The sequence below is a fragment of the Ruegeria sp. CDSB117 genome, assembly GCF_059611005.1.
Genome location: NZ_JBXWOS010000006.1, coordinates 170,889 through 212,360, shown reverse-complemented (window position 1 = coordinate 212,360; position 41,472 = coordinate 170,889). Strand labels below are relative to the sequence as shown.

General features: G+C 56.9%; 46 protein-coding genes and 1 pseudogene (1 of these 47 cut by a window edge). 27 read left to right on the top strand and 20 right to left on the bottom strand.

Annotated elements, in window-relative coordinates; genetic code table 11:
* Together AC2FJC_RS09505 and AC2FJC_RS09500 are read right to left on the bottom strand one after the other, a co-directional pair.
* Nucleotides 1-210: pseudogene (locus AC2FJC_RS09505) on the bottom strand (hypothetical protein); the annotation flags it as partial.
* Between the two features lie 54 nt (nucleotides 211-264).
* Complete coding sequence (locus AC2FJC_RS09500; RefSeq protein WP_496739307.1) at nucleotides 265-978, bottom strand: uroporphyrinogen-III synthase; 714 nt, start codon at nucleotides 976-978, stop codon at nucleotides 265-267.
* Between the two features lie 96 nt (nucleotides 979-1,074).
* Between AC2FJC_RS09500 and tsaD the strand changes: the two genes are divergently transcribed.
* The 4 genes from tsaD to AC2FJC_RS09480 are packed head-to-tail and all read left to right on the top strand — an operon-like array spanning nucleotide 1,075 to nucleotide 3,824.
* A complete protein-coding gene (gene tsaD, locus AC2FJC_RS09495) occupies nucleotides 1,075-2,172 on the top strand; it encodes a tRNA (adenosine(37)-N6)-threonylcarbamoyltransferase complex transferase subunit TsaD (protein WP_496739306.1) in 1,098 nt (365 codons plus the stop codon).
* Entirely contained in the window at nucleotides 2,169-3,131 is a 963-nt protein-coding gene (locus AC2FJC_RS09490) for an NAD(P)H-dependent glycerol-3-phosphate dehydrogenase (RefSeq protein ID WP_496739305.1), read from the top strand. The genes tsaD and AC2FJC_RS09490 overlap by 4 nt, the downstream gene beginning before the upstream one ends.
* A gap of 1 nt (nucleotide 3,132) precedes the next feature.
* Nucleotides 3,133-3,402 carry a YciI family protein gene (locus AC2FJC_RS09485; RefSeq protein ID WP_496739304.1) on the top strand — a complete coding sequence of 90 codons (270 nt, stop codon included), beginning with the start codon at nucleotides 3,133-3,135 and terminating at the stop codon, nucleotides 3,400-3,402.
* Entirely contained in the window at nucleotides 3,402-3,824 is a 423-nt protein-coding gene (locus AC2FJC_RS09480; RefSeq protein WP_496739303.1) for an EVE domain-containing protein, read from the top strand. The genes AC2FJC_RS09485 and AC2FJC_RS09480 overlap by 1 nt, the downstream gene beginning before the upstream one ends.
* A gap of 213 nt (nucleotides 3,825-4,037) precedes the next feature.
* On the opposite strand, the gene AC2FJC_RS09475 is transcribed toward AC2FJC_RS09480, so the two are convergent.
* On the bottom strand, nucleotides 4,038-4,379 hold the full coding sequence (locus tag AC2FJC_RS09475; protein WP_282153670.1) for a DUF2853 family protein: 342 nt from the start codon (nucleotides 4,377-4,379) through the stop codon (nucleotides 4,038-4,040).
* A 198-nt stretch (nucleotides 4,380-4,577) separates the two neighbouring features.
* On the opposite strand from AC2FJC_RS09475, the gene AC2FJC_RS09470 reads away from it, so the two are divergent.
* The gene (locus AC2FJC_RS09470) at nucleotides 4,578-5,225 is read left to right on the top strand and encodes a DUF899 family protein (RefSeq protein ID WP_496739302.1); all 648 of its coding nucleotides are present in this window, start codon (nucleotides 4,578-4,580) and stop codon (nucleotides 5,223-5,225) included.
* A 17-nt stretch (nucleotides 5,226-5,242) separates the two neighbouring features.
* Here the strand turns inward: AC2FJC_RS09470 and AC2FJC_RS09465 are convergent, their stop codons facing one another.
* The 3 genes from AC2FJC_RS09465 to AC2FJC_RS09455 all read right to left on the bottom strand — a co-directional run bounded on the left by AC2FJC_RS09465 (nucleotide 5,243) and on the right by AC2FJC_RS09455 (nucleotide 7,814).
* A complete protein-coding gene (locus AC2FJC_RS09465; RefSeq protein ID WP_496739301.1) occupies nucleotides 5,243-5,992 on the bottom strand; it encodes an extensin-like domain-containing protein in 750 nt (249 codons plus the stop codon).
* Nucleotides 5,993-6,006: 14 nt separating this feature from the next.
* Nucleotides 6,007-7,395: an adenosylhomocysteinase gene (gene ahcY, locus AC2FJC_RS09460; RefSeq protein ID WP_496739300.1), complete on the bottom strand. Its 1,389-nt coding sequence runs from the start codon at nucleotides 7,393-7,395 to the stop codon at nucleotides 6,007-6,009.
* 104 nt (nucleotides 7,396-7,499) lie between these two features.
* Entirely contained in the window at nucleotides 7,500-7,814 is a 315-nt protein-coding gene (locus AC2FJC_RS09455; protein ID WP_496739299.1) for a hypothetical protein, read from the bottom strand.
* A 204-nt stretch (nucleotides 7,815-8,018) separates the two neighbouring features.
* Between AC2FJC_RS09455 and AC2FJC_RS09450 the strand changes: the two genes are divergently transcribed.
* Both AC2FJC_RS09450 and AC2FJC_RS09445 read left to right on the top strand, forming a co-directional pair.
* Nucleotides 8,019-8,612: an HD domain-containing protein gene (locus AC2FJC_RS09450; protein ID WP_496739298.1), complete on the top strand. Its 594-nt coding sequence runs from the start codon at nucleotides 8,019-8,021 to the stop codon at nucleotides 8,610-8,612.
* A 260-nt stretch (nucleotides 8,613-8,872) separates the two neighbouring features.
* Nucleotides 8,873-9,400, top strand: coding sequence for a CHAP domain-containing protein (locus AC2FJC_RS09445; RefSeq protein WP_496726319.1), 528 nt, complete (start codon nucleotides 8,873-8,875; stop codon nucleotides 9,398-9,400).
* Nucleotides 9,401-9,576: 176 nt separating this feature from the next.
* Here the strand turns inward: AC2FJC_RS09445 and AC2FJC_RS09440 are convergent, their stop codons facing one another.
* The 4 genes from AC2FJC_RS09440 to AC2FJC_RS09425 form a co-directional block, all read right to left on the bottom strand.
* Nucleotides 9,577-9,948, bottom strand: coding sequence for a VOC family protein (locus AC2FJC_RS09440; protein ID WP_058275170.1), 372 nt, complete (start codon nucleotides 9,946-9,948; stop codon nucleotides 9,577-9,579).
* A gap of 252 nt (nucleotides 9,949-10,200) precedes the next feature.
* On the bottom strand, nucleotides 10,201-10,812 hold the full coding sequence (locus AC2FJC_RS09435; RefSeq protein WP_496739297.1) for a hypothetical protein: 612 nt from the start codon (nucleotides 10,810-10,812) through the stop codon (nucleotides 10,201-10,203).
* A gap of 72 nt (nucleotides 10,813-10,884) precedes the next feature.
* On the bottom strand, nucleotides 10,885-11,439 hold the full coding sequence (locus AC2FJC_RS09430) for an ActR/PrrA/RegA family redox response regulator transcription factor (protein WP_058275167.1): 555 nt from the start codon (nucleotides 11,437-11,439) through the stop codon (nucleotides 10,885-10,887).
* An 86-nt stretch (nucleotides 11,440-11,525) separates the two neighbouring features.
* A complete protein-coding gene (locus AC2FJC_RS09425) occupies nucleotides 11,526-12,146 on the bottom strand; it encodes an SCO family protein (RefSeq protein WP_496739296.1) in 621 nt (206 codons plus the stop codon).
* 92 nt (nucleotides 12,147-12,238) lie between these two features.
* Between AC2FJC_RS09425 and regB the strand changes: the two genes are divergently transcribed.
* The 10 genes from regB to AC2FJC_RS09375 all read left to right on the top strand — a co-directional run bounded on the left by regB (nucleotide 12,239) and on the right by AC2FJC_RS09375 (nucleotide 24,886).
* Entirely contained in the window at nucleotides 12,239-13,636 is a 1,398-nt protein-coding gene (regB, locus tag AC2FJC_RS09420) for a sensor histidine kinase RegB (RefSeq protein ID WP_496739295.1), read from the top strand.
* 85 nt (nucleotides 13,637-13,721) lie between these two features.
* On the top strand, nucleotides 13,722-15,230 hold the full coding sequence (locus AC2FJC_RS09415) for a PAS-domain containing protein (protein ID WP_496739294.1): 1,509 nt from the start codon (nucleotides 13,722-13,724) through the stop codon (nucleotides 15,228-15,230).
* A 41-nt stretch (nucleotides 15,231-15,271) separates the two neighbouring features.
* Nucleotides 15,272-15,745, top strand: coding sequence for a tRNA (adenosine(37)-N6)-threonylcarbamoyltransferase complex ATPase subunit type 1 TsaE (gene tsaE / locus AC2FJC_RS09410; RefSeq protein WP_496739293.1), 474 nt, complete (start codon nucleotides 15,272-15,274; stop codon nucleotides 15,743-15,745).
* On the top strand, nucleotides 15,742-16,746 hold the full coding sequence (locus tag AC2FJC_RS09405; RefSeq protein WP_496739292.1) for an aminoglycoside phosphotransferase family protein: 1,005 nt from the start codon (nucleotides 15,742-15,744) through the stop codon (nucleotides 16,744-16,746). Before tsaE ends, AC2FJC_RS09405 begins: the two co-directional genes overlap by 4 nt.
* Nucleotides 16,743-17,429, top strand: a complete 687-nt coding sequence (locus AC2FJC_RS09400; protein WP_496739291.1) for a nucleotidyltransferase family protein — start codon at nucleotides 16,743-16,745, stop codon at nucleotides 17,427-17,429. The genes AC2FJC_RS09405 and AC2FJC_RS09400 overlap by 4 nt, the downstream gene beginning before the upstream one ends.
* Complete coding sequence (gene addB, locus AC2FJC_RS09395; RefSeq protein ID WP_496739290.1) at nucleotides 17,422-20,349, top strand: double-strand break repair protein AddB; 2,928 nt, start codon at nucleotides 17,422-17,424, stop codon at nucleotides 20,347-20,349. Before AC2FJC_RS09400 ends, addB begins: the two co-directional genes overlap by 8 nt.
* Nucleotides 20,346-23,705, top strand: coding sequence for a double-strand break repair helicase AddA (addA, locus tag AC2FJC_RS09390; protein ID WP_496739289.1), 3,360 nt, complete (start codon nucleotides 20,346-20,348; stop codon nucleotides 23,703-23,705). The genes addB and addA overlap by 4 nt, the downstream gene beginning before the upstream one ends.
* A 60-nt stretch (nucleotides 23,706-23,765) precedes the next feature.
* The gene (gene trxA, locus AC2FJC_RS09385) at nucleotides 23,766-24,086 is read left to right on the top strand and encodes a thioredoxin (RefSeq protein WP_170410773.1); all 321 of its coding nucleotides are present in this window, start codon (nucleotides 23,766-23,768) and stop codon (nucleotides 24,084-24,086) included.
* A 90-nt stretch (nucleotides 24,087-24,176) separates the two neighbouring features.
* Nucleotides 24,177-24,527: a Lin0512 family protein gene (locus AC2FJC_RS09380; RefSeq protein ID WP_496739288.1), complete on the top strand. Its 351-nt coding sequence runs from the start codon at nucleotides 24,177-24,179 to the stop codon at nucleotides 24,525-24,527.
* Nucleotides 24,524-24,886 carry a Lin0512 family protein gene (locus AC2FJC_RS09375; protein ID WP_496739287.1) on the top strand — a complete coding sequence of 121 codons (363 nt, stop codon included), beginning with the start codon at nucleotides 24,524-24,526 and terminating at the stop codon, nucleotides 24,884-24,886. The genes AC2FJC_RS09380 and AC2FJC_RS09375 overlap by 4 nt, the downstream gene beginning before the upstream one ends.
* 61 nt (nucleotides 24,887-24,947) lie before the next feature.
* On the opposite strand, the gene AC2FJC_RS09370 is transcribed toward AC2FJC_RS09375, so the two are convergent.
* Entirely contained in the window at nucleotides 24,948-25,142 is a 195-nt protein-coding gene (locus AC2FJC_RS09370; protein WP_496739286.1) for a DUF1127 domain-containing protein, read from the bottom strand.
* 197 nt (nucleotides 25,143-25,339) lie between these two features.
* Here AC2FJC_RS09370 and hslV point away from each other — a divergent pair, with 197 nt between their 5' ends.
* Nucleotides 25,340-25,891 carry an ATP-dependent protease subunit HslV gene (gene hslV / locus AC2FJC_RS09365; RefSeq protein WP_058279280.1) on the top strand — a complete coding sequence of 184 codons (552 nt, stop codon included), beginning with the start codon at nucleotides 25,340-25,342 and terminating at the stop codon, nucleotides 25,889-25,891.
* Here hslV and AC2FJC_RS09360 read toward each other — a convergent pair.
* Complete coding sequence (locus AC2FJC_RS09360; RefSeq protein ID WP_496739285.1) at nucleotides 25,888-27,129, bottom strand: MFS transporter; 1,242 nt, start codon at nucleotides 27,127-27,129, stop codon at nucleotides 25,888-25,890. The genes hslV and AC2FJC_RS09360 overlap by 4 nt on opposite strands.
* A gap of 116 nt (nucleotides 27,130-27,245) precedes the next feature.
* Nucleotides 27,246-27,647 (bottom strand): DM13 domain-containing protein, encoded by a 402-nt coding sequence (locus AC2FJC_RS09355; protein ID WP_496739284.1) that lies wholly within the window; start codon nucleotides 27,645-27,647, stop codon nucleotides 27,246-27,248.
* 197 nt (nucleotides 27,648-27,844) lie between these two features.
* Between AC2FJC_RS09355 and hslU the strand changes: the two genes are divergently transcribed.
* From hslU to AC2FJC_RS09340, 3 genes are all read left to right on the top strand, one after another.
* Nucleotides 27,845-29,152: an ATP-dependent protease ATPase subunit HslU gene (gene hslU, locus AC2FJC_RS09350; RefSeq protein ID WP_496726293.1), complete on the top strand. Its 1,308-nt coding sequence runs from the start codon at nucleotides 27,845-27,847 to the stop codon at nucleotides 29,150-29,152.
* Nucleotides 29,153-29,250: 98 nt separating this feature from the next.
* On the top strand, nucleotides 29,251-30,351 hold the full coding sequence (locus AC2FJC_RS09345) for an alpha/beta hydrolase (protein WP_496739283.1): 1,101 nt from the start codon (nucleotides 29,251-29,253) through the stop codon (nucleotides 30,349-30,351).
* Nucleotides 30,348-31,568, top strand: a complete 1,221-nt coding sequence (locus AC2FJC_RS09340; RefSeq protein ID WP_496739282.1) for an MFS transporter — start codon at nucleotides 30,348-30,350, stop codon at nucleotides 31,566-31,568. Before AC2FJC_RS09345 ends, AC2FJC_RS09340 begins: the two co-directional genes overlap by 4 nt.
* Here the strand turns inward: AC2FJC_RS09340 and AC2FJC_RS09335 are convergent.
* Genes AC2FJC_RS09335 through AC2FJC_RS09325 form a run of 3 tightly spaced genes read right to left on the bottom strand, consistent with a single transcriptional unit; the run spans nucleotide 31,565 to nucleotide 33,842 of the window.
* A complete protein-coding gene (locus AC2FJC_RS09335; protein WP_496739281.1) occupies nucleotides 31,565-32,152 on the bottom strand; it encodes a Smr/MutS family protein in 588 nt (195 codons plus the stop codon). The genes AC2FJC_RS09340 and AC2FJC_RS09335 overlap by 4 nt on opposite strands.
* Nucleotides 32,152-33,186: a murein transglycosylase A gene (gene mltA / locus AC2FJC_RS09330; protein WP_496739280.1), complete on the bottom strand. Its 1,035-nt coding sequence runs from the start codon at nucleotides 33,184-33,186 to the stop codon at nucleotides 32,152-32,154. The genes AC2FJC_RS09335 and mltA overlap by 1 nt, the downstream gene beginning before the upstream one ends.
* The gene (locus tag AC2FJC_RS09325; protein WP_496739279.1) at nucleotides 33,183-33,842 is read right to left on the bottom strand and encodes a Tim44/TimA family putative adaptor protein; all 660 of its coding nucleotides are present in this window, start codon (nucleotides 33,840-33,842) and stop codon (nucleotides 33,183-33,185) included. The genes mltA and AC2FJC_RS09325 overlap by 4 nt, the downstream gene beginning before the upstream one ends.
* 107 nt (nucleotides 33,843-33,949) lie before the next feature.
* Here AC2FJC_RS09325 and AC2FJC_RS09320 point away from each other — a divergent pair, with 107 nt between their 5' ends.
* Nucleotides 33,950-34,450 carry an FxsA family protein gene (locus AC2FJC_RS09320; protein WP_496739278.1) on the top strand — a complete coding sequence of 167 codons (501 nt, stop codon included), beginning with the start codon at nucleotides 33,950-33,952 and terminating at the stop codon, nucleotides 34,448-34,450.
* Between the two features lie 54 nt (nucleotides 34,451-34,504).
* Nucleotides 34,505-35,002 (top strand): protein-export chaperone SecB, encoded by a 498-nt coding sequence (gene secB / locus AC2FJC_RS09315; protein ID WP_496726289.1) that lies wholly within the window; start codon nucleotides 34,505-34,507, stop codon nucleotides 35,000-35,002.
* A gap of 27 nt (nucleotides 35,003-35,029) precedes the next feature.
* Here the strand turns inward: secB and dnaQ are convergent, their stop codons facing one another.
* Genes dnaQ through AC2FJC_RS09295 form a run of 4 tightly spaced genes read right to left on the bottom strand, consistent with a single transcriptional unit; the run spans nucleotide 35,030 to nucleotide 37,764 of the window.
* Complete coding sequence (dnaQ, locus tag AC2FJC_RS09310) at nucleotides 35,030-35,752, bottom strand: DNA polymerase III subunit epsilon (protein ID WP_496739277.1); 723 nt, start codon at nucleotides 35,750-35,752, stop codon at nucleotides 35,030-35,032.
* A complete protein-coding gene (gene coaE / locus AC2FJC_RS09305) occupies nucleotides 35,745-36,338 on the bottom strand; it encodes a dephospho-CoA kinase (RefSeq protein ID WP_496739276.1) in 594 nt (197 codons plus the stop codon). The genes dnaQ and coaE overlap by 8 nt, the downstream gene beginning before the upstream one ends.
* A complete protein-coding gene (locus AC2FJC_RS09300; RefSeq protein ID WP_496736589.1) occupies nucleotides 36,335-37,168 on the bottom strand; it encodes a shikimate dehydrogenase in 834 nt (277 codons plus the stop codon). The genes coaE and AC2FJC_RS09300 overlap by 4 nt, the downstream gene beginning before the upstream one ends.
* Nucleotides 37,165-37,764: a Maf family protein gene (locus AC2FJC_RS09295; RefSeq protein ID WP_496739275.1), complete on the bottom strand. Its 600-nt coding sequence runs from the start codon at nucleotides 37,762-37,764 to the stop codon at nucleotides 37,165-37,167. Before AC2FJC_RS09295 ends, AC2FJC_RS09300 begins: the two co-directional genes overlap by 4 nt.
* 404 nt (nucleotides 37,765-38,168) lie before the next feature.
* Between AC2FJC_RS09295 and AC2FJC_RS09290 the strand changes: the two genes are divergently transcribed.
* From AC2FJC_RS09290 to mnmG, 4 genes are all read left to right on the top strand, one after another.
* Complete coding sequence (locus AC2FJC_RS09290; protein ID WP_282170586.1) at nucleotides 38,169-38,618, top strand: CopD family protein; 450 nt, start codon at nucleotides 38,169-38,171, stop codon at nucleotides 38,616-38,618.
* 122 nt (nucleotides 38,619-38,740) lie between these two features.
* Nucleotides 38,741-40,012 (top strand): transcription termination factor Rho, encoded by a 1,272-nt coding sequence (gene rho, locus AC2FJC_RS09285; RefSeq protein WP_496726283.1) that lies wholly within the window; start codon nucleotides 38,741-38,743, stop codon nucleotides 40,010-40,012.
* A gap of 30 nt (nucleotides 40,013-40,042) precedes the next feature.
* A complete protein-coding gene (mnmE, locus tag AC2FJC_RS09280; RefSeq protein ID WP_496739274.1) occupies nucleotides 40,043-41,329 on the top strand; it encodes a tRNA uridine-5-carboxymethylaminomethyl(34) synthesis GTPase MnmE in 1,287 nt (428 codons plus the stop codon).
* Between the two features lie 12 nt (nucleotides 41,330-41,341).
* A protein-coding gene (gene mnmG, locus AC2FJC_RS09275) for a tRNA uridine-5-carboxymethylaminomethyl(34) synthesis enzyme MnmG (protein WP_496739273.1) crosses the window boundary here: on the top strand, nucleotides 41,342-41,472 show its 5' portion. The gene runs 1,738 nt beyond the window's last position; 131 of the gene's 1,869 nt are visible here — the first part of the coding sequence; its start codon is at nucleotides 41,342-41,344; its stop codon lies beyond the right edge, outside the window.

Genomic DNA, 41,472 nt, shown 5'->3' with positions numbered 1-41,472 from the left:
TTCGGCTTCGGCTTCGGCTTCGGCTTCGGCTTCGGCTTCGGCTTCGGCTTCGGCTTCGGCTTCGGCTTCGGCTTCGGCTTCGGAAAGAGCCTTTTCTAGCGGCTCATCCGCGTCAACGACTGTCTCATCACGCTGCGAGGTGAATTCAACTGTTTCGTCCGACTTGGGGTCTTCCACCGGCTTTTGATCGGTTTTTTTCTTACGAGCCACCGCGACGTTCCCCTTATCGAATCCAATTTCATATGAATAACAGACCGCTCTAAGTTAATCAGTGGTCTCTCCACGCTCAACCCGCATCGCGTGTTTGACAAGCTTTTTCACGGCTTTCCGCATTTTCTTGGGTGTCGGCTCTTTGGCGATCTTCAGGCGCTCATAGTCCAAGGAATAAAGGGGCTCGGCCGTGGCTTCGCTAATGGCAACCAGCCACAAGGGCGCGGTTCCGGTCCAAATTTCGGCAAATTGTCGCGCCGTTCGGGGCGAAAACAGCGGTGCGAGAACAGGTCTGTCACCGGATGTGGCCGCAGCCGCTTCGGATGTCAGCGGTAACAGGCGCTGTTGATAAACAATCTGTTCGTGAACCGTCAGCCCCGATTCGGTCAGACGCCCGGCAACATTTCCCCGCGTATGTTCACCCCTGAGATGCAGCAACGGGCTTTCAGGCCGGTGTTTCAACAGGTAGGCCCCCAGTTCTTCGGCGGTATTACCCACCATCAATGCATCCCATCCAGCCCCTTTGGCGGTTCCAGTGGTCGCCGGACCAACACAATAGGCGGGCAGATCGGGCTTAACGCCCAGCGACGCGGCGGCATTGACCGAGTTGGCCGAAGTAAAGATCAAACCGCGAATTCCGTCCGTTTCGACCGCAACCCTCAGGGGTCGGATTTCCAGGATCGGAGAATAGATGACATCCACCCGCGACCTGACGCGGTCCGACAGCTGTGCCACAAACCTTTCAGAGGCGGCGCGAGGGCGGGTCATCAACAAATACAATGGCGGGGCCTTCGGCCTTGGGATTGTTTGCGTCCGCGCAGGGTGATACCCCGCTTGAGTGTCATGATGCAACGGATCAGGCCTATGGTGCAAACACTTACCGTTCTTGGATTGGAAAGCAGCTGTGATGACACGGCCGCCGCTGTTGTGCGCCAATCCGATGGTGCGGGTGCCGAGGTTCTGTCGTCTATCGTTCACGGTCAAACCGAGCTGCACAGCGCATTTGGCGGCGTAGTGCCCGAAATCGCAGCGCGGGCCCATGCCGAAAAGCTGGATATTTGCGTGGTGCAGGCGTTAGAGGCTGCAGGACTGACACTGGCCGATATGGATGCGATCGCCGTCACTGCGGGTCCCGGCCTGATCGGCGGGGTCATGTCCGGCGTCATGTGCGCCAAGGGGCTGAGTGCCGCGACCGGGCTTCCCCTGATAGGCGTAAACCATCTGGCGGGTCATGCGCTGACGCCGCGCCTGACGGATAGTATCGCGTTTCCCTATCTGATGTTGTTGGTTTCAGGCGGGCACTGTCAGTATCTGATCGCGCACGGGCCGGAACAATTTACGCGACTGGGCGGAACAATAGACGATGCCCCCGGCGAGGCGTTCGACAAAACCGCCCGCCTGCTAGGCCTGTCGCAACCCGGCGGTCCTTCTGTGGAGACTGAAGCACGTTCTGGCGATCCCAAGCGTTTCCGGTTTCCCCGACCTCTGCTGGATCGGCCGGGATGTGACCTCTCCTTTTCGGGGCTGAAAACCGCGTTGATGCGGATGCGGGATCAGATTGTTGCCGAAAAGGGCGGTCTGACCCGTCAGGACCGCGCCGATTTGTGCGCCGGGTTCCAACAAGCCATCGTCGATACTCTGGCCGAGAAAACCCGCCGCGCGATTGACAGGTATCTTGAGGAAAACCCTACAGACCCGGTTATTGCCGTCGCAGGTGGTGTGGCCGCCAATACCGCTATTCGGTCCGCATTAGAGACTGTTTGTGCAGAAAAAGGCGCGCGCTTTACCGCACCGCCGCTCAACCTGTGCACCGACAATGCCGCCATGATCGCCTATGCCGGGATGGAACGGTTTCGCCTGGGCGCACGCGATGGGCTGGACCTGACGGCTCGTCCACGCTGGCCGCTGGATAAAACCAGCCCCGCGATGCTGGGCGGCGGCAAGAAAGGCGCCAAGGCATGAGCGTTTCCGTTCTGGGATCTGGCGCATTCGGCACGAGCCTGGCCATTTCACTGGCCGGGAACGGGCCGGTTACGCTGTGGTCTCGAGATCAGGATCAGGCCCAGCATATGCAAACAGCGCGTGAAAACACTCAGCGTTTGCCTGGCGTGTCTTTGCCTGCTGATATCACGGTGACTTCGAACATCGATCAGGCGACCAAGGCTGATGTTCTGCTGATAGCTGTCCCCATGCAAAAATTGCGCGATGCCTTGCAAGCGCAGGCCTCTGATCTGGCCGGAAAAACCTTGGTGGCGTGCTGCAAGGGTATCGAGCTATCGTCCGGGCTTGGGCCGATTTCAGTGATCCAGCAAACGATCCCGGATGCGCGACCCGCCCTGCTGACCGGGCCCAGCTTTGCCGACGACATTGCACGCGGACTGCCAACGGCGCTAACCTTGGCCTGCGCAGATGACTCGCTGAGCCTGACGTTGCAACACGACCTGACCACTGCCAACCTGCGCCTTTATCGAACCACCGACATGGTTGGGGCGGAATTGGGCGGTGCTTTAAAAAACGTGATCGCCATTGGATGTGGCGCTGCAATCGGGGCCGGGTTGGGCGACAGCGCGCGCGCCGCTTTAATGACACGCGGGTTTGCAGAAATGCAGCGCTTTGCGCTGATGCGCGGGGCGCGACCCGATACGCTTATGGGATTGTCTGGATTGGGGGATCTGGTCCTGACTTGCTCGTCCGAACTGTCCCGAAACTATCGCTTTGGCCTGTCATTGGGTCGGAATATCCAGTTCGATACCCACACCACTGTTGAAGGGGTCGCCACAGCGCGGGCCATGACGGAAATTGCCACCGCTGAGGGGCTGGACATGCCCATCAGTACAACGGTGGCAGACCTTAGCAGTGGCGCCTACAGTGTGACCGAAGCTATCCGAGCCCTGCTCAACCGACCCCTGAAGGAGGAATAATATGCTGATCGCTCTCATCGCCCGTGACAAGGACGGCGCGCTGCAAACCCGGCTGGACAATCGCACTGCCCACCTGGCCTATATTGAGGAAACGGGTGTCGTTGCGCAGGCGGGTCCGCTGCTGGACGGCGACGCAATGATCGGCTCTTTGATCATTCTGGAGGTCGAAGACATGGCCGCCGCGCAAAATTGGGCGGACAACGATCCTTATGCAAAAGCCGGGTTGTTCCAATCGGTTGACCTGATTGCGTGGAAAAAGGTCATAGGCTGATGGCGTACTGGCTGTTCAAATCCGAACCATCGACCTGGGGTTGGGACCAGCAGGTTGCAAAAGGGGATGCGGGCGAAGAATGGGACGGCGTGCGCAACTATCAGGCGCGCAATTTCATGCGCCAGATGGCAGTTGGCGATCGCGGGTTCTTCTACCACTCGCAAAAGGACAAGGCGATTGTTGGTATTGTCGAGGTCTGCGCTGAAGTGCACCCCGACAGCACCACGGATGATGAGCGTTGGGAATGTGTGGACATCAAGGCCATTCGCCCGTTTGCAACCCCCGTCACGCTGGACCAGATCAAGGCTGACGAACGTTTGGGGGAAATGGTGCTGGTCAAAAACTCTCGCCTGTCTGTTCAGCCGGTCAGCGAGGCGGAATGGCAGGTGATCTGCGATCTGGGCGGCACGCAGGCCACTTAATACGAAATTAAAGGGAAGGCCCTGACAGATGCAGAACCTTCCCTACCCCGCGTGCTCCCGACTCACCACACGCGTATGGAAATTTTGGCTCTGACCGTCCTGGTCACGTGCTGACACTAGCCGATCCTTGCGGCGCAGTTCAAACCGCAAGTACCTAAAATTGGAAACGCCCGCCAGGGATCTGACGGGCGCTGCAAAAAAGGTGTGGCGGGATCAGCCGTAAACAGCCTCTTTGCCGAAATGCTTGGTCAGCATGTAATACACGACGGCGCGGTATTTGTTGCGCTCGGACATACCATAGGTCTCAAGGGCCTTGTTGATCGCTTCCATCAGTTCGGGTCCGTCCGACAGGCCCAGCTTTTTGATGAGGAAATTGTTCTTGACCGTTTCCAACTCACCTTCCTGAGTTGCCGCGACTGTCGATGCGTCGGCGTCATAAATTGCAGGGCCACAGCCGATTGTGACTTTGGTCAGCAGATCCATATCTGCGTCCATACCGCATTTGGACTTCAGGTCCTCGGCATATTTAGCGATCAGGTCGTCGCGTTTTCCCATGGTTATCTCCCGGTTGAAACTCGTTTTTGGCCTTACCAGCGCCGCAGACACGGTAACGGGAGCGGGAATTTGCACAAAGGGAAAAATTAGCGGCATTCCCCCTAAACCCTGCCGGTTTGATCTGAGGCTTGATTTTGATGGCCCTTTATTTAACAATAAAGTTAAATATAATGCTCGCTCCGGAACCAGGAGGTAACAATGCCCGTGTCGCTACCTAACGAAACTTCGCAATACAGAACCGCACGAAACACCTTGCTGTCGGCTGAAGCCGAACTGCGGGCTCAGATTGAAAATGTTGCAAAGCTGCGTCGTAGTTTGCCCAAAGGCGGGGCAATTCCGCGGGACTATGCCTTTCGATCAGACCGGGGTGCGCCGACCCCGTTGTCGTCCCTGTTCGGATCACATGACACCTTGGCTATATATTCGCTTATGTACGGGCCGGATGCAGAGGCACCTTGCCCGATGTGCTCTGCCTTTCTTGACGGCCTGAATGGACAGATCGCCCATATTTCCCAAAAAATCGCCTTTGCGGTCGTGGCCCAGAGCACCTGTGAAAGACTGGCAGCGCTGAAAGCGGATATGTCGTGGGATGATCTACCGCTTTATTCTGCATTGGGCACAGACTATCAGCGCGACTATCTGGCTGAGGCCGAGGATGGAAGCCAACTGCCGATCCTGAACATCTTTCAGCGCGATGCGGACGGCATAAGCCATTTCTGGAGTTCTGAGCTGTTCTTCGAGCCCAGTGACTGGCATCCGCGGCACGTGGATGCGGCGTGGCCGCTGTGGAATATTCTGGATTTCACACCACAAGGACGCGGAGATTTCTTTCCGTCCCTGCGTTAAACACCCGCCAAGATAACCTATCGGCAATAACCCCATCCGGGACCCTGTAGATGAAAGTGGTCCGCGTGCAAGCGATTGAAATCAGGACCCAATACCACACGAAACCAATCACATGCGCCGCGCCAGATCTGGTGCAGAAATTGACCTTCAGGTCCTTCGTCGCCCCAATCGGATAGCAATGTCAGACTGCGCCCATCCGCGAATTGCAAACCAACAATATCGATGGAATCCGCCTTGGCATGGCTACTCCAACCACTGCTCTGACCCTGAGCGGTACGCATCTGGCGGCAATTGTAACTGCCCACATGCCGCAAGCGACTGACCTGCGTGCCCAAAAGATCTCTCGCAGCGGGTTGAATTACATGATGTTCCCACATGGCCAGCCGCAGAGTGGTCGCGCAACTGGTTTCGACCGCATTTACATCCGCTGTCACCAGCGCAGACAACAGGCCGCGCCCGGTGATGCCGCAATTCTCATCCACGACCAGATCATCCATCGCCTCAAAGTTCGCGCCGGCGTCTGCCAAGGTGGCGCGGCACTGTACTTCGTTCGCTAGCGCGCGATTAAGCTGAAACCGGGTGATTGGCGTGACTGGCGCGGTGACTTTCAGCTCTCGCAGGGGGTTCCAATGCGATGGCACGGGTGTTTCCGGGTGCGCCAGCAACCACCATCCGCCCCCTCCGAACAGGATGGCTACAACGGCGATACTAAAAACAAAAGACGCCGCCGATAACAGGAATCGGCGGCGTCCGGAGTGTTTACTCATGCGTTCTTTCGCACTCAATAACGGTAATGTTCCGGCTTGTAGGGGCCTTCGGGCTTCACACCAATGTAAGACGCCTGCTCGTTGTCCATCTTGGTCAGCTTCACGCCGATACGATCCAGATGCAAACGCGCGACCTTCTCATCCAGATGCTTGGGCAGGATGTAGACGTCGTTGTTGTACTGGTCGCCCTTGGTGAACAGCTCGATCTGCGCCAGAACCTGGTTGGTGAACGAGGCCGACATAACGAAAGACGGGTGACCGGTCGCGTTACCAAGGTTCAGCAGACGGCCTTCGGACAGCAGAATGATGCGATTGCCCGAGGGCAATTCGATCATGTCCACCTGTTCTTTGATGTTGGTCCACTTGTGGTTCTTCAGGCTGGCCACCTGAATCTCGTTGTCGAAGTGACCAATGTTGCCGACGATCGCCATGTCCTTCATCTCGCGCATATGTTCGATGCGGATCACGTCCTTGTTGCCGGTGGTGGTGATGAAGATGTCGGCAGATGCGACTTCGTCTTCCAACAGCGTGACTTCGAAACCGTCCATCGCGGCCTGCAGGGCGCAGATCGGGTCAACTTCGGTCACTTTCACACGGGCACCAGCACCGCGCAGCGACGCGGCCGAGCCTTTTCCAACGTCACCGTAACCGCAGACTACGGCAACCTTGCCGGCCATCATGGTGTCAGTGGCGCGGCGGATGCCGTCGACCAGCGATTCCTTACAGCCGTATTTGTTGTCAAACTTCGACTTGGTGACGCTATCGTTCACATTGATCGCCGGGAATGGCAGCTGGCCATCTTTCACCAGCTGATACAGGCGGTTCACACCGGTGGTGGTTTCCTCGGACACGCCCTGAATCTGGTCGCGCATCTTGGTGAACCAGCCCGGCGATGCTGCCATGCGCTTGGCAATCTGAGCTTTAATGACTTCTTCTTCTTCGGATGTCGGAACAGTGATGATGTCCTCACCCGCTTCGGCACGTGCGCCCAGCAGAATGTACAATGTCGCGTCGCCGCCATCGTCCAGGATCATGTTCGGGCCGTCTTCGAACAGGAAGGACTTGTCCAGATAATCCCAGTGCTCTTCCAGCGTCTGACCTTTGATAGCAAAAACCGGAATGCCAGCCTCGGCAATTGCGGCCGCCGCGTGGTCCTGGGTCGAGAAGATGTTGCACGACGCCCAGCGTACATCCGCGCCCAGCGCGACCAGAGTTTCGATCAGAACAGCTGTCTGGATGGTCATGTGCAGCGAACCGACGATACGGGCACCCGCCAGAGGTTTGCTTTCGCCATATTCTGAACGCAGGGACATCAGGCCCGGCATCTCGGTTTCGGCGATGTCCAGCTCTTTGCGGCCAAACCCAGCCAATGAAATGTCTTTAACGATATAGTCCCCGGCCATCAGGTGCTCCATTTCCGGTAAATCATAGTCCGGGCAGCCCCTAGCATTCCTTGGGGCAGGTGGCAACGCAAATGGCCGAAAACCGTGTGAACCTGCGGCTCAAATCAACTTGGTTCACCCTTTAGCTCTATCTTTGGTATCGCTTCAAAAAAATCTGTGCCAACGGCGACAATACAACTAATGCCGTTCGCCTGGGTCACCAGAACCGTATAGCTTCCGGTTGCCTTCGAGGTCCAAACCTCCATAACAGCCCGTGCGCCCTGCGTTTTCTGCAATCCGCCAAAGACCAGTTCTTCTGAATAACTGTCCTGCAGTTTGGCGATCACATGTTCGCGCTGTGCACAGCTTTTGGCGAAGGCAGGTGGCGCAGTGGCGGCCATGCCGAAGGTCAGGGTTATAGCAAATAGACGTTTGAACATAACATGCTCCTATCGATACGCGTTTCATTTCGAGAGGGGCACAACTGAAAGGAGTACGCCCCCCTCAGTCCATATGTCGGGATCAAAACGTGCAGGTTCAAAGCACGAAAGCTCAATAAATTGTTGGCAGCCTGTGATCCAGACAGGTACATCATAGCACAAAAGCGCGAAGTTAACGTGTCCTAGTTCACAAGGCATGGCAGAATGGCAACACAACCCAGAGCATGGCAGCGAATGCTATCCGGTCGCAGGCTGGATTTGCTGGACCCGACGCCAGTGGATATCGAGATCGAAGATATCGCGCACGGTCTGGCCTTTGTGGCCCGCTGGAACGGTCAGACAGCAGGTGATTTTGCCTATTCCGTAGCCGAGCACTCCCTTCTGGTTGAAGAGCTTTTCGGCCGGATTTCCCCCAAAGCACCCGTGAAGTGGCGATTGGCCGCGCTGTTACACGATGCGCCGGAATATGTGATCGGAGACATGATCTCACCCGTCAAGTCCGCCGTTGGCCCGGATTACGGTGCGCTGGATGACCGTCTGGCGGCGGCGATTCATATCCGGTTCGGATTACCCGCCGAGGTGCCGAAAACGGTGAAACGGCAGATCAAGAAGGCCGACAAGATCAGCGCATGGATGGAAGCGACCCAGATTTCCGGGTTTTCCGAGGATGAGGCGACAAAGTTCTTTGGTCGGCCCGATCAGACCGTGATGGAGGGCTTGCAAATAACGCTCAGACCTCCGGTTGAGGTTCGAGAAGCGTTTATGGCGCGGCATGAGGCGTTGATATCCTCGCTATAAAATACCGGTCTCATCCACTGTCGGTTCTCATCCCAAGGGAAAAGCCTGCGCAAGCCTGTACTCAACCTGCAGGATATGGGTACAGTTAAAAGCTCAACCAGTGTTTCAATCATGTAACAGAGAACCGGCAAAATCTTGCCGCGTATTCGCAGGCCTCTTTTCACAACCCATCGGATCACCCTAAAACATGCTTGTCTTCGAACGGGCAGTGAAGCTTCTTGAACAACGACATACGCAATACGAATACGACCTGGCCCCGCTTGTCCGGCAAAACCCGAACCGCGCTTGCGGTTGGGCTCTTTAGTCTGATTTCTGCCTGCTCGCACAACCCAACCGATGTGGAACTTGATCCGGAACGTCAGTCAATGGCGTTGCGCGAGGTCTCTCAAAAGCAGGCGCGGGGGCAAAGAGTATGGTGTGTTCCCTACGCACGCAGCCTCAGCGGTATCGAAATTCGCGGCAACGCAAAGGATTGGTGGGGCAAGGCGCGCAGTTCTTTTGGCCGCGGCAATGAGCCGGTCGTGGGTGCGGTGATGTCGTTTCGGGCAACCCGCGGGATGCCGCTTGGCCATGTGGCTGTCGTGTCAGATGTTGTCACCGATCGGGAAGTCATCGTGAACCACGCCAACTGGCATCGCAACAAGGTGTCCCTGAAAATGGGCGTCAAAGACGTATCCAAGCACAATGACTGGACCTTGGTTCGGGTCGAAAGCCTTCCGGGTCAATATGGCAGTTTGTACCCCGTGAACGGGTTCATTTATCCGGACTCTGGCAATCCACCTAAATGAGAGTCCTCTGAACGGTCTACTGCTCAGATCCACCCAAGTTCATTGCGTGTAATCGCGGTTTGCGGTTCGTCAAAATCCACTACAAGGCCATAAGGAAAAGGTGCCAATCGAGTACGCCCGCCTGTTCAGTTAAGGCGGGCGCTTATGGATCGGCATGAGGTTCTGCTGAATCAGCTTTAACCGAAGACGTAGAAACACAGCTTGTTGCCGTCCAGATCGCGAGCATAAGCGCCGTAGAACCGATCAGGGACGCGCTGGCCAGGTTCTCCTTCATCTGTAGCACCAAGGCTGATTGCCTTCTCGTAAAGCGCCTTAGCCTCATCCTTGGAGTCAGCTGCAAAAGCAACCATTCCGCCATTACCGGTCTCGCAGGCTTCGCCATCGTAGGGTGTGCAAACGGCGAGCATCGGCGCCGATGGGTCATTGCCGATGAAAGCGATACGACCCGCGTCGATCACAACCTTTGCGCCCTTGTCGGCAAACAGTGTCGTATAAAAACTTTTAGCGCGCTCCAAATCCGAAACGCCGATGGTCACATAGCCGATCATTGATTTACTCCATTGTGACGAAAGATGAATTCCCTGCCCGAACCTCGGGCAAAGCGGACCAGGTATCAAGTCACTAAACTGTCAGGACCGGCGCACTATTGCAGGCTTTTCCTGGGCCAGGGTATCCAAGAACTTTGGACGGCCGGACAAAGCGGTGATGGAGGGGTTGGCGATCGCGTTGCGCCCGCCGGTTGAGGTGCGGCGGGCGTATGTGGAGCGGCATGAAGTATTGCTGCGAAGGCTTTGACCGGATTAATCGGCGTGTCTTTGATCAATCAAGCTTTGTAGATCCGCCAAATTTTCCCGATACTGACCCCTTAGTTCGGGTCTAAATACGTTCAGCTTAGCCGTCCTCATGTCTTCACGGGATGGTTTCTCATTTGGACCGGCCTGTACTTCATTTCGAGCGTAGGCAAACAGGCTGTTGGTGTATGCCCGTAGCAATACAACGTCATATGTGTGGTATTTACTATCAAGGTTTGTTCCTGAATTTGTCATTCTGGCGTGTTGAACCTGATACAAAGATACAAGCTCAAAAGTCCTGTCCGCTGCATCATCGTCAATGTGCTCAATAACTTGCTGCAATGTAGCAATATAACTAGCTGGAGAATTAGGGGGTTCGTCCTGGCTTCCAAGTAAGTACCCTCCCACTTGACGGGTATACTCACTCAATCCACTCAATGCATCGGGCATTTTCGCACGAGCAGCCTTTCTTTGGCGATGCAGTTGGCTTTCGTGCCGGACACTTTCATTAAGCATCTGTTTTCGCATGGTGTTTATTGTCCATACGGCGGCAACTAGTGCAATCAAGGCCGCAACGAGCGTCTGCCAATCTTTTATTATTTCAATCCAATTTTGGCACATACCAGTTTCACAATAGCGAACATGAAATTGCTTAAGCGCAAATCAATGAAAGAGATCTTCTGCGAAGTTAATTTATCGCGGACTGCGCTTCGCCAATATCCGCTGCAATGTCCGACGGTGCATGTTCAGGCGCCGTGCGGTCTCGGAAACGTTCCGGTCGCACAGCTCATAGACCCGCTGGATATGCTCCCAACGGACGCGGTCCGCACTCATGGGATTTTCTGGTGGTGGGGGCAGTTCGTCGCCCTTGGCCAGCAGCGCATTGGTGATGTCGGTGGCGTCGGCGGGTTTCGACAGGTAATCCGTGGCGCCGATCTTGACCGCAGCAACGGCGGTGGCAATCGCACCGTATCCGGTCAGGACCACAACCCGGCTGTCGGGGCGCTTTTCGCGCAAAACTTCGACCACATCCAGACCGTTGCCATCTTCGAGACGCAGGTCAACGACCGCGTAGGCGGGCGGGCGGGCGGTGGAAATGGCGCGGCCTGCGGCGACGGAACCTGCGGTTTCAACCTCGAACCCGCGTTTTTCCATCGCTTTTGCCAGACGTCTCAGAAACGGTTCGTCATCGTCCACCAAAAGCAGCGTTTTATCGGGGCCGATGTCGAGGTCAGAGCTGTCCGCCATATTCTGTTCTTTCCGCTATTTCACGCCTTTGGCTTAACCATGAGTAATAGCAGCGCCATCCCAAAGGTCAAACAACCCGTCGTTTTCTAGATTTTGTCGAGGAAACAGCCAACCTTGTGGGCCATCTGCTCGGCGGTGTCGTCCCGGTTGAAGAATTCGATGAACCCATCCTCGGGCGTGACAAGATAGGTAAAGGTCGAGTGGTCTACCAGATAGTACTCATCGCTTTTGTCATGGGCCTTGTAATAAGTTTTGTAGGCCTTGCTGGCAGCCTTAACCTGCTCAGGCGTGCCGGTCAGCGCGATGGTCTTGCCGCCCAGGTTAAAGGCATAATCGGCCATCACTTCGGCCGTATCGCGATCCGGGTCAATTGAAATGAACAAGGGCGTCACGGACTGGCCACGCTCGGCCAGAATGTCCACAGCCTCGGCATTGCGGGACATATCGAACGGGCAGACGTCGGGGCAGAAGGTATAGCCGAAATACACCAGCGTCGGCTCGGTGATCACATCGGTGTCGGTGACTGTTTCGCCCTTGCCGTTGAGCAGTTCAAAAGGCCCGCCGATGGCCGCCGTCCCGCCAGCAATCTGACTGGTCCGGCATTGTGCGAACTTGTCATCTGATCCGGCACCGCGCGTCAACAGCCACATGGCCCCCAGGCCCACGGCAAGAACAACGGTTGCGAGGATGGCGTAAAGACGGACCATGACATCAATCCTGACATAAGAGGGGTTGTTGATCGTTTCGGCCGGGACACCTATCAAGAAGTTCAGCCGATGCAACAGGACATAATCGACCGATGGCAAATTCCAACATCACATTATGGCGCGGTCAGGAACGCAGCAGCTGGATTCGGCTACGCACACTGATCTTGTTGCGCTGGGTGGCCATTTTCGGCCAGATCACGGCGATCTCCGTCGCGCAGCAAACTTATGACATCCAGCTGGACGCAACGCTTTGCTATCTGGCGATTGGCGTCTCGGTCATGGGGAATCTGACTGCAATTCTGCTGTTTCCCCGCAACAAGCGCCTGTCCGAGTTCGAAAACTTCCTGATGGTACTGTTCGACCTGCTGCAGCTGACCATTTTGCTTTACCTTACAGGCGGGCTGAACAACCCGTTTGCGCTGTTGCTGGTGGGGCCTGTCACGATTTCCGCGAGCGTCATGAGCACCCGGTCAACCCTGATAATCGGCGGCGTTGCCATTGCCTTGACAACACTTCTGGCCGAATTCCACATGCCTTTGCGCACCGCATTGGGGGCAGAACTGGACATCCCAGATATTCTACTGTTCGGAAACTGGGCCGCAATCGTCATCGCAATTGTCTTTCTGGGCGCGTATTCGCATCGCGTCAGCTCAGAGGTACAATCTATGTCCGAAGCGCTGGCCGCCACCCATATGGCGCTTGCACGCGAACAGAAGCTGACCGATCTAGGCGGCGTGGTCGCCGCCGCCGCGCATGAGCTGGGCACGCCACTGGCAACGATCAAACTGGCGAGCTCCGAGTTGATTGAGGAATTGGATGACCGGCCCGACCTTATCGAGGACGCCGCCCTGATCCGCGAACAGGCGAACCGTTGCCGCGATATCCTGCGAGACATGGGCCGGGCGGGCAAAGACGACCTGCATCTGCGTCAAGCCCCGCTTTCTACCGTGGTGCATGAAGCTGCCGAGCCGCATATCAACCGAGGCAAGACCGTTCATTTCTTCGAAGGCCCGGCCGAGGATGGCGATGTGCAGCAGCCCTCGATCCTGCGCAAGCCCGAGATCATTCACGGCCTGCGCAACCTGATCCAGAACGCGGTGGATTTTTCGCGCGGAAATGTCTGGGTCGAGGCGGAATGGTCCACCAAACAGATCACCGTCAGCATCATGGATGACGGTCGTGGATATCCGTCGCAGATGATCGGCCGGATCGGCGATCCCTTCATGCGCCGCCGCCGCAGTGAGACCGATAAAAGGACCCGTCCGGAATATGAAGGCATGGGTCTGGGTCTTTTCATTGCCAAAACGCTGCTTGAACGCAGCGGAGCAGAGCTGGATTTCGCCAACGGATCGGACCCTTACCAAACCCTGTCGGATAACCCCGAACGTCGGGGCGCGATCGTCAAAGTGAGCTGGCCGCGTAACCTTGTGGATGCGCAAACCGGTGATACGCCTGTGCCTTCAGGTGTAAACCAACGGTTCCAAACCTGATCTGACACGGGCTAACATTGGTTAAGACCCCGTTAACCATTAAGGCGCATAGTACAGTTTCTTGGTTTCGCGCACCGGAGGGCGCATGGTCGACTGGATCATTCTGGCCATCATCGGCCTTGTTTCCGCAAGTCTTGCCGTGCAGTGGCTGTTGCCCCGCCGACGGGAACGGGGGGACAACTTTGGGCTGTCCTCACCTGCCTCCTTGTTTGATGCAGCCTTCTTGTTTGATGGTGACCGACTTATCAGTCACTCGGACATCGCGCTGGAAGGGTTCGAGCAGGTCCGCGACTGGGCCGATCTGTACCGACTGCTACACAGGGATTTTCCGACATTCCCCGAGACACCTGACCGAGTCCGGCGTGAAGGCAATTTGGTCATCCCGGCCATCGATTGTACGGTTGAACGCGATGTTCTGTGCGAATGGATAGACGGAATTGTACGCGTTCAACTGCGCGACAGGACCGAATGCCCGTCGATGCCTCAAAGCGCATCAAATGATCCAAACCGCCTTGCTATGGAAAAGGCACCCTACCCTGTCTGGCTGTTGGATCATCAAGGCGATGTGCGCTGGTGCAATGCCGCTTATGTTTCGCTGGTGCGCAAAGTGCGGGATCAGGACACGGACCTGACCGCACCATTGTTTCCGGTCCCCGATGCCGACCAACGGCTAAGCGCAAAGGCGCGGGTCTCAATTTCTTCGGCGTTCAGTGAAAACAAGCTGTGGTTCGATCTGACGTTGGTAGATCACCCTGAAGGGCACTTGTCTTATGCCGTGGACATCAACGCAATCGTCGAGGCGGAGATGGCGCAGCGCAAATTCGTTCAGACCATGACCAAGACCTTTGCGCAATTGTCCATCGGGCTGGCTATTTTTGACCGTAACCGTCAGTTGGCGTTGTTCAACCCGGCCCTGATCGACCTGACCACCCTGCCCCCGGATTTCCTAAGCTGCCGCCCCAGCCTGTCCAGCTTTTTCGATCGCCTGCGGGATCAGCACATGATGCCCGAGCCCAAGAACTATCGCAGCTGGCGCAGTCAGATGAACGACCTTCTCGAAGCGGCAGAAGACGGGAACTATCAAGAGACCTGGTCCCTGCCCTCGGGCTCGGTTTATTCGGTCAGTGGACGCCCGCACCCGGACGGAGCGGTTGCCTTCTTGTTCGAGGACATCACTGCCGAGATCACTCTGACCCGTCGGTTCCGGTCAGAAATGGATCTGATGCAATCCATTCTGGACAAACTGGCCGATGCCATCGCCGTCTTCAGTGACGATGGTACACTGGCTTTTACCAATTTCGCCTACCAACAGCTTTGGGGTGATACAGGCGACGCAGGCTTTGACGCGGACTCCGTTCTTGAGGTGACCAAAAGCTGGCAGGAACATTGCACCGCGACACCAATCCTTGGCGAAATTCGCGATTTTGTAGAGGCGCGGGAAAATCGCGCGGAATGGTCAGGCGTGATCTATCTGCGAAACGGTATCCAGGTGTTGTGCACTGTCAGCCCGATGCAGAACGGGGCCACCATTGTTCGTTTCTCGGTGGATCGGGATGCGCTGATGCGGCAAGAGGCGCAGCAAATCAGCGCCTGAACCGGGTTGCAGCCAACCGGGCGCAAGGCCATTGTGGCGCCATGACCAATTCGCCCCGCACGTTCACTTTGAATTCGCCCGAGGAAACAGCAGAATTCGCTGCCCGCCTCGGTGCAGAATTGAGATCTGGAGACATCTTACTGCTTGAGGGCGAGATCGGCAGCGGAAAGACCCATTTTGCCCGCAGCCTGATCCAATCGCTGATGGTCGAGCCCGAAGATGTGCCTTCGCCGACTTTCACGTTGGTTCAGGCTTATGACACGCCGGCCGGGGAAATCTGGCACTGCGATCTGTATCGCCTGAGCGCGGTTGAGGAGGTCGAAGAACTGGGCGTGACCGAGGCTTTCGAAACCGCAATCTGTCTGATTGAATGGCCGGATAAATTGGGCCCGCTGACGCCGGAGTCTGCAGCGAGAATATCTTTCGAAACAGATCCTAACATGACAGAAGCACGCCATCTGACCCTTTCCTGGTCAGATCCGAAATGGCCCGTGAAACTAAGGATTCCCGCATGACAAACCGCGCGGTATTGGCCGAAGCGTTGATCGCGCAGACCAAATGGTCAAATGCAAAGCACGCGCCGCTGGCTGGGGATGCCTCGAACCGTCGGTACGAGCGGCTGACCGATCCGGAAACCGGCAAGACGGCGGTGTTAATGGATTCACCCCCGGGCAAGGCGGAAAATGTCGAAGATTTTGCCCGCATGGCCGAATACCTGCGGTCCCTTGGTCTGAGCGCGCCCGAGATTTATGCCGAGGACACGCATTACGGCTTTCTTCTGCTCGAAGACCTCGGTGACGACCTCTTCGCGCGCGTGCTTGCGCAGACCCCCAGCTTGGAGCGTGCGCTTTACGAGGTTGCAACGGATGTTCTGATCGACCTGCACAGCGCGCCAAGCCTGTCTTTGCCATCCTATGATCCGAGTTTGATGACCGAGCTGGCCGCGTTGTCTTTTACCAAATACGCGCAGGCCGTGCAGGGCACGCACGACGCCGACGCGCGTAACCGTTTCGAAAACCGGTTCTCGGACATTCTGCACCGGGAAACTTCGGGGTCCAAAGTTGTTGTGCTGCGCGATTACCACGCCGAAAACCTGATCTGGTTGCCGGATCGCGACGGGGTTCAGCGCGCCGGTCTGTTGGACTTTCAAACCGCTATGCTGGGCCATCCGGCCTATGATCTGGTATCGTTGTTGCAGGACGTGCGTCGCGATGTGTCACTTGGAACTGAGATGCAAATGGTGAACCGCTATATCGCCGCGACCGGGGTGAATGATCATGACTTTCGCACTGCCTACGCTGTTCTGGGCGCACAGCGAAACCTGCGCATTCTGGGCGTCTTTGCTCGTCTGGCAACCGAATACGGCAAGCCCAGCTATGTCGATCTGATCCCGGCAACCTGGGCGCATGTTATGCGGGATTTGGAACATCCCGCACTGGTTGCTGTCGCAGACCTGCTGCGCGACGCCCTGCCCGCACCCACCCCTGAAAATCTGGACAGGCTCCGACAGAAATGACCCAAGACCCCGAAGCCGTCATGCTGTTTGCAGCCGGGTTTGGCACCCGTATGGGCGCATTGACCGAAAATCGGCCCAAACCTCTGATCAAGGTCGCCGGCCGGCCTCTGATTGATCACGCGTTGGATCTGGTGATTGCCCTGCAACCCAAGCGTATCGTGGCCAACCTACATTATCTGCCAGATCAGCTTGAAGCTCATCTAGTCCCAAAAGGTGTTCTGCTTTCCCATGAAACGCCGGAGATTCTTGAGACTGGCGGCGGAACACGCGCCGCTTTGCCCCTGCTTGGATCGCACCCGGTTTACACCCTGAACCCAGACGCGATCTGGTCAGGACCGAACCCTTTGACGATGCTCCGCGAGGCGTGGAATCCCGATCACATGGACGCGCTGTTGATGTGTGTACCGGTGGATCAGACTGTCGGACACACGGGCAAAGGCGACTTCGCAGCAGATGAGAACGGACGGATCGTGCGCGGCGGCAGTTTGATCTATGGCGGTGCGCAGATCATGAAATCCGAAGGGTTGATGGATATCCCTGAGAAAGCGTTCTCACTTAACGTGCTATGGGACCAGTTGCAGCGGCAGGATCGTCTGTTTGCCCTCACCTATCCCGGTCGCTGGTGCGATGTCGGCCACCCCGAAGGGATTGCACTAGCCGAGGGGTTGATTGCCGATGTTTGAACCCAGCCCAGCTCCGCGCGTTTTTGCCGTTCCGCCCGGTTCGGACTTCCCGAAAATGCTGGTTCAGGGGCTGCAAGATCGCAGTGCAGCGCATCCGCCCGAGATGCTGGCGCGCGTTCAACTGGTGGTCAATACAAGGCGTATGGCCCGGCGTGTCCGCGATCTGTTTGATCATGGCCCGGCTTGCCTGTTGCCGCGCCTGACACTGGTCACTGATTTGGGCGAAAGCGTCGATCTTGCGCAGATACCTCCTGCAATTCCACCGCTGCGGCGCAGGTTGGAGTTGACGCAGTTGATCGCTAAGCTGTTGGAACAACAGCCTGATCTGGCTGCACGGTCTTCACTTTTTGACTTGTCCGACAGCCTAGCTGCGCTGATTGATGAGATGCAGGGCGAAGGTGTTTCGCCCGACGCGATCCGGCAATTGGACGTCAGTGACATGTCCGGGCATTGGGCTCGCGCGCAGGCGTTCATTGGGATTGCTGATCACTTCATCGACTCGGGCTATGACGCGCTGGATGTTCAGGCGCGACAACGACTTGTGGTGGAAAACCTGATAGAGCGCTGGCAAGTCGCTCCGCCGCAGCATCCGGTTATCCTTGCCGGGTCAACCGGGTCACGCGGAACCACCCTGATGCTGATGGAGGCGGTCGCGCGCCTGCCGCAAGGCGCATTGATCCTGCCAGGGTATGATTTCGATCAGCCCGACCGCGTTTGGCGCGGGTTGGACGATGCGCTGACATCGGAAGATCACCCGCAGTACCGGTTCCGAAAGCTGATGTCACAGCTTGGCTTGGAGCCAGATCAGGTCATGCCTTGGACGGATGATCAACCACCCTCGCCTGCTCGCAACCGTTTGGTTTCGCTGGCTTTACGCCCAGCGCCGATCACGGATGCCTGGATGTCCGAAGGCCCGCAACTGACCGATCTGGATGGCGCCACAAAGGACGTGACACTGGTCGAGGCGCAATCGCCCAGGTCCGAGGCCCTGGCCATTGCACTGCGCCTTCGCCAGGCAGCCGAAACCGGCCAAACTGCCGCGCTAATCACACCTGACAGGATGCTGACCCGCCAAGTCAGCGCTGCTTTAGATCGCTGGAACATCCTTCCCGATGACAGCGCTGGTCTACCGCTGCAACTATCGCCGCCCGGCCGGTTTCTGCGTCACGTGGCGGGGCTTTTCGCACGGTGTCTGGATGGCGAGGCATTGCTGACCCTTCTGAAACACCCGCTGTGTCATGATGGTGATGAGCGCGGCGCGCATTTGCTGCACACGCGGGACCTTGAACTAGATTTGCGCCGACATGGCCCGCCTTTCCCAGACGGCGCTAGCCTGACCGCTTTTGCAATCCGCAAAGAAGTTCCCGAGGACTGGGTACGTTGGCTAAACTCCCATTTCTGCGATCAACAGATCGCGGGCCAACTCCCATTGACGGATTGGGTTGCCAAGCTGCGCGTCTTGGCTGAGGCGATTTCGGCGGGCGCGTCAGGGGAAACAGGCACGCTCTGGGACAAGAACGCAGGCCAAAAGGCGCAAGGCGTCCTGAGCGCACTGGAAAAAGAGGCGCAACACGGCGGCCCGATGACCGCCCATGATTTCGCCGACCTGTTGGGTGCTTTGCTCGCGGGCGAAGAGGTCCGGGATCGCGACGCCCCGCATCCACACATCATGATCTGGGGCACGCTCGAGGCGCGCGTGCAGGGGGCAGAATTGCTTATCTTGGGCGGCCTAAATGAAGGCAGCTGGCCCGAGGCCGCCGCGCCAGACCCCTGGCTGAACCGCCAGATGCGCGACAAGGCGGGGCTTTTGCTGCCCGAACGGCGGATCGGCTTGTCGGCACATGACTTTCAACAAGCCATCGGCGCGCCCGAGGTCTGGCTGACCCGTGCCAAGCGGTCCGATGACGCAGAAACCGTTCCATCACGCTGGCTGAACCGCCTTACGAACCTACTGCACGGCTTGCCAGTGCAAGGTGGGCCTGAGGCACTGTCAGAAATGCGCAACAAAGGCCGGCAATGGCTGCAATGGGCGGAACAGCTTGAAGTCGCGTCGCATATCGAACCGGCAACGCGCCCATCTCCGCGGCCGCCAGTGGCATCGCGCCCAAATCGGCTGAGCGTGACGGAAATCAAACGGCTAATCCGCGATCCTTATGCGATTTACGCCAAACATGTGCTGCGCCTGAAACCGCTGGACCCTTTGGTGCAAGCGCCAGATGCCTTGTTGCGCGGGATCGTGATCCACGAAATTCTGGAACATTTCGTCAAAGACAGTGTTCTGGACACAGCCTTGTTGACCCGCGATAACTTTTTGAAACGCGCGGAAACCTTGTTGGATCAACATGTTGCGTGGCCCACAGCGCGTAAGCAGTGGCTGGCGCGGTTGGAACGCATCGCGGATGATTTTCTGGCCGCTGAAATCGCGCGACGAAGGGACGGGGGACCAGTCGCCTTCGAGGCGGCGGTGAAACTTTTGCTGACGCCTCTGGATTTCACCATCGTGGGGCGCGCCGACAGGATAGATCGCAACAAGCGCGGTGCATTACGGATAGTTGACTACAAGACAGGGGCGCCCCCAACGGAAAGCCAGCAATCCAAGTTCGACAAACAGTTGCTTATCGAAGCCGCGATGGCCGAAGAGGGCGGTATCGACGGGTTCGACCCTTCTCCCGTGGCCGAGGCGATTTTCATCGGCATGGGCGGCACCTACAAAGAAGTACCCGCACCTCTGGCGAAAGAGCCGCCAGACAAGGTTCTGGCCGAGCTCAAAGAGTTGGTTTCTGCCTATTTAGAGCCTGATCAGGGGTTTTCATCCCGTCGGATGTTGCACAAGGATTCGGATGTGGGCGATTACGATCAACTGGCGCGGTTCGGAGAATGGGACCGCACTGATGACACAACGCCAGAGGACCTGACATGAGCGCTCGCAACGACGCAACCGAGCGGCAGGTACAGGCCGCGCGGCCCGACGCCTCGACCTGGTTGGCGGCCAATGCAGGCTCTGGAAAAACGCGCGTTCTGACTGATCGGGTGGCGCGTCTGTTGTTGGGCGGCGTGCAGCCACAGCATATCCTTTGTCTGACATACACCAAGGCTGCCGCCAGCGAGATGCAAAACCGGTTGTTTGATCGCCTCGGACAATGGGCAATGAAGGATGATGTCGGCCTTCTTTCCCAACTGACCGATCTGGGTGTTCCGGGTGTTATCGACCCCGAACGGCTGGCACAGGCCAGAACGTTGTTTGCACGCGCCATCGAAACACCCGGTGGCCTGAAAATCCAGACGATCCACTCGTTCTGCGCTTCTCTGCTACGGCGTTTCCCGCTTGAAGCCGGGGTCAGCCCGCAATTTTCAGAGATGGAGGATCGCGCAGCTGCCCTTTTGCGCGAAGAGATTGTCGAGGATTTTGCCGCAGGTCCCCAAGCCACTCTGATCGAAGACGTCGCCCGGTTTGTCACCGATACCGGGTTCGACAAACTCACCGCGGCCATCACCCAGAAACGCAACCTGTTTTCGCAGCCGCTGGAATGGGCCGATGTGCTGCAGCGGTTTGAACTGGCCGAGGGGTTCGATGAAGACGCTTTGATAGGACGTGTGTTTCTGGGCAGCGAAGTGGAATTGATCCGGTCGATCCTGCCGGCGCTTTCCGAAAGCGGCGGCAATAACGCCAAGGCGGCCGATAAGCTGGCAGCGTTTACCGAGGCTCGCGTCAGCAGCCTGCCAATTCTGGAAAGTGTATTTCTGACCGGAAAATCCGCCAAAGAACCCTTTACGGCCAAAATCAACAGTTTCCCCACCAAAGCTCTGCGAGAAGACGTGCTGGTGGACCAGATGCCCCAACTCGAAGCGTTGATGCTGCGGGTCGAGGCCGCGCGCGAACATCGGCTGGCCCTGGTGGCCGCGCGCAAGACAATGGTGCTGCACCGCTTCGCTGCGGCGTTTTTGCCGGAGTATGAGCGGCGCAAGCAACTACGCGGCTGGCTAGATTTTGACGACCTGATCCTACGCGCGCGGCAGGTGCTGAATGATCCGGCGGTTGCCGAATGGGTGTTGTACCGGCTGGATGGCGGCATCGACCACATTCTGGTGGACGAAGCGCAGGATACCAGCCCCGATCAGTGGGACGTGGTCGAAAAACTGGCGCAGGAATTTACCAGCGGGGAAGGGGCCAGGTCCGGGGTTGAACGCACGATTTTCGTGGTCGGTGACAAGAAGCAGTCGATCTATTCCTTCCAAGGCGCCGATCCGCAGGCATTCGATCTGATGCAGGCTGAGTTTGGGCGGAAGCTCTCTGAATCAGGCTCTAAATTGTGGGATTCCACGTTAGAATACTCATTCCGATCCTCCAGTGCGATCTTGTCCTTGGTCGACATCCTGTTTGAAAACCGCGCTGAGGCCGGGTTTCACAAGGAAAGCCAGCACCGCGCGTTCAAGGCGGATCTGCCGGGCCGAGTTGATCTGTGGCCCGTGGTCGAAAAGATCGAAGACGATGACGATACCGACTGGACCGATCCGGTAGATCGGCCCGGCGCACGGCATCACACCGTCATTCTGGCCGAAAAGGTGGCGCAGTCGATCAAGGCAATGATCGAACAGGGTGAGACAATCCCTGAGGATGGCGAAACGCCCGGCGCGTTTGTGCGGCGTAAAGTTCAGCCGGGGGATTTTCTGATCCTCGTTCAACGCCGTTCGGACCTGTTTGCCGAGATCATCCGCGCCTGCAAGGCCGCTGAACTGCCGATCGCCGGGGCAGACCGGCTTAAGGTCGGCGCGGAATTGGCGGTCAAAGACCTGGCCGCGCTGTTAAGCTTTCTGGCCACGCCCGAGGATAGTTTGTCGCTTGCCACGGTTTTGAAATCGCCTCTGTTCGGGTGGGGCGAACAACAGTTGTTCGACTTGGCACATCGGCGCAAAGAAGGGTTCCTTTGGGCGGCTCTGCGTCAACGCGCCGAAGAGTACCCTGAAACACTGGCCGTTCTGAACGACCTGCGCGGGCAGATCGACTTTCTGCGCCCCTACGACCTGATCGAACGCATCCTGACTCGCCATGAGGGCCGTCGTAAACTGTTGGGCAGACTGGGCGCCGAGGCCGAAGACGGGATCAACGCGTTGCTGTCGCAGGCGCTGGCCTATGAGCGCACAGATATCCCAAGCCTGACTGGATTTCTGGTGTGGATGCAGACCGATGATCTGGAAATCAAACGGCAGATGAGCGGCGTCGGAAACATGATCCGGGTGATGACGGTGCATGGTTCCAAGGGGTTGGAGGCTCCGATTGTAATCCTGCCGGATACGGGCAAACGGCAAGCTCCGCGCGATGCCGAGATCATGGTGGCCGAAGGCACACCGCTTTGGAAAGTTCCGGCAGATGCTTCTCCGGCATTGATTGCGTGCGCGCGCGACAAAGCCCGAGCGCGGGAAGAAAATGAGCGGCTTCGCTTGCTTTACGTGGCTCTAACACGAGCTGAAAAGTGGTTGATCGTGGCGGCTGCCGGCGATGTCGGTAAGGATGGGACCAGCTGGTATCAGATGGTTCAGGCCGCGATGGAACGGGCAGGGGCGGTGGCGCTGCCCAGTTCAGAAACGCTGCGATTGTCACATGGTGATTGGAACGCATCGCCGATTATTGAGTCCGCAGAGACCTTAACTGCCGTGACGGGCCTGCCAGCGCCGTTCCTGTCGCCCGCCACACAACCACAGCCTGAAGCGGAAACGCTCAGCCCTTCCGATTTGGGCGGCGCCAAGGCTTTGCCCGGCGATGCAGGTCAGGACGAAGAGGCGGCAAAGCTGCGCGGCACGCGGTTGCACCTACTGCTGGAACACTTGCCCTCGATTGCGCGGGAAGACTGGCCGCAGCTTTGCGCACGGGTTCTGCCCGATATGCAGGACGCGGAACGGCAAGATTTGCTGGACGAGGCATGCGACGTTTTGACTGCCGCGCATCTTCGGCCTGTCTTTGCCGCCGACGCCTTGGCTGAGGTGCCCGTGACAGCCGACCTGAACGGACGTCGCATGCATGGGGTGATCGACCGACTGATCGTCACCGATACCGAGGTTCAGGTCATTGATTTCAAAACAAATGCAACGGTTCCCAACAGTGCTGAGACATGTCCTGAGGGGCTTTTGCGGCAAATGGGGGCGTATGCCAACGCCTTGTCACAGGTCTATCCGAACCACGAAATCCGCACTGCGATCCTATGGACCAGAACAGCAGATCTGATGTGGCTGCCACACGATCTTGTGACGCATGCATTGTCGCGCACCCAGATATCTTGACCTTGGATTAACGGGCCCCTACGTTCAGTTCCCGAGTTTACCCCATTCAGGAGACAGAATATGTCGACCGTTGCCGTTACCGACGATACCTTTGACGCCGAAGTCAAAAACTCCGATGTCCCCGTTGTGGTGGATTTCTGGGCCGAATGGTGCGGCCCCTGTAAACAGATCGGCCCCGCTCTGGAAGAGCTGGCCAACGAATACGGCGGCAAGGTGAAAATTGCCAAGGTGGACGTGGACAGCAACCCGAATTCGGCAGCTGCCATGGGCGTGCGCGGCATTCCGGCGCTGTTCATCTTCAAGGACGGTCAGGTTGTGTCGAACCGCGCCGGTGCAGCACCCAAGGCCGCACTGCAAAGCTGGATCGACGAATCCATCTGATCCGATGTGATCGGTATTGATCAAGGGCGTCCGAATTTGGGCGCCCTTTTTTGTGACTGGCTCAATTGGGCCATCAAACAGGGAAAGCAAATGGCAAAAACACGGGTACTGGTGGAATTCGGGATGGGCACATCCCTGCGGCGCGAGGATTATACCGAGGCTGCGCTGCGGGCGATCAAGGATGCGCTGTGGCACAACTCAGTAAACATGGCCGAGCTGTTCGACTTTCCGAAAGAGGCGATGATCATTGACGCCGAAGTGGGTGTGCAACAGCCCGACAAGGTCGAGACCGAGGCGCTGAAGGCGATCTTTCCCTATGGCCAGCCCAACATCACGGTAACGCAGGGTGGTCTGGATATCGATAAGCCCCATACTGATGGCCGCACCGTGATCGCCAACGCGGCGGTCATCGTCTCATTCGACATGGAGCCCGCTCAATGACCGAAAAACGCATCATTCTGGAAATGGGTACCGGCAACGATCTTTATGGTCAGGACTACACCAAAGCCGCCTGCCGCGCCATCCAGGACGCACTGCATCATTCATCGATCACTTTGTTTTCCAAACTTGGCATCGACCACAAGGAAATGCGGGTGCAGGTAACGATTGCTGTACAAAACCCTGATCAGGTCGACTGCGACAGGGTCGCCGCCGATCTGCCAAGAGGCCGCGCCGAAGTGCGGGCCGTCAAGGGTGGGTTGGATGTTGTGGATGACGCCGCGGGCACGCGCCATGTCATCGCCACAGCCGCGATCGAGGCGTTTTTGCCGGATCAGGCTGGTAAATACGTGCAAAGCTGACAAAGAAAAAGCCGCTCGGATACCCGGGCGGCTGCTTCAAATTCTGGTTCTGATTGCGGGATCAGATTTTTGCGATGTCCGCGCGCGCCAGGCCGATGTCTTCCAGCTGTGCGTCAGTCAGACCCGACAGAATATTGCGCGTCTTGCGGTTTTCGTACCGCTCAACAGCGGAGTCGAAGACATTGATGAATGCATCCACTACGTGCAGGATGGTAGCTGCTCCGAGTGGGGCATGGATGTTTGCAGTTGTTGCCATGTTCCCAGTCCTTGTATCTGAAACAGCCGACCCGTTGTCGGTTGTAAGCCTCATGTAGTACCACGGGCGGGGACTCACAAATGCTGGTCTGGTAACCCCGGTTTGCGTTTTGTGCATATCTTTTGGGCAGTTGTGCAACGGGTTGCGCCGATCCCGCGCCCGGCCCATATATAGCGACTGAGAACACGGAGGCTTTCATGGCGGACAGCGATTTTCCCGGATGGCACGGGACCACGATCATTGGTGTCAAAAAAGACGGGCAAGTCGTTATTGCCGGGGACGGACAGGTCAGCCTGGGCCAGACCGTGATCAAAGGCACTGCGCGCAAAGTGCGCCGCTTGTCGCCGGGCGGGTTTGAAGTTGTCGCCGGATTTGCCGGTTCGACCGCTGATGCATTTACGCTGCTTGAACGGCTTGAGGCGAAACTGGAAGCGACACCCGGTCAACTAGCCCGTGCCTCGGTCGAGCTGGCCAAGGACTGGCGCACTGATAAGTATCTGCAAAAGCTTGAGGCGATGCTGATCGTCACTGATGGCAAAGACCTGTTGGTTATCACCGGGGCGGGGGATGTGCTTGAACCGGAACACAACGTGGCCGCTATTGGATCGGGCGGGAACTTTGCGCTGGCCGCTGCGCGGGCAATGATGGGCAGCGATAAGCCCGCTGAAGAGGTTGCGCGCGAAGCGATGGCGATCGCCGCGGACATCTGCGTCTATACCAATGGAAATCTGACGGTTGAGACGATCTAGGCCAACAACGCCGAGATTTCTTTCCCCTTCCAGCGCCGGTACATGCCGACCAGCCCAAGCAGGGCGGTTGCGATGACGATGTAATAGGGCAGGCGGATGTCGATGCTCATCAATCCGCCGCCGACCAGCGACATGACACCACCGGCAAGGCAGAAGACCGCCGTCGTGACGCCCATGACCCAACCCTGATCCGCTTCGCCAACGCTGGACGAAAACAGACCCAGCAGGGTCGGGTAGGCGACGCCAAAGAAGAAATAGAAGAAGAAGACCGGGACGTAGCTCAGAACACCGCTGGGGCTGAAGGCGAAGCCAAAGCCGCAGATCACCATGACCACCAATGAGGTGTGGATGATGGAGTGTTTGCTGAACCTCTCTTGCGCTGGTTTCACAAGGAATGTGCTGGAAAACGCCAGCGCAAAGCCGATGACCACCATTGCCATGCTGCCGCCGATCACGCCGTAGCCCCATGCACTGGTCAGGAAATTATCGACGAAGACGTAGAACGTGACATTGGCAATCATGAACAGCGCATAGACGGGCAGAATTTTCAGAACCAACGGGTGTTCACGTACCGCGATCAGACTGTCGGTGATATCACGTGGACGGAATACGAAAGCCGCGCGTTCCGTGCGGGTGTCCTTGAAGTAGACGCTCACCAGGAAGATGGCGATCAACACCATAACAAACGCGCCATAGAACGGCATCTTGAGCGTTGCGTAGCTGCCGAGAATTGCTGCGTCAGACAGAACAGCGCCGATAATCGGGCCACCGACAAGGCCAAAACTGACCCCGGTGATGATGTACCCCATATTACGGTCTCGATCGGCGGCATCCGTGCTGCCGTCAATCATCGCCGCTTGTGCGATAGGCTGATTGCCAGCGGTAAAGCCGGTGATCGAGCGGCCAATAATCAGCAGAAGCAAAGAGTTAAGGTAAAGCGCAGCGATGGTGATGGCATAACCGGCCAAAGCCCCGCTCAGACAGACCAGCAAGGCATTCTTGCGCCCGATGGAGTCCGAGACCTTTGAGACATAGACCACACCCAAAAACCACGACAGGAAGAAGCAACCGATGACGAGGCCATAGTAGAAATGGCGCTGACCCATAGAAGTGCTTTCGGGCAGGAACCCGGATTTTGTTTCCATGATCAAAGAGTTGATGATGGGAAAGACCAGCCCTTGTCCGATCAGATCCACGAATACCACGAACAATAACGTAATCTTGGCAATCTTCGTCATGATACACACCTCGGAACTGGTTCCTTGAGGTGAGTGTAACAGACAGGCGCTAAGGCACCTAACGCCTTGTCAGAGGCCGGTAATTTACCGGCCTCCGGGCGCAATTCGTCGTTGGGTTACGAAAGCGCTGCAACGCCCAGCGGAACGCCGGCGACGTCGCACCAGATGTAAACTTCGTTATAGCCCGAGATATCCATGGTCGGCGGTACCGCATAAGACTGCTTGCCTTTCAGGTTCAGCAGCGCGCCCAGTTTCGAGTTCGGGTCATAGGTGCCATCCTTGCCGAAGGCCACGCGCGGGTCCGGACCGTTATCCAGCGAAAAGTCATCGCCCAGTTCAACGATATAGCGCTCACCGTCCTTGACCACTTTGACCGAACCGGTGGTGATATGTTTCGAGCGGCCTTCGAATGTACCCTTTTTCTTGGCACCACCGGCAACAGCGACATTGGCACTGGCCAGAGTCAGGGCGGCGCCCGTTGCAGCGGCATTCAAAAAGAGCGAACGACGAGTCATCATGATGTGGGTCTCCATTTCAAAGTGCAGGCGAACTTGCCCGTCGCCGCAGAATATGCGCAGCAATTTTCTGTCTGGCGATTCACAACACCACGATTTTCCGTGTGCAGACCGTGTGTTGGCGTGAGTTTTTCGTGATCAGCTTGTGTTTTTGTGGCTTATGATTAGGTTCCGGTGCGAAACAATTGGATAGAACTCACATGACCGACCTGACCCCGCGCGAGATCGTCTCGGAACTGGACCGATTCATCATCGGGCAAAAGGATGCCAAACGGGCCGTAGCCGTTGCGCTGCGCAACCGCTGGCGGCGCAAGCAGTTGGCTGACGACATTCGGGACGAGGTCTATCCGAAGAACATCCTGATGATCGGCCCCACCGGTGTCGGCAAAACCGAGATCAGTCGCCGTCTGGCCAAACTGGCCCGCGCGCCCTTCATCAAGGTCGAAGCTACCAAATTCACCGAAGTGGGCTATGTCGGTCGTGACGTGGAACAGATCGTGCGCGATCTGGCCGACGCCGCCATCCTGCAAACCCGCGAATACATGCGTGAGGATGTCAAAGCCAAGGCGCATCAGGCCGCCGAAGACCGCGTGATCGAAGCCATTGCAGGCACCGATGCACGCGAAGGCACACGCGAGATGTTCCGCAAAAAGCTGAAAGCGGGCGAGTTGGATGATACGGAGATCGAGTTGGAGCTGTCAGACTCGTCGAACCCGATGCCAATGTTCGATATTCCCGGCCAGCCCGGCAGCCAGATGGGTATGATGAATCTGGGCGACATATTCGGCAAGGCCTTTGGCGGGCGTACCGTGAAACGCAAGATGACCGTCGCCGATAGCTATGAAGCACTGATCGGGGAAGAGGCCGACAAGCTGCTGGATGATGAGATCGTGAACCGCATCGCGCTGGAATCCGTTGAGCAGAACGGCATCGTGTTCCTGGATGAGATCGACAAGGTCTGCGCCCGCACTGACGCACGGGGTGGCGATGTCAGCCGCGAAGGGGTGCAACGCGACCTGTTGCCTTTGATCGAAGGCACGACGGTATCCACCAAGCACGGCCCGGTCAAAACCGACCATATCCTGTTCATCGCGTCGGGTGCGTTCCATATCGCCAAACCGTCGGACCTGCTGCCGGAACTGCAGGGCCGCCTGCCGATCCGCGTGGAATTGCGGGCGCTGACCGAAGAAGATTTCGTGCGCATCCTGACCGAAACCGACAACGCGCTGACCCGTCAATACACCGCTTTGATGGGCACCGAAGAAGTCACGGTCAGCTTTACCGATGACGGAATCGCGGCCCTTGCGCGTATCGCAGCTGATGTGAACCAAAGCGTCGAAAACATCGGTGCGCGTCGTTTGTACACGGTGATGGAGCGCGTGTTCGAAGAGCTGTCCTTTACCGCGCCCGATCAGGCCGGAATTTCGATCACAGTTGATGCGCAATTCGTGGACGACAATCTGGGCGAATTGACCAAATCCACTGACCTCAGCCGTTACGTTTTGTAACATCGCCAGCCGGTTTTCGCCGCTTCCGCAGTGTAGTGCGGCTGGACGCCGGGCCAGAATGAGATAGCGTAGTCGCAATTCACCCAGAGGGCTGACCAGTGCTGCGCTATTTAATAATTCTGATTACATCCCTGCCGCTAAGCGCCTGTGTTGATCGGACGGTAACCGAGATTGTTCCATCGGCCGTATCTGTCGGAACGCCTGAAAAGATATTCGCAGCCACGACGCGAGCGCGTGAAGCAGACGGAACTTATGGATTCAAGCGTGGGGAAGCGCTGAAGTTTTTGGAAACAACAGTGTCGATCCCGCCATCACACACGCCGGGAACATTGAAATTCTCTTATGCGAATCCGAATCCGAAAAAAGAATTTGTTCTTACAAATGTTACCGAACTGGGCGGGCCAAAGGGCTTACGCGAACATTTGCGCGGCGAAGACGATGTTACGATTTTTGTACACGGCTACAACTCGACCCAAACCGAGACGATTTTCCGCGCGGCTCAGCTGACCCATGACATTGGCCTTCCGGGCTCCACGCTGGTCTATTCCTGGCCCAGCCGCGCGACCGGGTATGGATATGCCTACGATCTCGACAGCATGTTGTTCGCCCGAGACGGGTTGGAGCAGACGATCCGTGACCTGAAATCCATGGGTGTCAAACGCGTTATTCTGGTCGCGCATTCAATGGGTGGTGCCCTGTCAATGGAGATGATGAGACAGGCAGAACTACAAGAACCGGGTTGGGCCAACAGGAACATCGAAGGGGTCATCTTGATTTCGCCTGATCTGGATGTCGACGTGTTTCGGTCGCAGATGAAGCGTATTAATAACCCACCAGATCCTTTCCTGGTTATGGTTTCGCAAAAAGACAAAATTTTGAATATCTCCGCTCGCCTTCGCGGAACGGATGAGGGCGAGAGATTGGGCAGGATCAGTTCGCTGGAAACACTCGAAGAGTTCCCGATAAACGTGATTGATACAACTGCGTTCAACAAAGACGCCGAGTCTTCGCATTTCGTTGCCGCCACCTCTCCGGCACTCTTGTCGATCCTCAGTTCGTTGCGACGCGTAAACAATACATTTGGGCGCGAAGATCGACCGGGCATCGACATTCTGGTTCCGCCCAGCCAACGCAATCCAGACGGCGCCACGGAAATCGTTCTGACAGAAACAGGGCAGGCTCAGGTCACTACCCCGTGACGCAGTTTAGTTTGCGTGAATATTTTCGGGACAACGCGACCTGGTTGGGTGCGGGGGTCCTTTTGACCTTTCTGTCCAGCTTTGGGCAGACCTTCTTCATCTCGATCTTCGCTGGAAACATCCGCGCCGAATTTGGTCTTGGGCACGGCGCGTGGGGCGGTCTTTACTCTTTGGGCACCACCGTTTCGGCCATCGTTATGATCTGGGCCGGCGGGCTGACAGATGTTTTCCGCGTCCGTGTATTGGGGCCCTCCGTTCTGGTCGGCCTGGCCGTGGCGGCAGTGGCCATGGCCGTGAACAGCTGGCTTGTCCTGTTACCGCTGGTGGTATTTTTATTGCGCCTGTTCGGGCAGGGGATGAGCATCCATCTGGCACAGGTCGCCATGGCGCGATGGTTCATCGTTACACGTGGCAAAGCCCTGTCGATTGCATCGGTCGGCTACGCGATTGGAGAGGCGCTGCTGCCGCTGGCTTTTGTGGCCGCGATGGCGTTTCTGGACTGGCGGTGGCTTTGGGTGTTGTCCGCAGTGGTCGTCCTGATGGGGATACCCGTTCTGACACGGCTTTTGCGTCAGGAGCGCACGCCGCAGAGTCTGACGGATGCGTATTCAACGACAGGGATGCAGGGTCGCCATTGGACCCGGAAAGACGCGCTATTTCATCCGCTGTTCTGGTTCATGGCCCCAGCAATACTGGCCCCATCGGCCTTTATCACCGCGTTTTTCTTCCATCAGGTGCATCTGGCCCAGATCAAGGGCTGGCAGCATATCGAACTGGTCGCGCTGTTTCCGGTTTTCACCGGCGTTTCCTTGATTGGGATGTTTGCGGCCGGCTGGGCGCTGGACAAATGGGGCACCGCGAGGCTGATGCCTTTTTACCAAATCCCGATCGCAATTGGTTTTGTGATCGCAGGAATGACAAACTCGATCGGAGGGGCCCTGATCGCAATGATCTTTCTGGGCCTGACGGTTGGAGCAAACAACACACTACCAAGCGCCTTCTGGGCAGAATTCTACGGCACCAGGCACATTGGGGCGATCAAGGCGATGGCCACAGCAGTTATGGTTTTGGGATCAGCGATCGGCCCCGGCCTGACCGGGATTTTGATCGACGCCGGTATACCGCTGAGCACACAGTTCCTGTGGCTCGGCGGTGTTTTCATTCTTGTATGCCTGTCGGCTAAAATCGGAATTACGCGCGCTGTGCGCACGCTTTAACGCGCCCGGCGCAGATAGACGTAATAGGCCCCTTCGCCACCGTGGCTGATATGGGCCGGGGTCACCTGCAGAACCGCCTGTGCAAGCGGCGGCAAGGCCAACCATTGCGGCACCTGATTGCGCAATACGCCGCGTGGAGTTGGGATTGGGCCGGGTTCATCCCTGTCCTTGCCCTTTCCGGTGACAACCAGAACAAGGCGCTTACCTGACGCCTGGGCCGTCAGAATAAACCGGGTCAGCGCCGGATACGCGGTGTCCATGCGCATGCCATGCAGGTCCAGTTTCCCTTCAGGCTTGATCTTGCCGCGTTTCATACGGCCAAATGCCTTGGTGTCCATTTGCACCGGGCTGGTACGCAAATTTTCACTGATCGAGGGCTTCAGCGCATTTCGCGCGGGTTTACCTGGCGCGTTTTGTCCGACCTCGAATGCCTCAAACCGGGGTTTTGGGGGTTTGTTCGGCTTGGGTTTGGGTAGCGTGATCGGGTGTATCGATTGTGGAATTTCGGGATGCAGCCGCTCAGCCTGTTTGGCGACCTTGCGCCACAGTTCGACCTCGTCTGCCGTCAGTTTGCGCCGGGACATCAGAATTCATCCGGTAGTAAGGCATAGGCCCGCTGGATCGGCAGCAACAGCACCATCCGCCCCGGATCCCTGAGGCGCCCGGCAGCTTTTCCGGCGTCATCACCTGTGCCAAAGAAGATATCCGCACGCTGCGCACCTTTGATGGCAGAACCGGTGTCCTGCGCAATCATCAACCTTCGCAACGGGCTCTTGCCGTCCTTTTCCACCCAGACAGGGGCGCCCAACGGCGTATAAGCCGGATCAGCCGCAATGCTGCGCATCGTGGTAACTGACCTGTTCATGGCACCCAACGGCCCAAGCTCGGGCGCAACGCGCGAAACTTCACGGAAGAACACGTAAGAAGGGTTGTGAAACAGCAGTTCAACCCCAGCTTCAGGGTTCTTGCGGACCCATGAGCGGATCATCTGGGCACTGACTTCATGCGCGCCCAAGGCGCCCTGCCTGATCAGTTCGGCCCCGATGGATCGATAAGGGTGACCGTTTGCCCCACCATAGCCCACGCGCAGGGCACTGCCATCTGGCAGGCGCACACGTCCCGAACCCTGAATTTGCAGAAAGAACAGCTCAACCGGGTCATCCACCCAGGCGATCTCAAGGCCGCGACCCTGCATCGCGTCGCCCGTCAGGATTTCGCGACGGCTGAGCCATGGTCCTTCGGCCCGCGCTTCGGGTGGCATTTTGTAGATTGGATACTTGAACCGGTTGGTCCGGGTTTTAGACCCATCCAGTTCCGGTTCGAAATAACCGGTGAAAAGGGCGTTGTCGCCGTCCTCGACCAGAACCGGGCGAAAGAATAACTCAAAGAACGACCGCGCCGCGTCTGCCTTGTATGTTCGGGCCACGTTGCATAGCGCTTGCCAGTCCGGATTATCCAGATCGCCGCAGGTGTTCAGAAATACCGAAAGGGCCGCCCCATGATCATCGGCAGCCCATCCATCCAGATCGTCAAAGGAAAGAATTGATCGCGTCGGTTCAGCGCCGGTGGCAGTGGTCATGACTGCCACCAGTAATAGCGACCGGAGCGCGCCAATCATGCGTCCGTGGCAACAAGCAGCCAGTTTGGATCATCAGCACCCATCACACGGGCAAAGGTCCAGCTGTCCTTTTGGCGTTTTACGGTGTTCGGGTTGCCTTCGATGATGTCGCCACCGCGGTCGCGTACGACCGAGGTCAGCTCGCCCACAAACCGCATCGTAATCTCGGCTTGGTTTGTGTCTTTGTCGAAGGTCACATCCGCCAGCGCGGTTTCGCGGACGCCGATAAACTCGGCCTCGATTGTCAGGCCCTGATCTTCACGGGCTGCCACAACTGAAACAAAAGTGTCGAACACCTCTTCGGACAGGAAGGGCTGAATTTCATCCAGATTCCCCTTTTCGAACCCCATGACGATCATCTCATAGGCACCGCGCGCGCCCTGCACAAATTCAGTGACCGAGAAGCTGGGCTCAACCCGCTTCATCGCGGCCAGTGTTTGCGCCTGTTCGCTGTCTTCGACAACATGGTCTGTAATGTCATGATCCGGGCCGCCTTCGATCACCTCGAAGCCGCGACGCGACTTGTCCGCCTCGGGTTGCTGTTGAACAGGGGGTTTCTCAAAACCCTCACGTGTACCCAGCACGCTTTTTAGGCGCAGGATCAGGAAAACGGCAATTCCGGCCAGGACCAGCAACTGGATCATCGGTTCGTTCATTTCATCCTCTTTTCAGACCGCGGCTTTGTATACGCGGCCTCATGCCACTATGTAGGTGACAGATCGTGGCAAGTCCACAGCCCGGCCTAAGGGAAAGGATAAAGCAAATGTACTTGTTCTTGGCATTTTTATTGGTGCCGATCATCGAGATCGCCCTGTTCATACAGGTCGGCGGCCTGATCGGACTGTGGCCGACATTGGCGATCGTCGTTCTGACAGCCGTTATCGGCACCTTTATGGTCAGGACACAAGGTCGCATGGCGCTGGTCAATTTGCAGCGATCCTTTTCTGAACTGGATGACCCGACAGAGCCGCTGGCCCACGGTGCCATGATCTTGTTGTCGGGTGTATTACTGCTGACGCCAGGATTTTTTACCGATGCCGTCGGATTTGCACTGCTTATTCCCGGCATTCGCGTGGTGGTGTTTCGGTATCTCAAGTCCAAGGCGACCATCACTCATTTCCAGATGGGCACCGGGGCACAATTTGGAACCGGTCCTACCCAGTTCGATCAGGATGACGTGATCGACGGTGAGTTTACCGAAGTGCGTCCCCGTCAAAACCCTTCAAAGCCATCCAAATGGGTCGAAGGTCCGCCTCAGCATTGAGGTGCAGCGCCCAACTTGCTAAGCAGTGGCGAATTTCATTTTCGGAGTAGATCCATGGCTGACGAAAGCCCTGCAGAAAACACCGCGGCACAGACCGCCCCTCAGATCCAGATGCGCGTTCTGGGACAGTTCATTCGCGATATGTCTTTTGAAAACGTGATGGCACAAAAAGGCGTGTCTGGTGACGTTCAGCCCGAGATTGCTGTTCAGGTGAACCTGGACGCCAAAAAACGCCCGACCGAGCATCAGTACGAAGTTGCCGTCAAACTGAACCTGACCTCTAAAGCCAAGGGCATGGAAGACGTTCTGTTCCTGTGCGAGCTGGATTATTGCGGTCTGTTCCACATCGAAGGCGTGGCCGAAGATCAGTTGCACCCGTTCCTGATGATCGAATGCCCGCGCATGCTGTTCCCGTTCCTGCGCCGCATCGTCAGTGACATCACCCGTGACGGTGGTTTCCCGCCGGTCAACCTGGACAATATCGACTTTGTTGCGCTGTACCGCAACGAGCTGATGCGCCGTCAGGCCGAAGCTGAGAAAACCGAAGCCTAATCGGTTGCACCCGCGCCAGGCAGGGGCTCAGGCGCGGGTCCACAGGGCGTTTTCGCCCAGTTTTTCCACAAATGTCTCATGTGCCGCGCGTTCTTCCGCGGTGATTTTCGACGCCAGCGGCGTCGGGCGCGCAGCGGGCCGCCAATCGTCCCCTCCGCCACCGGCAGAAGCCGCACTGGTGGACAGGCCAAAGTCCGGCTGTCGCCCACCAATCAGTTCCAGATACACCTCGGCCAGAATTTCTGAATCGAGCAGCGCCCCATGCAAAACACGGTTCGTGTTGTCGATGTTGAACCGCCGGCACAACGCATCCAATGATGCGGGCGAACCCGGAAACCGTTTGCGCGCAATCGCCAGCGTGTCCAACGCCTGATCCATCGGCAGCTGCGGCAAACCCATCCACCTGAGTTCCGCATTCAGGAATTTCATATCGAACGAGGCGTTGTGGATCACCAGTTTGGAATCCTGAATGAAATCAAGGAACCCCTGACCAACCTTGGCAAAAACCGGCTTGTCTTTCAGCGTGACCTCGCCCTTTTCCGGGGCGCGCGGAGTGTCCAGCAGGTCGGGGCCGATACCGTGCACGCCAAATGCCTCTTCGGGCATCGAACGCTCGGGGTTGATGTAAACGTGATAGGTCTCACCCGTGGCCATATGGTTCCACAGTTCGACTCCACCGATTTCAACGATCCGGTCACCGCTTTCGGGATCAAACCCCGTAGTTTCGGTATCGAGTACAATCTCACGCATCTGCCATCCCCGCCCGTATCTGTTTGACCACATCCTGCACTTGCGTGCGGGCGTGGTCCAGTGTGTCCGTCACGATCACAAAGTCCGACCGCGCGCATTTTTCGTCATTGGGCATCTGCTTGGCGCGGATTTGTTCGAACTGCGCCTCAGTCATCGTTCCGCGCTCCATCACACGTCGCTTTTGCTCGTCCGCCGGGACCTGAACACAAGCAACCGCATCCATCGCCGCATTGCCGCCTGTTTCAAACAACAAAGGGATGTCGAAAACCAGAATGTCCACCGTGGCGCTATCCCGAAAACCCACCCGGTCGGCGGCCACCAAAGGGTGAACGATGCCTTCGATCACTTTCAATGTTGTTGGGTCCGCGGAAATAGTTTGTTTCAAAGCATCCCGGCTGACCGCGCCATCAACAATTGCCTCAGGAAAGGCAGCGCGCATCGGTTCTACCGCAGCGCCGCCCGCTGAATACAGCCGATGCACAGCCGCATCCGCATCCCAAAGCGCACAGCCTTCATCCACGAACATTTGCGCCGTCGTGCTTTTGCCCATTCCGATCGAGCCCGTCAGGCCAAGAGCAAAGCTCATTCCAGCACCGTTGCGCGCAACTCATCCGTTACCTCGGGTCGTTTTCCAAACCAACGCTCAAAGCCCGGAACCGCCTGGTGCAGCAACATGCCCAGACCGTCAACTGTTGTGCACCCGGCCTCTTCGGCCGCTTGCAGAAGCTTGGTTTTCAGAGGGGCGTAGACTAGGTCGGTAACCACAGCACCCGGCTGCAAACCATCCAACGGCACACGCAATTCGGGCTGTCCCTGCATACCCAGAGATGTTGTGTTCACCACCAGCTCCGCATTCTCGATCACATTGCCGGCCTTGACCCAATCAACCACTGTAATGCGCGGCCCAAATTCTTCTTTCAATTGGTCGGCCCGGGCACGCGTGCGGTTGGTCAGCATGATCTCGGGCACTCCGGCATCCACCAGTGCCTGCAAAACGGCGCGCGCAGCCCCGCCCGCGCCGAAGACCACGGCCGGCCCATCCTGTGGGTTCCAGTCGGGCGCCCCTGCAAGCAGGTTTTCCATAAATCCGTAGCCATCGGTGTTGTCTGCGTGGATCGAGCCATCGGGCTGAAAGACAAGTGTATTTGCCGCACCAATCTTTGCCGCCCGATCCGACACGTGATCCGCAATCTGCAAGGCGGCTTCTTTATGGGGGACGGTTACATTTGCGCCGACATACCCGGCTTTGGGCAGGGTCCGCAGAACACTCTCCAAATCCTCGGGTGCGACATCCATAGGGACATAGTGCCCGGGCAGCCGATAGGTCTTTAGCCAATGTCCATGCAGTTTAGGGGATTTTGAATGTCCAATAGGATGCCCAATCACGCCGGCCAATGGAATTTGGTTATCCGTCATTGATCAATCATCCCTTTCACAGCCAGAAAATTCAGCAACTCCAACAGGGGCATACCCAAAACATTAAAATAGTCGCCGTCAATGGTGGCGAACAGGCGCACACCTTCCTCCTCAAGCTTATAAGCCCCGACCGCATGGCGAATGCTGTCCCAGTTGCGGTCAATATAGTCGCGCAGATAGGTGTCCGAGCTCATGCGCATCCGCAGACGCACCTGACCAACATGGCGCCAGATGGGTTCACCATTCTGATAGATCACGGCCGCAGACAACAGCATATGCCGCTTGCCCCGCATTGCCTTCAACTGCGCCAGCGCGTCCTCGGGTGTTTCTGGTTTCGACAAAAGCTGGCCATCGAAGTCCAGCACCTGATCACAGCCCAAAACCATCGCGCCCGGGTTCTTGTCACTAACCTTGCGGGCCTTCATTTCTGCCAAAGTGTCTGCGATATCTCGTGGGGGCGCATCCTCGGCCAGCAAGGCGCGTTTGGCTGTATCTTCGTCAACGCGCGCGGGTTCCACTGTGAACGGCACGCCCGCATTGCGCAAAAGCTGCGCGCGGATAGATGACCCCGAGGCAAGGATGATGGGGACAGACATGTGGAAAACCCCCTTAGCAAATCGTTGAGCGTTCTAGGATGGTTTGTATGGTTTTCCGGTTGACACGCAACCCCGGGAATTTCGCCTGAAACTTCCCTGAGTCGTTCTAAGACCGTCCTTTTGGGACAAGGATAACTTTGCTGCACGGGAAAACTGGGATTTCCTGTCTTACCCAACGAGTTATCCCCAGACAAGCTTGAGCGGTATCGAACTAATATACTGAAATTAAATAATAAAAACTGAAATCAACAGAATCACCTATTTACGGCACAATTCTATCCACCTGGGGAAAACACATGCGTAAAAAAGTAATCCACGGAATTTACTCACCCTACAAAACCATCATCCTTTTTCTTTTCCTATTTTTTTATTAGGGAGGGTTCCAACCAACGCTCGGAGCCAGAATGACCGATCTTCTTTTCACGATTTACCCGTGGGTGAAGTCATTGCACATCATGGCTGTGATCTCATGGATGGCAGGTTTGTTCTATTTGCCCAGACTATACGTCTATCACGTTGAGAAAGCCCAAAAGGTCGAAGGCGCAGAAACCATCTTCTTTGAGATGGAAGAGAAGCTGCTGCGTGTGATCATGCGACCCGCGATGTATGTAGCATGGCTCTGCGGTTTGATCATGGTGTTCACGCCCGGCATTGTCGGGTGGGATTGGTCCTGGCCCTGGATCAAGGGTGCTGCCGTAATTGGCATGACCTGGTTCCATCATTGGTTGATGGCGAGACGTAGGGATTTCCTGGAAGGCCGAAACAAGCTTACTGGACGGCAGTTTCGCATGATGAACGAGGTTCCCACCGTTCTGATGGTTATCATCGTTCTGGCGGTCGTTGTGAAGTTCTGAGGGCCTGTTTGACTCCGAGGGCAGTCGCGCTTATGTAGGGATCAACACGCCCGTCCGGGCGGCGTATCTTCCGTACTGAAATTCCACTTCGTGCCGCAATGTCAGCGGCGAAGGTATATATCATGTCCACTGAATCCCTGAATCTGGCCGACCTGAAGGCCAAAAGCCCCAAAGACCTTCTTGCGATGGCCGAAGAGCTGGAGATCGAAAACGCCTCGACCATGCGAAAAGGCGAGATGATGTTCCAGATTCTGCGCGAACGCGCGGATGAAGGCTGGACCGTTGGCGGCGACGGCGTGCTGGAAGTGCTGCAAGACGGCTTCGGCTTTCTGCGCTCGCCCGAGGCAAACTATTTGCCAGGTCCGGATGATATCTATGTCTCGCCCGACATGATCCGCCAGCATGCCTTGCGCACCGGTGATACGGTCGAAGGGGATATCAAAGCGCCTGATGACAATGAACGTTATTTTGCGCTGATCAAGGTCACCAAGATCAACTTTGAAGAACCAGAAAAAGCCAGACACAAGATCGCGTTTGACAACCTGACGCCGCTCTATCCCGATGAACGCCTGAAGATGGAGATCGAGGATCCCACCATCAAGGACAAGTCGGCGCGTGTGATCGATCTGGTGGCCCCGATCGGTAAAGGCCAGCGATCGCTGATTGTGGCGCCGCCGCGGACCGGTAAAACGGTGATCCTGCAGAACATCGCGCATTCGATCGAACAGAACCACCCAGAGTGCTATTTGATCGTTCTGCTGATCGACGAACGCCCCGAAGAGGTGACCGACATGCAGCGTTCGGTGAAGGGTGAAGTTGTATCTTCAACCTTCGACGAACCCGCAACTCGCCACGTGGCGGTATCTGAGATGGTCATCGAAAAGGCCAAGCGTTTGGTTGAGCATAAACGAGATGTTGTTATTCTTCTCGATTCGATCACAAGACTTGGTAGGGCCTTCAACACTGTGGTGCCATCATCGGGCAAAGTTCTGACCGGTGGTGTAGACGCGAATGCTCTGCAACGGCCCAAACGGTTCTTTGGTGCCGCGCGGAATATCGAAGAAGGTGGCTCGCTGACCATCATCGCCACCGCGCTGATCGACACCGGCAGTCGGATGGACGAAGTTATCTTCGAAGAATTCAAAGGCACCGGTAACTCGGAAATCGTTCTGGATCGCAAGATCGCAGATAAGCGCGTCTTCCCGGCCATCGACATTCTCAAATCCGGCACCCGGAAAGAGGATCTGCTGGTCGACAAGGGCGATCTGGCCAAGACTTTTGTCTTGCGCCGTATCCTCAACCCGATGGGCACGACCGACGCGGTCGAGTTCCTGTTGTCCAAGTTGAAACAGACCAAGACGAACGGTGAGTTCTTCGATTCGATGAACACCTGACACCGGTCTTAAACGACGCGAGGCCTTCGAATGGACACGATATTCGCCTTGGCCAGCGCGCAAGGCAAAGCCGGGGTGGCGGTCATCCGCCTCTCGGGACCACACGCGCATTCCGCAGCTGCCAACTTAACCGGAAGTCCGCTCCCGGCTCGTGGCATGCGGGTCCGTTCGCTGTACGCCACCGATGGCGCGCGTTTGGATGACGGGCTGGTTCTGACCTTTCAAGCCCCGGCCAGTTTTACCGGCGAAGACGTGGCCGAACTGCAGATCCATGGTAGCACCGCTTCGGTGAACGCAGTGATGCGATGCTTGTCTGATATGGACGGGCTGCAACTGGCGGAGCCTGGTGAGTTCACCCGACGCGCGCTGGAAAACGGCAAGATGGACCTGACACAGGTCGAAGGTCTTGCTGATCTGATTGATGCGGAAACCGAGGCGCAGCGCAAACAAGCACAAACTATTCTGGCTGGTGATTTGGGTGCTCTGGCGGAACGGTGGCGACGCGATCTGATCCGTGCTGCATCCTTACTGGAAGCTGTCATTGATTTCGCGGATGAGGACGTCCCAACAGATGTCACGCCCGAGGTTAAATCCCTTGTGACGGGCGTAATCGCTGATCTGCAACGTGAAGCGGATGGCGTAAAGATTGCAGAGCGCATTCGAACGGGGTTTGAAGTCGCGATTGTTGGTCTTCCGAATGCCGGAAAATCAACCTTGTTAAACGCACTGGCAGGGCGTGAGGCGGCGATTACTTCGGAATATGCCGGAACTACTCGCGATGTGATCGAGGTTCGAATGGATCTTGCAGGACTTCCGGTCACGTTGCTGGACACCGCAGGATTGCGGGAAACTGAGGATCACGTCGAAAGCTTGGGAATCGAACTGGCAAGAAAGCGCGCCGATTCAGCGGATCTGCGTGTGTTCCTGACAGATGACCCGAAGGAACTGGGTGTTCAGTTGGTGAAAGGCGATATACAGGTTTTGCCGAAATCTGATCTTCGCGATCCGTCCGAAGGCGGAATATCCGGAAAAACCGGGCAGGGTATTGATCAACTCATTTCCCAGATTTCGGATGTGCTTAGCAACCGAACTACAAGCAGTGGTGTTGCGACGCGGGAAAGGCACCGGGTTGCTTTAATCAAATCGCGGGAATCCCTGAGTTCTGCTATGGCGGTTCTGGAATTAGGTCCAGACTTGTATGATATCGTAGCAGAAGAATTGCGCACGGCAATCCGTGCACTTGAAACCTTGGTTGGCAGAATCGGCGTTGAAGATCTTTTGGATGAGATCTTCTCGAGTTTTTGCCTGGGTAAGTAAGGAGTGTTTCACGTGAAACATTCAGATTTCGATGTAGTGGTCATTGGCGCGGGGCACGCAGGCACCGAAGCCGCGCATGCGGCAGCGCGTATGGGCGTCAAGACAGCAATGGTTACATTGTCCGCATCAGACATAGGTGTCAT

What these genes read in the sequence shown, in the direction of transcription:
- AC2FJC_RS09490 (WP_496739305.1), top strand. Translation starts at nt 2,169, where the DNA reads ATGAGCGTTTCCGTTCTGGGATCTGGCGCATTCGGCACGAGCCTGGCC.
- AC2FJC_RS09325 (WP_496739279.1), bottom strand. Translation starts at nt 33,842, where the DNA reads ATGAACGAACCGATGATCCAGTTGCTGGTCCTGGCCGGAATTGCCGTT.
- AC2FJC_RS09435 (WP_496739297.1), bottom strand. Translation starts at nt 10,812, where the DNA reads ATGTGCCAAAATTGGATTGAAATAATAAAAGATTGGCAGACGCTCGTT.
- AC2FJC_RS09375 (WP_496739287.1), top strand. Translation starts at nt 24,524, where the DNA reads ATGACCGAAAAACGCATCATTCTGGAAATGGGTACCGGCAACGATCTT.
- tsaD (WP_496739306.1), top strand. Translation starts at nt 1,075, where the DNA reads ATGGTGCAAACACTTACCGTTCTTGGATTGGAAAGCAGCTGTGATGAC.
- AC2FJC_RS09450 (WP_496739298.1), top strand. Translation starts at nt 8,019, where the DNA reads ATGGCAACACAACCCAGAGCATGGCAGCGAATGCTATCCGGTCGCAGG.
- AC2FJC_RS09415 (WP_496739294.1), top strand. Translation starts at nt 13,722, where the DNA reads ATGGTCGACTGGATCATTCTGGCCATCATCGGCCTTGTTTCCGCAAGT.
- hslV (WP_058279280.1), top strand. Translation starts at nt 25,340, where the DNA reads ATGGCGGACAGCGATTTTCCCGGATGGCACGGGACCACGATCATTGGT.
- AC2FJC_RS09485 (WP_496739304.1), top strand. Translation starts at nt 3,133, where the DNA reads ATGCTGATCGCTCTCATCGCCCGTGACAAGGACGGCGCGCTGCAAACC.
- AC2FJC_RS09355 (WP_496739284.1), bottom strand. Translation starts at nt 27,647, where the DNA reads ATGATGACTCGTCGTTCGCTCTTTTTGAATGCCGCTGCAACGGGCGCC.
- regB (WP_496739295.1), top strand. Translation starts at nt 12,239, where the DNA reads ATGGCAAATTCCAACATCACATTATGGCGCGGTCAGGAACGCAGCAGC.
- AC2FJC_RS09360 (WP_496739285.1), bottom strand. Translation starts at nt 27,129, where the DNA reads ATGACGAAGATTGCCAAGATTACGTTATTGTTCGTGGTATTCGTGGAT.
- tsaE (WP_496739293.1), top strand. Translation starts at nt 15,272, where the DNA reads ATGACCAATTCGCCCCGCACGTTCACTTTGAATTCGCCCGAGGAAACA.
- mnmE (WP_496739274.1), top strand. Translation starts at nt 40,043, where the DNA reads ATGGACACGATATTCGCCTTGGCCAGCGCGCAAGGCAAAGCCGGGGTG.
- mltA (WP_496739280.1), bottom strand. Translation starts at nt 33,186, where the DNA reads ATGATTGGCGCGCTCCGGTCGCTATTACTGGTGGCAGTCATGACCACT.
- trxA (WP_170410773.1), top strand. Translation starts at nt 23,766, where the DNA reads ATGTCGACCGTTGCCGTTACCGACGATACCTTTGACGCCGAAGTCAAA.
- addB (WP_496739290.1), top strand. Translation starts at nt 17,422, where the DNA reads ATGTTTGAACCCAGCCCAGCTCCGCGCGTTTTTGCCGTTCCGCCCGGT.
- AC2FJC_RS09405 (WP_496739292.1), top strand. Translation starts at nt 15,742, where the DNA reads ATGACAAACCGCGCGGTATTGGCCGAAGCGTTGATCGCGCAGACCAAA.
- ahcY (WP_496739300.1), bottom strand. Translation starts at nt 7,395, where the DNA reads ATGGCCGGGGACTATATCGTTAAAGACATTTCATTGGCTGGGTTTGGC.
- AC2FJC_RS09400 (WP_496739291.1), top strand. Translation starts at nt 16,743, where the DNA reads ATGACCCAAGACCCCGAAGCCGTCATGCTGTTTGCAGCCGGGTTTGGC.
- AC2FJC_RS09430 (WP_058275167.1), bottom strand. Translation starts at nt 11,439, where the DNA reads ATGGCGGACAGCTCTGACCTCGACATCGGCCCCGATAAAACGCTGCTT.
- addA (WP_496739289.1), top strand. Translation starts at nt 20,346, where the DNA reads ATGAGCGCTCGCAACGACGCAACCGAGCGGCAGGTACAGGCCGCGCGG.
- AC2FJC_RS09470 (WP_496739302.1), top strand. Translation starts at nt 4,578, where the DNA reads ATGCCCGTGTCGCTACCTAACGAAACTTCGCAATACAGAACCGCACGA.
- secB (WP_496726289.1), top strand. Translation starts at nt 34,505, where the DNA reads ATGGCTGACGAAAGCCCTGCAGAAAACACCGCGGCACAGACCGCCCCT.
- AC2FJC_RS09295 (WP_496739275.1), bottom strand. Translation starts at nt 37,764, where the DNA reads ATGTCTGTCCCCATCATCCTTGCCTCGGGGTCATCTATCCGCGCGCAG.
- AC2FJC_RS09425 (WP_496739296.1), bottom strand. Translation starts at nt 12,146, where the DNA reads ATGGTCCGTCTTTACGCCATCCTCGCAACCGTTGTTCTTGCCGTGGGC.
- AC2FJC_RS09300 (WP_496736589.1), bottom strand. Translation starts at nt 37,168, where the DNA reads ATGACGGATAACCAAATTCCATTGGCCGGCGTGATTGGGCATCCTATT.
- AC2FJC_RS09500 (WP_496739307.1), bottom strand. Translation starts at nt 978, where the DNA reads ATGACCCGCCCTCGCGCCGCCTCTGAAAGGTTTGTGGCACAGCTGTCG.
- AC2FJC_RS09475 (WP_282153670.1), bottom strand. Translation starts at nt 4,379, where the DNA reads ATGGGAAAACGCGACGACCTGATCGCTAAATATGCCGAGGACCTGAAG.
- AC2FJC_RS09320 (WP_496739278.1), top strand. Translation starts at nt 33,950, where the DNA reads ATGTACTTGTTCTTGGCATTTTTATTGGTGCCGATCATCGAGATCGCC.
- rho (WP_496726283.1), top strand. Translation starts at nt 38,741, where the DNA reads ATGTCCACTGAATCCCTGAATCTGGCCGACCTGAAGGCCAAAAGCCCC.
- AC2FJC_RS09370 (WP_496739286.1), bottom strand. Translation starts at nt 25,142, where the DNA reads ATGGCAACAACTGCAAACATCCATGCCCCACTCGGAGCAGCTACCATC.
- AC2FJC_RS09335 (WP_496739281.1), bottom strand. Translation starts at nt 32,152, where the DNA reads ATGTCCCGGCGCAAACTGACGGCAGACGAGGTCGAACTGTGGCGCAAG.
- hslU (WP_496726293.1), top strand. Translation starts at nt 27,845, where the DNA reads ATGACCGACCTGACCCCGCGCGAGATCGTCTCGGAACTGGACCGATTC.
- AC2FJC_RS09465 (WP_496739301.1), bottom strand. Translation starts at nt 5,992, where the DNA reads ATGAGTAAACACTCCGGACGCCGCCGATTCCTGTTATCGGCGGCGTCT.
- coaE (WP_496739276.1), bottom strand. Translation starts at nt 36,338, where the DNA reads ATGAGCTTTGCTCTTGGCCTGACGGGCTCGATCGGAATGGGCAAAAGC.
- AC2FJC_RS09290 (WP_282170586.1), top strand. Translation starts at nt 38,169, where the DNA reads ATGACCGATCTTCTTTTCACGATTTACCCGTGGGTGAAGTCATTGCAC.
- dnaQ (WP_496739277.1), bottom strand. Translation starts at nt 35,752, where the DNA reads ATGCGTGAGATTGTACTCGATACCGAAACTACGGGGTTTGATCCCGAA.
- AC2FJC_RS09455 (WP_496739299.1), bottom strand. Translation starts at nt 7,814, where the DNA reads ATGTTCAAACGTCTATTTGCTATAACCCTGACCTTCGGCATGGCCGCC.
- AC2FJC_RS09380 (WP_496739288.1), top strand. Translation starts at nt 24,177, where the DNA reads ATGGCAAAAACACGGGTACTGGTGGAATTCGGGATGGGCACATCCCTG.
- AC2FJC_RS09480 (WP_496739303.1), top strand. Translation starts at nt 3,402, where the DNA reads ATGGCGTACTGGCTGTTCAAATCCGAACCATCGACCTGGGGTTGGGAC.
- AC2FJC_RS09440 (WP_058275170.1), bottom strand. Translation starts at nt 9,948, where the DNA reads ATGATCGGCTATGTGACCATCGGCGTTTCGGATTTGGAGCGCGCTAAA.